Origin of the sequence: Aquabacterium sp. A7-Y, assembly GCF_026153205.1 — a bacterium.
Lineage (GTDB): Bacteria > Pseudomonadota > Gammaproteobacteria > Burkholderiales > Burkholderiaceae_C > Caldimonas.
In genome coordinates this window covers 111,996-166,594 of sequence record NZ_JAPFBW010000007.1, presented here as the reverse complement: position 1 = coordinate 166,594, position 54,599 = coordinate 111,996, and the positions used below count along the sequence as shown (strand labels likewise).

At 68.6% G+C, this 54,599-nt stretch carries 55 protein-coding genes and 2 tRNA genes (2 of these 57 cut by a window edge); 31 read left to right on the top strand and 26 right to left on the bottom strand.

Features of this window, described 5'->3' with window-relative positions; translation table 11 throughout:
* A protein-coding gene (gene glgB, locus OOT46_RS08270) for a 1,4-alpha-glucan branching protein GlgB (RefSeq protein WP_265403114.1) crosses the window boundary here: on the bottom strand, nt 1-1,347 show its 5' portion. The gene continues 534 nt to the left of window position 1, outside the view; only the first 1,347 of its 1,881 coding nucleotides appear in the window; its start codon is at nt 1,345-1,347; the stop codon falls past the left edge of the window.
* A 318-nt stretch (nt 1,348-1,665) separates the two neighbouring features.
* Here glgB and OOT46_RS08265 point away from each other — a divergent pair, with 318 nt between their 5' ends.
* From OOT46_RS08265 to ligD, 4 genes are read left to right on the top strand one after another with little or no spacing between them, the layout of a single operon-like run.
* A complete protein-coding gene (locus OOT46_RS08265; protein WP_265403113.1) occupies nt 1,666-3,807 on the top strand; it encodes an AsmA family protein in 2,142 nt (713 codons plus the stop codon).
* A gap of 43 nt (nt 3,808-3,850) precedes the next feature.
* Nucleotides 3,851-4,135, top strand: coding sequence for a hypothetical protein (locus tag OOT46_RS08260; protein ID WP_265403112.1), 285 nt, complete (start codon nt 3,851-3,853; stop codon nt 4,133-4,135).
* 28 nt (nt 4,136-4,163) lie between these two features.
* Nucleotides 4,164-5,219, top strand: coding sequence for a Ku protein (locus tag OOT46_RS08255; protein ID WP_265403111.1), 1,056 nt, complete (start codon nt 4,164-4,166; stop codon nt 5,217-5,219).
* A 27-nt stretch (nt 5,220-5,246) separates the two neighbouring features.
* Nucleotides 5,247-7,859, top strand: coding sequence for a DNA ligase D (gene ligD / locus OOT46_RS08250; RefSeq protein WP_265403110.1), 2,613 nt, complete (start codon nt 5,247-5,249; stop codon nt 7,857-7,859).
* 3 nt (nt 7,860-7,862) lie between these two features.
* Here ligD and OOT46_RS08245 read toward each other — a convergent pair whose 3' ends face one another.
* From OOT46_RS08245 to OOT46_RS08235, 3 genes are all read right to left on the bottom strand, one after another.
* Nucleotides 7,863-8,282 (bottom strand): SET domain-containing protein, encoded by a 420-nt coding sequence (locus tag OOT46_RS08245; RefSeq protein WP_265403109.1) that lies wholly within the window; start codon nt 8,280-8,282, stop codon nt 7,863-7,865.
* Nucleotides 8,283-8,334: 52 nt separating this feature from the next.
* Nucleotides 8,335-8,931, bottom strand: a complete 597-nt coding sequence (locus OOT46_RS08240; protein ID WP_265403108.1) for an acyloxyacyl hydrolase — start codon at nt 8,929-8,931, stop codon at nt 8,335-8,337.
* Between the two features lie 189 nt (nt 8,932-9,120).
* Entirely contained in the window at nt 9,121-10,125 is a 1,005-nt protein-coding gene (locus OOT46_RS08235; RefSeq protein ID WP_265403107.1) for a helix-turn-helix transcriptional regulator, read from the bottom strand.
* 353 nt (nt 10,126-10,478) lie between these two features.
* On the opposite strand from OOT46_RS08235, the gene OOT46_RS08230 reads away from it, so the two are divergent.
* A complete protein-coding gene (locus tag OOT46_RS08230; RefSeq protein ID WP_265403106.1) occupies nt 10,479-11,408 on the top strand; it encodes a LysR family transcriptional regulator in 930 nt (309 codons plus the stop codon).
* A 107-nt stretch (nt 11,409-11,515) separates the two neighbouring features.
* Here OOT46_RS08230 and OOT46_RS08225 read toward each other — a convergent pair whose 3' ends face one another.
* From OOT46_RS08225 to OOT46_RS08210, 4 genes are all read right to left on the bottom strand, one after another.
* Entirely contained in the window at nt 11,516-11,914 is a 399-nt protein-coding gene (locus OOT46_RS08225) for a hypothetical protein (protein ID WP_265403105.1), read from the bottom strand.
* A gap of 476 nt (nt 11,915-12,390) precedes the next feature.
* Entirely contained in the window at nt 12,391-13,155 is a 765-nt protein-coding gene (locus tag OOT46_RS08220; protein WP_265403104.1) for an EscJ/YscJ/HrcJ family type III secretion inner membrane ring protein, read from the bottom strand.
* A 334-nt stretch (nt 13,156-13,489) separates the two neighbouring features.
* The gene (locus tag OOT46_RS08215; RefSeq protein WP_265403103.1) at nt 13,490-13,672 is read right to left on the bottom strand and encodes a hypothetical protein; all 183 of its coding nucleotides are present in this window, start codon (nt 13,670-13,672) and stop codon (nt 13,490-13,492) included.
* Nucleotides 13,669-13,863 (bottom strand): hypothetical protein, encoded by a 195-nt coding sequence (locus tag OOT46_RS08210; protein WP_265403102.1) that lies wholly within the window; start codon nt 13,861-13,863, stop codon nt 13,669-13,671. Before OOT46_RS08210 ends, OOT46_RS08215 begins: the two co-directional genes overlap by 4 nt.
* A 167-nt stretch (nt 13,864-14,030) precedes the next feature.
* Between OOT46_RS08210 and OOT46_RS08205 the strand changes: the two genes are divergently transcribed.
* From OOT46_RS08205 to OOT46_RS08180, 6 genes are all read left to right on the top strand, one after another.
* Nucleotides 14,031-14,612 (top strand): DUF1993 domain-containing protein, encoded by a 582-nt coding sequence (locus OOT46_RS08205; protein ID WP_265403101.1) that lies wholly within the window; start codon nt 14,031-14,033, stop codon nt 14,610-14,612.
* Nucleotides 14,613-14,749: 137 nt separating this feature from the next.
* Entirely contained in the window at nt 14,750-16,021 is a 1,272-nt protein-coding gene (locus OOT46_RS08200; protein WP_265403100.1) for an ABC transporter substrate-binding protein, read from the top strand.
* A gap of 135 nt (nt 16,022-16,156) precedes the next feature.
* Complete coding sequence (locus tag OOT46_RS08195) at nt 16,157-17,014, top strand: carbohydrate ABC transporter permease (RefSeq protein ID WP_265403099.1); 858 nt, start codon at nt 16,157-16,159, stop codon at nt 17,012-17,014.
* Nucleotides 17,011-17,853 (top strand): carbohydrate ABC transporter permease, encoded by an 843-nt coding sequence (locus OOT46_RS08190; protein ID WP_265403098.1) that lies wholly within the window; start codon nt 17,011-17,013, stop codon nt 17,851-17,853. Before OOT46_RS08195 ends, OOT46_RS08190 begins: the two co-directional genes overlap by 4 nt.
* Nucleotides 17,854-17,885: 32 nt before the next feature.
* On the top strand, nt 17,886-19,055 hold the full coding sequence (locus tag OOT46_RS08185) for an ABC transporter ATP-binding protein (RefSeq protein ID WP_265403097.1): 1,170 nt from the start codon (nt 17,886-17,888) through the stop codon (nt 19,053-19,055).
* 170 nt (nt 19,056-19,225) lie between these two features.
* Nucleotides 19,226-20,830 (top strand): ATP-binding protein, encoded by a 1,605-nt coding sequence (locus tag OOT46_RS08180; protein WP_265403096.1) that lies wholly within the window; start codon nt 19,226-19,228, stop codon nt 20,828-20,830.
* A 76-nt stretch (nt 20,831-20,906) separates the two neighbouring features.
* Here OOT46_RS08180 and OOT46_RS08175 read toward each other — a convergent pair whose 3' ends face one another.
* Together OOT46_RS08175 and OOT46_RS08170 are read right to left on the bottom strand one after the other, a co-directional pair.
* On the bottom strand, nt 20,907-21,281 hold the full coding sequence (locus OOT46_RS08175) for a hypothetical protein (protein WP_265403095.1): 375 nt from the start codon (nt 21,279-21,281) through the stop codon (nt 20,907-20,909).
* 135 nt (nt 21,282-21,416) lie between these two features.
* The gene (locus OOT46_RS08170; protein WP_265403094.1) at nt 21,417-21,632 is read right to left on the bottom strand and encodes a hypothetical protein; all 216 of its coding nucleotides are present in this window, start codon (nt 21,630-21,632) and stop codon (nt 21,417-21,419) included.
* 261 nt (nt 21,633-21,893) lie between these two features.
* Here OOT46_RS08170 and OOT46_RS08165 point away from each other — a divergent pair, with 261 nt between their 5' ends.
* Both OOT46_RS08165 and infA read left to right on the top strand, forming a co-directional pair.
* Complete coding sequence (locus OOT46_RS08165; RefSeq protein WP_265403093.1) at nt 21,894-22,706, top strand: FkbM family methyltransferase; 813 nt, start codon at nt 21,894-21,896, stop codon at nt 22,704-22,706.
* Between the two features lie 581 nt (nt 22,707-23,287).
* Nucleotides 23,288-23,554 (top strand): translation initiation factor IF-1, encoded by a 267-nt coding sequence (gene infA, locus OOT46_RS08160; protein ID WP_265403189.1) that lies wholly within the window; start codon nt 23,288-23,290, stop codon nt 23,552-23,554.
* A 148-nt stretch (nt 23,555-23,702) separates the two neighbouring features.
* On the opposite strand, the gene OOT46_RS08155 is transcribed toward infA, so the two are convergent.
* Nucleotides 23,703-23,987 carry a hypothetical protein gene (locus OOT46_RS08155; protein ID WP_265403092.1) on the bottom strand — a complete coding sequence of 95 codons (285 nt, stop codon included), beginning with the start codon at nt 23,985-23,987 and terminating at the stop codon, nt 23,703-23,705.
* A gap of 132 nt (nt 23,988-24,119) precedes the next feature.
* On the opposite strand from OOT46_RS08155, the gene OOT46_RS08150 reads away from it, so the two are divergent.
* From OOT46_RS08150 to OOT46_RS30770, 4 genes are all read left to right on the top strand, one after another.
* Nucleotides 24,120-24,842 carry an RNA polymerase sigma factor gene (locus OOT46_RS08150; RefSeq protein WP_265403091.1) on the top strand — a complete coding sequence of 241 codons (723 nt, stop codon included), beginning with the start codon at nt 24,120-24,122 and terminating at the stop codon, nt 24,840-24,842.
* A gap of 40 nt (nt 24,843-24,882) precedes the next feature.
* Nucleotides 24,883-25,470 carry a ferritin-like domain-containing protein gene (locus OOT46_RS08145; RefSeq protein WP_265403090.1) on the top strand — a complete coding sequence of 196 codons (588 nt, stop codon included), beginning with the start codon at nt 24,883-24,885 and terminating at the stop codon, nt 25,468-25,470.
* Between the two features lie 11 nt (nt 25,471-25,481).
* On the top strand, nt 25,482-25,880 hold the full coding sequence (locus tag OOT46_RS08140; protein ID WP_265403188.1) for a c-type cytochrome: 399 nt from the start codon (nt 25,482-25,484) through the stop codon (nt 25,878-25,880).
* 183 nt (nt 25,881-26,063) lie between these two features.
* Nucleotides 26,064-27,590, top strand: a complete 1,527-nt coding sequence (locus OOT46_RS30770) for a methyl-accepting chemotaxis protein (RefSeq protein ID WP_322114243.1) — start codon at nt 26,064-26,066, stop codon at nt 27,588-27,590.
* A gap of 34 nt (nt 27,591-27,624) precedes the next feature.
* Here OOT46_RS30770 and OOT46_RS08130 read toward each other — a convergent pair.
* The 6 genes from OOT46_RS08130 to OOT46_RS08105 form a co-directional block, all read right to left on the bottom strand.
* Nucleotides 27,625-27,701 (bottom strand) — tRNA-Pro (locus tag OOT46_RS08130).
* Nucleotides 27,702-27,740: 39 nt separating this feature from the next.
* Nucleotides 27,741-28,325: a hypothetical protein gene (locus OOT46_RS08125; RefSeq protein WP_265403089.1), complete on the bottom strand. Its 585-nt coding sequence runs from the start codon at nt 28,323-28,325 to the stop codon at nt 27,741-27,743.
* Between the two features lie 32 nt (nt 28,326-28,357).
* On the bottom strand, nt 28,358-29,794 hold the full coding sequence (locus OOT46_RS08120) for a xylulokinase (RefSeq protein WP_265403088.1): 1,437 nt from the start codon (nt 29,792-29,794) through the stop codon (nt 28,358-28,360).
* Between the two features lie 6 nt (nt 29,795-29,800).
* A complete protein-coding gene (locus OOT46_RS08115; protein WP_265403087.1) occupies nt 29,801-30,727 on the bottom strand; it encodes a carbohydrate kinase family protein in 927 nt (308 codons plus the stop codon).
* Entirely contained in the window at nt 30,700-30,999 is a 300-nt protein-coding gene (locus OOT46_RS08110) for a hypothetical protein (protein ID WP_416136167.1), read from the bottom strand. The genes OOT46_RS08115 and OOT46_RS08110 overlap by 28 nt, the downstream gene beginning before the upstream one ends.
* Nucleotides 30,992-32,233 (bottom strand): ROK family transcriptional regulator, encoded by a 1,242-nt coding sequence (locus OOT46_RS08105; protein WP_265403086.1) that lies wholly within the window; start codon nt 32,231-32,233, stop codon nt 30,992-30,994. Before OOT46_RS08105 ends, OOT46_RS08110 begins: the two co-directional genes overlap by 8 nt.
* Nucleotides 32,234-32,565: 332 nt before the next feature.
* Between OOT46_RS08105 and OOT46_RS08100 the strand changes: the two genes are divergently transcribed.
* Nucleotides 32,566-32,796: a hypothetical protein gene (locus tag OOT46_RS08100; RefSeq protein WP_265403085.1), complete on the top strand. Its 231-nt coding sequence runs from the start codon at nt 32,566-32,568 to the stop codon at nt 32,794-32,796.
* A 45-nt stretch (nt 32,797-32,841) separates the two neighbouring features.
* Here OOT46_RS08100 and hrpA read toward each other — a convergent pair whose 3' ends face one another.
* A complete protein-coding gene (gene hrpA / locus OOT46_RS08095; protein ID WP_265403187.1) occupies nt 32,842-36,774 on the bottom strand; it encodes an ATP-dependent RNA helicase HrpA in 3,933 nt (1,310 codons plus the stop codon).
* Nucleotides 36,775-36,856: 82 nt separating this feature from the next.
* Between hrpA and argA the strand changes: the two genes are divergently transcribed.
* Together argA and OOT46_RS08085 are read left to right on the top strand one after the other, a co-directional pair.
* Entirely contained in the window at nt 36,857-38,206 is a 1,350-nt protein-coding gene (argA, locus tag OOT46_RS08090) for an amino-acid N-acetyltransferase (protein WP_265403084.1), read from the top strand.
* A 53-nt stretch (nt 38,207-38,259) separates the two neighbouring features.
* The gene (locus OOT46_RS08085; RefSeq protein WP_265403083.1) at nt 38,260-38,532 is read left to right on the top strand and encodes an oxidative damage protection protein; all 273 of its coding nucleotides are present in this window, start codon (nt 38,260-38,262) and stop codon (nt 38,530-38,532) included.
* 58 nt (nt 38,533-38,590) lie between these two features.
* On the opposite strand, the gene OOT46_RS08080 is transcribed toward OOT46_RS08085, so the two are convergent.
* A complete protein-coding gene (locus OOT46_RS08080) occupies nt 38,591-39,040 on the bottom strand; it encodes a hypothetical protein (RefSeq protein ID WP_265403082.1) in 450 nt (149 codons plus the stop codon).
* A 195-nt stretch (nt 39,041-39,235) separates the two neighbouring features.
* Here OOT46_RS08080 and OOT46_RS08075 point away from each other — a divergent pair, with 195 nt between their 5' ends.
* Nucleotides 39,236-40,279: a Fe(3+) ABC transporter substrate-binding protein gene (locus OOT46_RS08075; RefSeq protein ID WP_265403081.1), complete on the top strand. Its 1,044-nt coding sequence runs from the start codon at nt 39,236-39,238 to the stop codon at nt 40,277-40,279.
* Between the two features lie 382 nt (nt 40,280-40,661).
* On the top strand, nt 40,662-40,970 hold the full coding sequence (locus OOT46_RS08070; protein ID WP_265403080.1) for an H-NS histone family protein: 309 nt from the start codon (nt 40,662-40,664) through the stop codon (nt 40,968-40,970).
* 107 nt (nt 40,971-41,077) lie between these two features.
* On the opposite strand, the gene OOT46_RS08065 is transcribed toward OOT46_RS08070, so the two are convergent.
* Nucleotides 41,078-43,090 carry a M3 family metallopeptidase gene (locus OOT46_RS08065; RefSeq protein ID WP_265403079.1) on the bottom strand — a complete coding sequence of 671 codons (2,013 nt, stop codon included), beginning with the start codon at nt 43,088-43,090 and terminating at the stop codon, nt 41,078-41,080.
* Between OOT46_RS08065 and OOT46_RS08060 the strand changes: the two genes are divergently transcribed.
* The 5 genes from OOT46_RS08060 (at nt 43,089) to OOT46_RS08040 (ending at nt 45,750) form a co-directional block, all read left to right on the top strand.
* Nucleotides 43,089-43,217, top strand: a complete 129-nt coding sequence (locus OOT46_RS08060; RefSeq protein WP_265403078.1) for a hypothetical protein — start codon at nt 43,089-43,091, stop codon at nt 43,215-43,217. The two genes, OOT46_RS08065 and OOT46_RS08060, sit on opposite strands and share 2 nt — an antisense overlap.
* A 15-nt stretch (nt 43,218-43,232) precedes the next feature.
* Nucleotides 43,233-43,652 (top strand): DUF2946 family protein, encoded by a 420-nt coding sequence (locus OOT46_RS08055; RefSeq protein WP_265403077.1) that lies wholly within the window; start codon nt 43,233-43,235, stop codon nt 43,650-43,652.
* A gap of 174 nt (nt 43,653-43,826) precedes the next feature.
* Nucleotides 43,827-44,183 carry a hypothetical protein gene (locus OOT46_RS08050; RefSeq protein ID WP_265403076.1) on the top strand — a complete coding sequence of 119 codons (357 nt, stop codon included), beginning with the start codon at nt 43,827-43,829 and terminating at the stop codon, nt 44,181-44,183.
* Nucleotides 44,184-44,227: 44 nt separating this feature from the next.
* Entirely contained in the window at nt 44,228-44,707 is a 480-nt protein-coding gene (locus OOT46_RS08045; RefSeq protein WP_265403075.1) for a copper chaperone PCu(A)C, read from the top strand.
* A 272-nt stretch (nt 44,708-44,979) separates the two neighbouring features.
* A complete protein-coding gene (locus OOT46_RS08040) occupies nt 44,980-45,750 on the top strand; it encodes a PEP-CTERM sorting domain-containing protein (RefSeq protein WP_265403074.1) in 771 nt (256 codons plus the stop codon).
* A gap of 171 nt (nt 45,751-45,921) precedes the next feature.
* Here OOT46_RS08040 and OOT46_RS08035 read toward each other — a convergent pair.
* The 6 genes from OOT46_RS08035 to cysS form a co-directional block, all read right to left on the bottom strand.
* Nucleotides 45,922-46,014: transfer RNA gene (locus tag OOT46_RS08035), tRNA-Ser, on the bottom strand.
* Nucleotides 46,015-46,074: 60 nt separating this feature from the next.
* On the bottom strand, nt 46,075-47,343 hold the full coding sequence (locus tag OOT46_RS08030; RefSeq protein WP_265403073.1) for an aspartate kinase: 1,269 nt from the start codon (nt 47,341-47,343) through the stop codon (nt 46,075-46,077).
* 107 nt (nt 47,344-47,450) lie between these two features.
* Nucleotides 47,451-48,779, bottom strand: coding sequence for a tRNA lysidine(34) synthetase TilS (gene tilS, locus OOT46_RS08025; RefSeq protein WP_265403072.1), 1,329 nt, complete (start codon nt 48,777-48,779; stop codon nt 47,451-47,453).
* Nucleotides 48,776-49,750, bottom strand: coding sequence for an acetyl-CoA carboxylase carboxyltransferase subunit alpha (locus tag OOT46_RS08020; RefSeq protein WP_265403071.1), 975 nt, complete (start codon nt 49,748-49,750; stop codon nt 48,776-48,778). Before OOT46_RS08020 ends, tilS begins: the two co-directional genes overlap by 4 nt.
* Before the next feature lie 60 nt (nt 49,751-49,810).
* Nucleotides 49,811-50,452 carry a DNA-3-methyladenine glycosylase family protein gene (locus tag OOT46_RS08015; RefSeq protein ID WP_265403070.1) on the bottom strand — a complete coding sequence of 214 codons (642 nt, stop codon included), beginning with the start codon at nt 50,450-50,452 and terminating at the stop codon, nt 49,811-49,813.
* Between the two features lie 8 nt (nt 50,453-50,460).
* Nucleotides 50,461-51,837, bottom strand: a complete 1,377-nt coding sequence (gene cysS, locus OOT46_RS08010) for a cysteine--tRNA ligase (protein ID WP_265403069.1) — start codon at nt 51,835-51,837, stop codon at nt 50,461-50,463.
* 212 nt (nt 51,838-52,049) lie between these two features.
* Here cysS and OOT46_RS08005 point away from each other — a divergent pair, with 212 nt between their 5' ends.
* The 4 genes from OOT46_RS08005 to OOT46_RS07990 all read left to right on the top strand — a co-directional run.
* Nucleotides 52,050-52,604 carry a tetratricopeptide repeat protein gene (locus OOT46_RS08005; RefSeq protein WP_265403068.1) on the top strand — a complete coding sequence of 185 codons (555 nt, stop codon included), beginning with the start codon at nt 52,050-52,052 and terminating at the stop codon, nt 52,602-52,604.
* 99 nt (nt 52,605-52,703) lie between these two features.
* Nucleotides 52,704-53,285, top strand: a complete 582-nt coding sequence (locus OOT46_RS08000; RefSeq protein WP_265403067.1) for a peptidylprolyl isomerase — start codon at nt 52,704-52,706, stop codon at nt 53,283-53,285.
* Between the two features lie 2 nt (nt 53,286-53,287).
* Nucleotides 53,288-53,782, top strand: a complete 495-nt coding sequence (locus tag OOT46_RS07995) for a peptidylprolyl isomerase (protein WP_265403066.1) — start codon at nt 53,288-53,290, stop codon at nt 53,780-53,782.
* A gap of 2 nt (nt 53,783-53,784) precedes the next feature.
* Nucleotides 53,785-54,599: the 5' portion of a UDP-2,3-diacylglucosamine diphosphatase gene (locus OOT46_RS07990; protein WP_322114242.1), read on the top strand. The gene runs 16 nt beyond the window's last position; the window shows 815 of its 831 coding nt (coding positions 1-815); it begins with the start codon at nt 53,785-53,787; its stop codon lies beyond the right edge, outside the window.

The following is a 54,599-nucleotide window of genomic DNA, read 5'->3' as shown; positions in this document are numbered from 1 at the left end:
GCGCAGGTTGGCGAACTGCTGCCAGGTGTCGCCCGGCATCTTGTTCACCAGCGAGCCCTTGCCGTGCACCACCTCGTCGTGCGAGAGCGGCAGCACGAAGTTCTCGTTGAAGGCATAGACCATCGAGAAGGTCAGCTTGCCGTGGTGGTACTTGCGGTGGACCGGGTCTTCCTTCAGGTAGGCCAGGGTATCGTGCATCCAGCCCATGTTCCACTTCATGCCGAAGCCCAGGCCGCCGAGATAGGTCGGCCGTGAGACCATGGGCCAGGCGGTCGATTCCTCGGCGATGGTCACCACGTCCGGGTGGTCGCGGTAGACCGCCTCGTTCATGCGGCGCAGAAACTCGATCGCTTCCAGGTTCTCCTTGCCGCCGTGGCGATTGGGAATCCACTCGCCGTCCTTGCGCGCGTAGTCCAGGTAGAGCATGGAGGCCACCGCATCGACGCGCAGCCCGTCGAGGTGGTACTTGTCGAGCCAGAACAGCGCCGAGGAGGTCAGGAAGCTGCGCACCTCGTTGCGGCCGTAGTTGAAGATGCTGGAGTTCCACTCGGGGTGGAAACCCTGGCGGGGGTCGGCGTGCTCGTAGAGATAGGTGCCGTCGAAGCGCGCCAGTCCATGCGCGTCGGACGGGAAGTGCGAGGGCACCCAGTCGAGGATCACGCCAATGCCGCGGCCGTGCAGGTGGTCGACGAAGTACATGAAGTCCTGCGGCGTGCCGTAGCGCGCGGTGGGCGCGAAGTAGCCGGTGGTCTGGTAGCCCCAGGAGCCGTAGAAGGGGTGCTCGGTGACCGGCATCAGCTCGACGTGCGTGAAGCCCATCTCCAGCACGTAGTCGGCCAGCGCGTGCGCCAGCTCCCGCCACGGCAGGAACTCGCCGTCGCGGCGCCGCCAGGAGCCCGGGTGCACCTCGTAGATCGACATGGGGGCATCGAGGGCGTTCTTGCCGGCGCGTGTCGCCATCCATTCCTGGTCCTGCCACTCGTAGGCCAGGTCCCACAGCCGCGAGCCGGTGGCCGGCGGCAGCTCGGCATACCAGGCGAAGGGGTCGGCCTTGTCAAGCAGTTCGCCGCCGTGGCGTGAGCGGATGCGGTACTTGTAGGCGTGACCGCGCTGCGGTCCGCTGACCGAACCTTCCCAGATGCCGCTGCCATCCGGGCGCGGCTCCAGGCGATGGGCCTGGTCGTTCCAGCCGTTCCAGTCGCCGATGACGCTCACCGCTTCGGCGTTCGGAGCCCAGACCGCGAAACCGGCGCTCCGGCCGTCGTCGGCAAGGTGGGCCCCGAGGGCGTCGTAGAGGCGGCCGTGGGTTCCTTCCCGGAACAGGTAGATGTCGTGATCGCTCAGCACAGCCGACGTCGCTCCGTGGTTGTTCGTGGTTGTTGTCCTCGCCGCCGTCTCGTCGGGCCGGCGGCCCTGTGGCGGCCGCTGGAGGAACCGGCCGGCCACCGGGAGACTGCAGAGGACAGCGGCAATCGGCGTGCCGAAGCGTCTGCCCGCCGGTGCCAGTCCTCACCCGTCGGGTGCTGCGCTGCGGAGGACCGCTCTCCCCCCTCCGCCGCGGCGCCCCTTGCCGCCCTTGCCGTAGAAAAGACAGCCGCGCGGCGGGCCGCCAGCCGGCGACAGCGCCGCAGTGCGCTTCGGCACGTGGATTGCTGAAGTGGCCTTGTGACCGATGCCACCGACACCCCGCAACCGCCGTCATCTGTCCCGCCCGCTGCCGCCCCGCTGCCGGCGGGTCGGCCCCGCCACCCCCTGTGGCGCCGCCCGGGGGGCATTGCCTTGCTGTTGCTGGCGCTGCTGGTGCTCGCCTTCGCGGCCTGTGAGATGGCTGGCTGGCCCTTCCTGCGGCAGCCCATTGAACGTACGCTGGAGAAACGCTTGCAGCGCGAGGTCGTGATCGGCGAGGACTTCCGCCTCAGCCTGCTGGGCGGCATCCGCCTGCGCAGCGACCGCTTCGTGATCGGGGCGCCGTCCTGGGCCATCGAGCGCGGCCACCCGGAGGAACTGGTGCGGGCCGACCAGGTGGTGCTGGCCCTGCCCTACGCCACCGTGCTGATGCCGCTGCGGCAGGAGCCGGGCGCCGCGCTGCACATCAAGGCGCTGGAGGTGCAGCGCATGCAGGCGGCGCTCTGGCGCGGCGCCGACGGCCGCGCCAACTGGCAGTTCGCCCCGCCCGAGCAGGCGCCCAAGCCGGGCGCGGCGCCGGTGCCGACCTTCGACCGGCTGGTGGTCGGCGGTGGCGAGGTCCGTTATCAGGACGAGGTCGTCGGCCTGCAGATGCAGGCCCGCGCCCGCACGGATGAAGGCTCGCAAGGCGGCGGCAAGGGCCTGGTCATCGAGGGCGACGGCGCCTACCGCGAAGGCGTCAAGCGTTTCGCCGGCGCGAAGTTCCACTTCGGCATCCAGTCGGAAGGCCTGCTGCCGCTGGTGACGCCGAACGAAAACGCCCCGCCGGTGCCGCTCACGCTGGACGCCAGCGCCGGCAAGGCCAAGCTGGCCTTCAAGGGCCAGGCGGTGGACATCCTGCGGCTGCAGGGCATCTCGGGCGAGTTCTCGGTCTCCGGCCCCTCTCTGGCGGCGGTCGGTGCGCCGATGGGCGTGACCCTGCCGACCACGCCCGAGTTCGAGATGAAAGGCCGCCTCAGCAAGGACGGCGATCTCTACAAGGCGGATGTCGCCCGCCTCGCGGTCGGCAGCAGCCGGCTGGCCGGCGAGTTCAGCTACGACCGGCGCCCCGAGGTGCCGCTGTTGACCGGCGAGCTGCGCGGCGAGAGCCTGACCCTGGCCGACCTCGGCCCCGCCTTCGGCGCGCGCGAGCCCGGCGCCGCCAAGCCCAAGCGGGCCGACGGCCAGGTGCTGCCGGCGCGCGAATTCAACATCCCATCGCTGAAGGCGATGAATGCGGACGTCAAGGTCAACCTGCGCAAGCTGGAGTTGGGCACCGGCCTGCTCGGCGACCTCACGCCGCTGCAGGGCCGCATCGCGCTGCGCGACGGCGTGCTGCACATCACCGAGCTGCTGGCGCGAGCTTCCGGCGGCGAGGTGCGCGGCAGCATCGGCCTGGACGGCCGGCCGGCCCAGCAGCCGCTCTGGGACATCGACCTGCGCTGGGCCGGCATCGACCTGGAGCGCTGGATCAAGGCGCGCAACAACCGGGCCGCCGCCGACACGGCCGCAGCGGCGCCGGGCTATGTGGGCGGCGTGCTGGGTGGGCAGGCGAAGTTCCGAGGCGCCGGTCGCTCGACCGCTGCCATGCTGGGATCGCTCGACGGCACCGCAGCCGTCTGGATCCGCCGGGGCAAGATCTCGCACCTGATCGTCGAGGCGCTGGGCATCGACGTCGCCCAGGCCCTGGGCGTCCTCATCAAGGGCGACGAATCGCTGCCCATGCACTGCGCGGTAGCGCAGTTCAAGGCGCAGGACGGCCGGCTGAACACCGAGGTGGGTGTCATCGACACCCCCGACACCCTGGTGCTCATCAGCGGCGACCTCTCGCTCGCCGACGAACGCCTGGGCCTCACGCTCGCAGCCCGCCCCAAGGACTTCTCGCCGCTGTCGCTGCGCTCGCCGGTGCGGGTGGAAGGCAGCTTCCGCGACCCGCAGGTCAAGCTCGAGGGCAAGGCCCTGGGCCTCAAGCTGCTGGCCGCCGCGGCGCTGGCCGCCGTCAACCCGCTGGCCGCCGTGGTCCCGCTGATCGACCCCGGCGAGGGCGAGGAGAACGGCTGCCGCCAGGCGCTGGAGGGCTTGCGTGGCAAGCCGGCCACGCGGGCCGTGCGCGAAAGCGCACGCGAGGGGGCGCAGCGCTGAGCCCGCGTCCTGACCTTTTCACTGCTTCAGAAAGATCCTTCACATGGGAACCGAGCTGATCGGCTGGCTCAGCGCCTCCGTGCTTCTTTGGACCATCTTCCACCAGGTGCGCAAGCAGTACCTGAGCGGCGACAGCTCGGGCGTCTCGTCCTGGCTGTTCATCGGCCAGTCGGCCGCCTCGCTGGGCTTCTCCATCTACAGCGCGCTGCTGCAGAACTGGGTCTTCCTGTTCGTCAACCTCGCCTTGCTGTGCAGCGCGCTCGCCGGTCAGGCCATTTACTGGCGCAACACCCGCCGACAACGAAAAACTGTCAACGCTAGCAGTTAACAGGAACACCATTTGCTGCTATGCGCTCATGGCAGCACGTGTAGTTTGGAAAGGCGCGATCACCTTTGGATTGGTGCACATCCCGGTCACGCTGCGCGCCGCCTCCCGCAAGAAGGATCTCGACTTCGACTGGCTGGACAAGCGCGACATGGCGCCGGTGGGCTACCAGCGCATCAACAAGCGCACCGGCAAGGTCATCGAGAGCGAGAACATCGTCAAGGGTTACGCCTACGAGCCCGGCGAGTACGTGTTGATGAGCGACGAGGACTTCAAGCAGGCCAACCCGGAAGCCACCCAGACGGTCGACATCCTCGGCTTCGTCGACGCCGCCACGATTTCACCGGCCTACTTCGAGGTGCCCTACTACCTCGAAGTCGGCAAGCGCGGCGAGAAAGGGTATGCGCTGCTGCGCGAGGTGATGCGCCGCAGCGGGCGCGCTGGTCTGGCCAAGGTGGTGATCCACACCAAACAGCGCCTGGCCGCCGTGCTGGTGCAGGGTGAGGTGTTGATGCTCAACACGATGCGTTTCCCCGACGAGGTGCTGCAGCCCGAGGACCTCTACGCGCCCGAGAGCGAGCTGAAAGCCGTGGGTGTGGGTCAGCGCGAGCTGGAGATGGCCGAGCGCCTGGTGGACGAGATGTCGCAGGACTGGCAGCCCGAGCAGTACCGCGACACCTATCGGGAGGACCTGCTGGCTCGCATCGAGGCCCGCATCCAGGCCGGCGAAACGCACACGCTGACGCCGGCCGGCGACGAACCGGCGGCACGCGAGGGGGCCCAGGTGATCGACTTGATGGCGGCACTGCGCGAGAGCGTGCAGCGCGCCGGCAAGGCACCGGCTGCGGGCGATGGGGGTGGCAAGGTCAAGCCGATGCATGTGGGTGGCAAGACCGCGGCGGCCCCATCGCCCGCACCCGCTGCGCGCCGCAGCGCCGACAAGGATGGCGCCAGCGCGCGCAAGACCAGCGCCCGAAGCAGCCGGACCGCGGCCAGCCCCGCGGTGCCGCACAAGACGGCCGCCTCGCGTGCGACGACCAAGGCAGCCCCGGCCTCCGCACCGGCCAAGCGCAAGCGGGCCGCCTGACGCTCGCGCCGGCGCGGCCCCCGCAAGATGCCAGAAGCCCTGGACCGCTACTGGGACAAGCGCGACTTCCGTGTCACGCCGGAGCCGCGCGGCACCGCCCGGAAAGCGGGCAAGGCGCTGTCCTTCGTGGTCCAGAAACACGCGGCGCGCCGGCTGCACTACGACTTCCGGCTGGAGCTGGGCGGCACGCTCAAGAGCTGGGCCGTGCCCAAGGGCCCCAGCTTCGACCCGCATGACAAACGCATGGCGGTGCATGTCGAGGACCACCCGCTGGCCTATGCCAGCTTCGAGGGGGTCATCCCGCCCAAGCAGTACGGCGCCGGCACCGTGATCGTCTGGGACCGCGGCACCTGGACGCCGATCGGCGACCCGGAAGCCGGCTACCGCGCCGGCAAGCTGAAGTTTTTCCTCGACGGTGAGAAGCTGCACGGCGCCTGGACCCTGGTGCGCATGCGCGGCCGCGGCAACGAGCGCCAGGAGCCCTGGCTGCTGATCAAGGAGCGCGACGAGGCGGCCCGCCCGGCCTCCGAATTCAGCGTCGTCGACGAGCTGCCCGACAGCGTGTTGAGCGGGCCGGCTGCAGCGGCCCGCTCGACGGCAGCGCGCGCGACGATGGCGGACGGACACCAGGCGGCTCGCAAGACGGCGCGCAGGGCCGCGCCCGCCGAGGACGACAGGCCGGCCCCTGCCCGCCGCAAGGCCCCCTCAGCCGCCTCGCTGCCCGAGGCCGCGGTCCCTGCGACGCTGCCGCTGACCCTCTCCCCCCAGCTGGCCACCCTCGTCGACCAGGCGCCCGAGAGCGGCGACTACATCTACGAAGCCAAGCTCGACGGCTACCGGCTGCTGACGCGCATCGACGGCCGGGACGTGCGGCTGTTCACCCGCAACGGCAACGACTGGACCGCCAAGATGAAAAGCCTCGCGGCGGCACTCGCGAAGCTGAAGCTGCCCTCCGCATGGCTGGATGGCGAGATCGTGGTGCTCAATGAGGCCGGCGTGCCCGACTTCAACGCGCTGCAGAACGCTTTCGACCAGTCGCGCACCGAGCAGATCCAGTACTTCCTTTTCGACTTGCCCTATTACGACGGCCACGACCTGCGGCGCGTACCGCTGTGGCAGCGCCGCGAGCTGCTGGCGCGGCTGCTGGAGGCCGGCCCTTCCGAACGGCTGCGCTTCAGCCAGGACTTCCAGGCCACCGGCAGCGAGATGCTGCAGAGCGCCTGCCGGCTGCGCCTGGAAGGCGTGATCGGCAAGAAGCGCGACGCGGCCTATGTGAGCCGCCGCTCGCCGACGTGGATCAAGCTCAAGTGCACCCAGCGGCAGGAGTTCGTGATCGGCGGCTACACCGAACCCAAGGGCAGCCGCTCGGGACTGGGCTCGCTGTTGCTGGGCATTCACGACGAGGCCGGCGAGCTGCGTTATGCCGGCAATGTCGGCACCGGCTTCGACAGCGCCACCTTGAAGGCCTTGCGGGCCCGGCTCGAAGCGCTGGAGACGCAGCGCACGCCCTTCGCCGGCAAGCCGCGCGAGGCACGCGGCCGCTGGGTCCAGCCCGAGCTGGTGGCCGAGGTCTCCTTCTCGGAATGGACCCCCGACGGCCGCATCCGGCACTCCGTCTTCCACGGCCTGCGCGGCGACAAGCCGGCACAGGTGATCACGAAGGAAGTCCCCATGCCGGCCGCCGATGCCGAGCAGGCAGCGGCACCGGCCGCCAAGTCAGCGCGGCGGTCCGCGGGTCGGCGGGCCGTGAAGCCGCCGCCCGATCTGCCGGGCGACCTCCGCATCACCCACCCGGAACGGGTCATCGACCCCAGCAGTGGCGCCACCAAACTGGACCTGGTGCATCACTACCTGCGCGTGGCCGAGGTCATGCTGCCCCACTTGGCGCGCCGGCCGGTCGCCCTGGTGCGCGCCCCCAGCGGCATCGGCGGGCAGCTGTTTTTCCAGAAGCATGGCGACACCTTGAAGATCGCCGGCATCAAGCAGCTGCCGCCGGAGCTGGACCCGAGCCGCGACCCCTTGCTGGAGATCGACAGCGTCGAAGCGCTGATCGGCGCGGCGCAGATGAACGTGATCGAGCTGCACACCTGGAACGCCACCAGCCGCGCGATCGAGAAGCCGGACCGCATGACCTTCGACCTCGACCCCGGCGAGGGCGTGGGGTGGAGCCAGGTCCAGGAAGGCGCCCAGCTCACCCGCACCATCCTCGACGAGCTGCGCTTGCGCAGCTTCCTCAAGACCAGCGGGGGCAAGGGTCTGCATGTGGTGGTGCCGCTGTCGCCGCGCCATGACTGGGACACCGTCAAAGGCTTCTCGCAGGCCGTGGTCCAGCACCTCGCGCGGGTGGTGCCGAGCCGTTTCGTCGCCAAGAGCGGGCCCCGCAACCGCGTCGGCAAGATCTTCGTCGACTACCTGCGCAACGGCCGGGGCGCCACCACGGCCGCGGCTTTCTCGGCGCGCGCCCGGCCCGGCATGGGGGTGTCGGTGCCCTGCGCCTGGGACGAGCTGGACGAGCTCGAAAGCGGCGCGCACTGGAACATCTTCACTGTCCACGAGCGTCTTGCACTCGACCCCTGGGCGGACTACGGGACCACCCGGCAGACGCTCACGGCAGCGATGAAGGCGCTGGGCTTCAGCTGAATGTCAGAGCCGCCCGACACAATTGGGCGCGCCGCACCGGCATTCCAGGCGGCCTTCGTGATGCGTCTCGCCGTAGTTGGCGGTCAGCTCCTCGCCGACCGCGATCGCCCGCAGTGCATAAAACTCGACCCGGCCCTGGCGGATCCGCAGCACGGTGTTCGCCGAGCAGGAATGGTTGGTGAACCGCATCGGGTCCTCGGAACCCGATGCGTCGATGGCGCGCTTCTCGGACACCTCGACGATCATGATGCGCTGCTGGCGCTTGGCGCGACGGCGCGCCTCGCTGACGCTGATCGATTCGCCGCGCAGCTCGCCGATCTTCTTGTAGGGCGGAATTGGCTCGGCGGCGAACACGCCGGTGCCATCTATCGTGCTGGGTTGGACGCGGACCGCGAACTTCTGCGGATTGTTGGGAGTGGCCATGCCGTCACGATAGCGCAAGCCGGGCCGCGCCCTCTGCCGCGCGCGCCGCTAGCTAGCGGAAGGAGCGCGCATAACGCAGCTGCACGAAGTCCTCGCCGGGATTGGGATGCTCGATGCCGCCGTTGGAGAAGTGCTGGTAGCGCAGCGACAGCTCGTGCTGCCCCTGCGCGCCGAAGTTGCGGCCGACGGCCAGGTGGTCGCCGAAATTGAAACCGGTGCTGAAACGTTTGCTGCGGCTGCGGTAGATGGGGGTGACCACGGTCAGCCCGATGCCGGCTTCGGCGAACCAGGGTGACTCTCCGCCGCGCCCGCGCCAGCGCAACACCGGCGTCAGGCCGAACTGGGTCGCCCAGGCACGCTCGCGCCCGTCCGGGCCCGGGGCGCTCCAGCGGCCGATCGCCGCTTCCCAGTACCCCGACCACTGCCCGCCGAACGCCGACCAGGCCTTCCGCCAGGGCCAGATCACCCCCGCGGTGGTGGCACGCGTGTCCTCAGCGACGCCGTACTGCACGAAGCCGATGGCCGGCGCCCAGCCTTCGGCCTGGCTGGGCCGCGCTCCGGCCAGCAGGAGCAAAAACACGATGGCCGCGCCCCAGCGCTGAGGTTTCGAGGCGCGGCTGAACCAGCGATAGATCGAGAAGAACAGCATGAACCACCCGGCAGTCGAAGATGCGACCCTCGATCGCTCGCCTGCTGTGCGGCCGGTCCGGCGCGAAAGGCCGGCACCCGACCGGGTGCGAGTCACTGCTGCCAAGGCAATGGGCGTGCCGGCCCGCGGGCGCCCGCCGGGGAGCCACCGGGCCGGTTGAATCTTGCCGGCGGGATGCTGCGGAGCGGCTCAGCGCAGGGCGCCGAGCGTGTCGTGGAAGGAATGGCCCATGGTGGCGTCGATCGCCGCATTGACGAGCTGAACCCGGTTGCGCGCCGAGAAACGCCGCCTCAGCTGGCGCAGGTGGTAGTCGACCGTGTGGGCGGAAAGTTTCAGGCGGTCGGCAATCTGCTTGTCGCTCTTGCCGCCGATCAGGCATTCCAGGATCTCGCGCTGCAGCGGCGAGAGCGCCGGCCACGGCAGGGAAGTGACGGGGTCGCTGCTACCGCTGGCGTGGCGCGACAGGAATTCGTGCATGCTGAGACCGAATGTCAGTGCCTGACCCAGCACCCCGTCGTCGATCCAGCCGCGATGCCGCACGCTGGACATCAGGCTGATGACTGTCCTTTCGTTCGGGCTGTAAGGCGAGGCGACTCGGAAAAACACGCCGCTGGCGATCCCGCTGTCGCAGAAGTCGGAGAGGAAACGGCGGGTGCGCGGCGGCGCCTGCTTGCCGCGCGAATTGGCGATGATGTCATCCAGGTCCCAGACCAGCGGCAGGCTGGAGCGGGGCGCGTCCTGATGGCGCGGGTCCAGCTCGTAATAGCGTTCGCGGAAGTAATGCGGGGTCCAGACCGGGTTGGAGTAGGTGCTGAAGAAGGACTGCGGCTGACCGCGACCGCGCTGCGTCGACACGGTGCCGTAGGCGAACCATTCGAAGCCGGTGGCATGCAGCATGGCGCGCACGCGGCGTTCGCGATCGGCGGCCGAGCCGAGCTCGAGCAGGTCGCCCACCAGGCTGGGCAAGCCGACCCGGCGTTGTTCCTGCGGCTGGCGCTGTTCCTGCTCCAGCAGCACCAGGTCGGCTTCGGTATACAGGAGCACGCCCGGCGGGCTGTCGTCCGGCGTGAGCGGGACGCCGTGGGCGTCCAGCAGCCCGCGGGCTTCGCTGCCCGGCGAACCTGCACCGACGTGCCGGCTCTGCGGGCCTGACGCGGTGGCCCGACGGCGCTCCTCACCAGCAGTCAGTTCCATAAATCACCTCCCCCCTGTCGGGGTTGCCAGCTGCGCTCCATGCCCGCCCAGCGGAGCCTGGTGACGCCTGTTGCCAAGCAGGAACAGGGGGCCGGCGCCGCCGGCTGCCGCGGCAGCGAACGGGCTCGGCCCAGGGGTCGTACCGCTTCCCCCCGGAGTACGGCGTCATCTGATTCGAATGCTTGCATCATGGTCCGGGTCCTCTGCTTCAGAGTACTAGCGTGCAGAATCGCCGCGGGCCTTACAAGCGCTATTTCGGCAAGCGAGCGTTCGCGGCGACAGAACGGTACACCGCGGCCACGGCCGCAGCCTCCCCTCGCCCCGCCGAGCCGTTACCGATTGTTCAAGGCACCATGCGACTCGACCTGTTTTCCTTGCATCTGTTTGCGGACATCGTCGAGACGCGCAGTATCGGCAAGGGGGCGAAAAGGCACAACCTCGCGGTCTCGGCGGCCAGCAAGCGCATCGCCGACCTGGAGTACCAATTCGGCACCGAATTGCTGCGCCGCCACGCCCGCGGCGTGCTGCCCACCGAGGCGGGCGAGACCCTCTACGGACGCATCCGGCAGGTGCTCGGGGATCTGCACCAGACCGCGGTGGAGATGAGCGAGTACGCCCACGGCACGCGCGGCCTGGTGCGAGTCTGCTCCAACTTGACGGCGATGGTGCAGTGCCTGCCTCAGGATCTGGCCGGCTTTGCGCAGGAGCACCCCCACATCGGCATGGCGCTGCAAGAGAGCTCGACCGCTGCCACCCTGCAAGCGGTCGCGAAGGGCCATGCCGACGTCGGCATCGTCGCCCCGGTGGTGCCCTACCTGCCTGAGCTGCACTACTGGCACTACAGCACCGCCACACATGCGGTGGTGGCGCCTGCCGGGCATCCGCTGGCGCGACGGGCCGCGGTCACCTACGCCGAGACCCTGGCCTACCCTTACATCGGTCTGGAGACAGGCGGCGGCTGGGACCGGCTGCTCAGCCGCAAGGCCGAGGGCCTGGGCACGGTGATGAACATCAAGGTGCGGGTCAACGGCTTTGAGGCAGCCTGTCGCATGGTGGAGGCCGGACTGGGGCTGACGCTGGTGCCGCACAGCAGCGCCGTCCTGCATGCCGGAGCGCTCGGGCTCAAGGTGCTGGCCCTGGATGAGGAATGGGCCGTCGTGCCGCTGGACGTCTGCTGTCGGGATCTGAGCCAACTGCCGGTGCCGGCCCGCCTGATGGTGCGCCACCTGATCACCCGCAACGGCACGCGCGCGAGCACCAAGATCGAAGGTCTGGCCGCCTGAGCCGGCGACCGGAAACCGGAGTTCAACGGGCGGCTCTGTCGTCACGAAGACAAGCGCCCGAGGCGGCATACCGACGCCGGCAGCACCGGCGGTGCGCCGCGGGCGGCTCAGGTCGTGGCGACCCGGGAACGCCGCCGAGGCGCGACCGCTGCTGCGTCGTCGCGTCGCGACGCCTGCTGGGTGGCGCGTTGCGCCTCTTCCAGGCTGCGTACCGCGGCGCGAAGCTCCTCGCGGCGCGCTTCCAACTCCGCCAGGCGTTGCGCCAGCAGCGCCTCGGCCGCGGCCACCGCGCTGTGTGCCGCATCGACACGCCGGGCCAGGGCATCAGTCGATGGCCCGCCGCTGGTGTCGGCGCCGTCTGCACCAGCCAACGAAAGCGAAGATGCGATCCTGCACACCGGCATCGTCCCCTGCGTGGCGACGGCTCGCTGGAAGCCGGCCGCCGGCGCGGTCGCGGCCTGCTGCACCTCGCGCACCTGCCTCAGCTTGTCCCAAAGATTACCCATATCGATTCACCTCGCCTTCCACGTCATGCCGGTTGCATCGCACCCTTCCTGCCCTGCGCGGGCCGTCGGCCACGGCAGCAGTTGCCGTTGCACAGGGATCGAACAGGCGCGCCGCGATACCGGCCGACAACCCCTCCATCAAGAGCATGCTTCAATGCGCCCAGGCACAGGTGCGCCGCCGCGATCCGGCCGGCCGAACCCGCAGCGGCCATAGCCCCACGCTGCGCCGCGCCCACGCGCCCGGACGCCGCCGAACACAAGGCGCGCAACCGGTGACCGACAACCATTGCCCGCGGGTAGCCGCACGGCGCCCACTGCGCTGCCGCCTGCCGAAGACCCTCTTCATCGCTGTCCTCCTCATGACCATGGCCCGGCCGCCGGGCACGGCGCAGGCGATGCCGCGCTTGTGTGGTCGCGGCTTCCACGACACCCCGGCTGCCGGGACGACGCAACAACTCGGTCCCGCCGGAGTGGGTTCATTTGCCGAGCGAGTGGCGCCGCAGCCCCTGTGGCCACCACAGCAGGCACAGCGTGGCGACCGGCAGCAACAACAGCAGCCACGTCAGCGCGCCCGAGGAAAACGCCGAGGCGATTCCCCAGCGTCCACCGGCCGCCCCGTCCTGCTCGGGCACAGCTCCCTGCAGCAGCGACAGTGCGACCTTCTCGCTCGCCAGTCCGCCGATGCGCTGCGCAACGAGTGCGCGTACCGCGGGCACCAGCCGATGCAGGTCGGCGCCCGGCCGGTGGGTCACCAGCACCGCCGCCGAGGACGGGCGCAGCTGATCGACCAGCGGGTCGCGCGCCAACACCACCACGTGCACCCGCGCCCGCAGCACACCGTCGAGCCGCATCACGTCGCGCGACACCTGCTGCGAAGCCAGGTAGACCGCGCTCAGGCCCTGCTCCTCGGCACTCGAGAGGCCCATGCGCCGGCGCAGGCCGTCATAGGCAGGGCCGTCGCTGCCATACCGCACCGCCGGCAGCCCGTGGGCTCGCAGCAGGTCCAGCGAGGCCCCCAGGTCGCGCCGGTCCACCTGGACTTCCCATTGGCCGTCCGGCACTCGCGCCTTCGCCACCGGGATGCCGTCGGCTGCCAGGGCCTGGACCATCTGATCGGCCTCCGGCTCGCTCAGGTCGAGGTAGAGCCCGATCTTGCAACCCGCGAGCATCCCCAGCAGTGCCAGCAGCGCCAGAAGACGATGCAGGCAGGCGGTTCGACTCGACAGTGAGTGGGGCAACATCGGATCTCCTCGCGGCCACACGACGGCGCTCGCGGGTCTCCAGGCAAGGCCGGTAGATGGATGGACTCTACGGTCGCGCACGCGGGCGTCGCAACACCGAGTTCTCGTAGTTGCCGCGACGCAGCACCACAGCAGAAGAATGGACCGGCCTGCGGCGCATCAACGGCGGCCAATGCAGGACCGGCGGCGGTGAAGTGACAAGTCGGTGCTCGCCGTTATCGCGAAGCACCGTGGCGAACACGGCAGCACGCCTGCGCAAACCCTTGCGCGGGGCGCGCCCATCGGTGATGGAGGGCTGCGCCGGCAGGACGCCGGGCAGCCTGGGTCGCCGTACTCAGCGGTCGAGATCGAGGAAGGCGGAGACGCCGAAGGCGACCGCACCGGCCACCGGGAGGCTGACGACCACCAGCAGGGCTTCACCCGCTGCATCGAGACCGAGCGCGGTCCCGGTGATGGTGAGCACCGCCGCGATCAGGCCCAGCACCTTCATGCCCACTGCCCAATTCCAGTTCGTCATTGCTGCACTCCTCTTCGCGCCAGACGGCCTGGCCTATGCTCGACCGGGTCCGGCCGCCCGACGGCTGCAAGAGCAACAGCAAGGGACAGCACCACCAGAACGACGGTCACTGCAGGATTCAGGGCAAACGGTGTGCCAACGACCACCGACAGGACCGCGAGAAGGGCAAATAGAAGAGACCACTTCCACATCCTCCACTCCTTCCAGGGATGGTTCAATGTGAACGGATGTTAGGAGTGCAAGGCCATCCAGCCCTGTCAGCGCCGCAGGCTGCGCCGCTGTGGGAGGCCGCCTACAGGCGTCGGGCCCGGTACCCTTGAGATCCTGACCCCTCCGCCACCGACCAGGGATTGCTTCCATGACGCTCTACGACCTTTCGATGCCGGCGCTGACCCAGGCCTTGCAAAATCTGGCGCACCTGCTGGAAAAGGCTGCCGGAATTGCCCACGCCCAGGGCCTCGCGCCCGCAGCCCTGCTGCAGCGGCGGCTGGCGCCCGACATGTTTCCGCTGGCGCTGCAAGTCGACATCCTCGTCAGCGGCACGCGCGGCGCCGCCGCCCGCCTTTGCGGCCGGCTCGCGCCGCGCGACGACTCTCGGGAGCACGCTGTCTTCAACCGCGGCAGCGAGGCCGAGTTCGACCCGCCGGCGGCCTCCTTCACCGAGCTCCAGGCGAGCGTCGAGCAGGCCCTCTCCGAGCTGAAGGCGCTCTCGCCCGCCGATGTCGAAACCGCACCGGACAGCCTGGTCAGCGTCGCCAAGCCGGGCAACGTCCGCGTTTTCGAAGCACGCACCTTCGTGCTGGGCTATGTGCTGCCCAACCTCTACTTCCACCTGACGCTGGTCTACGCCTTGTTGCGAAGCGCCGGCATCCCGCTCGGCAAGCAGGATTTCGAAGGCTCGCCGGCCTACCGGGTCGTCCCCGACGACCTGTCCGGCTGAGCAGCCGGAACACGGATTGCCTGCGCTGCTTGCGCGCGACAGCGCACTCGACCGGCGCCGCCGGCCGCGCTCCGGCCCGAAAGCCGGGCAGCGCCACGCGGCTGCCGGTCGACCATCGCTTGACAGAGGAGGCATCCATGAAGAGCAACAAGCTGGGCGGCGTCCTGTTGGGCGCGGCCCTGGCGTTCGGCGGCGCGGCCCAGGCCGCCACGCTGCGCGTGTCCTGCGGCTCCGTCGGGCAGGAGCTGGAAATGTGCAAGGACAACGCGCAGGCCTGGGCCAAGAAGAGCGGCCACGAGGTCCAGGTCGTCGCAACCCCCGCCGACGCCAGCGAGCGGCTGGCGCTCTACCAGCAGGTGCTGAGCTCGCGCTCGGACAAGATCGACGTGTTCCAGGTCGACGTGGTCTGGCCCGGCATGCTGGCCTCGCACCTGCTCGACCTGTCGCGCTACAGCAAAGGCACGGAGCAGGCCCACTTCCCCGGCATCCTCAACAACGTCAAGGTGCGTGGCCAGCTGGTCGCGATGCCCTGGTTCACCGACGCCGGGCTGCTCTACTACCGCAGCGACCTGCTGCAGAAACACGGCCTCAAGCCGCCCGCGACCTGGGACGAGCTGGCGGCCGCCGCGAAGAAGGTCCAGGACGCCGAGCGCGCGGCAGGCAACGACAAGCTGTGGGGATATGTGTGGCAGGGCCGGGCCTACGAAGGCTTGACCTGCAACGCTGTCGAGTGGATCGCCAGCCATGGCGGCGGCACCGTGGTCGATGCATCGGGCAAGGTCAGCGTCAACAATCCGCAGGCCATCGCGGCGGTGGAGCGGGCCGCCGGCTGGATCGGCAGCATCTCGCCGACCGCCGTGCTGAACTATGGCGAGGAAGATGCGCGCGGGGTGTTCCAGGCTGGCAATGCGGTGTTCATGCGCAACTGGCCCTATGCCTGGTCGCTCTCCCAAGCCGAGGGCAGCGCCGTGAAAGGCAAGGTCGGTCTCACCCTGCTGCCCAAGGGCGGCGCCGACGGCCGCCATGTGGCGACGCTGGGCGGGCAGTTGCTGAGCGTCTCGCGCTACTCGAAAAACGCCGATGCCGCGGCCGATCTGGTGATGTACATGACCAGCAAGGCGGTGCAGAAGGAACGCGCCCTCAAGGGCTCCTTCAATCCCACCATCGCGGAGCTGTACAAGGACGAGGAGATCCTGAAGGCCAACCCCTTCATGGGCGAACTCGGAGATGCCTTCACCAACGCGGTGGGGCGGCCCGCGGCGGTCACGGGCCCCAAGTACAACCAGGTCAGCAACCAGTTCTGGAACGCGGTGCACGAGGTGCTCTCGGGCAAGGCCAAGGCAGCGGAAGCGCTGAAGCGGTTCGACGCCACCGCCAACCGGCTGAGTCGCGGCGGCAAGTGGCAGTGAAACAGTGAGCCGCAGCCGCCCCGGCAGCACGCGCTGCCGGCGGCCGGCCCGCGGATGTGCCTACCGTTCAGGGCCTTTCTCATGATCTTCCGACGCTCCTCCCTCCCGTCGCGCCGCGCGCGGCTGGCATGGTTGATGGCCGCGCCCATGCTGCTGGCTCTGTTGATCGTGGCCGGCTGGCCGCTGGGTCGCACGATCTGGTTCAGCTTCACCGATGCCCAGCTGTCGCAGACCGGCGACTGGAGTTTCGTCGGGCTGGAGAACTACCTGGGCGAATACGGCCTGCTGCGCGACCCGGACTGGTGGGGCGCGGTCGGCAACACGCTGGTGTTCGCCCTGCTGTCGGTCAGCATCGAGACGCTGCTGGGCCTGGGCGTGGCGCTGCTGCTGAACCACCCCTCGCGGCTGCGCACCCTGCTGCGCGCGGCCATGCTCATCCCCTGGGCCATCCCCACCGTGGTCTCGGCCAAGATGTGGAGCTGGATGCTGCACGACCAGTTCGGTGTCGTGAACCACTACCTGCTCTCGCTGGGACTGCTGTCGGCCCCGGTGGCCTGGACCGCCAACCCCGACCTGGCCCTCTTCACCGTCGTGCTGGTCGACGTCTGGAAGACCACCCCCTTCATGGCCCTGCTGATCCTGGCGGCCCTGCAGATGGTGCCGGCCGACTGCTACGAGGCCGCCCGCGTCGACGGCGTGCCGCCCTGGACCGTGTTCCGCCGCGTCACCTTGCCCCTGATCCTGCCCGGCGTGGCCGTCGCGATGATTTTCCGCCTGCTCGACGCGCTGCGTGTCTTCGACCTGATCTATGTGATGACCTCCAACAGCCGCAGCACCAAAAGCATGTCGGTGTTCGTGCGCGAACAGCTGATCGACTTCCAGCAGGTCGGCTACGGCTCGGCCGCCGCCACGGTGGTGTTTTTCACCATCGCGCTGCTGACCCTGCTCTACATGGCCCTGCTGCGCCCGGCGCTCGAAAAGGTGGACGCATGAGCATTTACCGCCCCCCGAAGTGGCTGCCCCGGCTCGGCTACCACCTGGCCGCCGCCGCGCTGGTGCTGTTCTCGGTGTTCCCCTTCCTCTACGCGATCTCCAGCTCGCTGAAGGGCCGCACCGGGCTGTTCTCGCCCGAGTTCATCCCGGCGCAGCCGACCCTGCAGAACTACCTCAGCGTGTTCCGCGAGCAGCCCTTCGCGCACAACCTGATGAACTCGGTGCTGGTGGCCGGCGGGGTGGTGCTGCTGTCGCTGGGCGTGAGCCTGATGGCGGCCTGGGCGCTGGGGCGGGTGGACTTCCGCGGCCGCGGGACGCTGCTGCTGACCATCCTGTCGGCCTCGATGTTCCCGCAGGTCGCGGTGCTCTCGGGCATGTTCGAGCTGGTGCGCTGGGCCGGGCTCTACGACCGCCTGGGCGCGCTGCTGTTCGCCGACCTGCTGCTGACCCTGCCGTTCACGGTCTGGGTGCTGGTGACCTTCATGAAACAGCTGCCCAAGGAGCTGGAGGAGGCCGCGACGATGGACGGCGTCGGGGTCTTCACGCTGATCTTCAAGATCTTCCTGCCGCTCTTGTGGCCCGCGGTCGCCGCCACCGGGCTGCTGGCCTTCATCGCCGCCTGGAACGAGTTCCTGTTCGCCCTGACCTTCACCCTCTCCACCGAGCAGCGCACCGTGCCGGTGGCCATCTCGATGATCAGCGGCCCCAGCGGCTACGAGCTGCCCTGGGGCAGCATCATGGCCGCCTCCGTCATCGTCACCTTGCCGCTGGTGGCCCTGGTCCTGTACTTCCAGCGCCTGATCGTCTCCGGCCTCACCGCCGGCGCCGTGAAGGGCTGAGCCGCCCCACCTCCAGCCGAGACCCCAAAGCCATGAGTCGCATCCAGCTGCGCCAGGTCGCCAAGCGCTTCAACCAGACCACCGTGCTGCAGAACATCGACTTGGCGGTCGAGCCCGGCGAGTTCTGCGTTTTCATCGGCCCCTCGGGCTGCGGCAAGTCGACCCTGCTGCGCCTCATCGCCGGGCTGGAGGACCCCAGCGAGGGCGAGATCGAGATCGACGGCGTGGTGGTCAACGACCGCCCGCCCTCGGCGCGCAATGTGGCGATGGTGTTCCAGAGCTACGCGCTGTATCCCCACATGACGGTCTACGAGAACATGGCCTTCGGCCTGCAGCAGCAGAAGCTCGCCCGCGACGAGATCGACCGCCGCGTGCAGGAGGCCGCCCGCATCCTCCACCTGGACGGCCTGCTCGAGCGCAAGCCCAAGGCGCTCTCCGGCGGACAGCGCCAACGCGTGGCGATCGGCCGGGCCATCGTGCGCAAGCCCAAGGTCTTCCTCTTCGACGAACCCTTGTCCAACCTGGACGCCTCGCTGCGTGTCGCCACCCGGGTCGAGATCGCGCGGCTGCACCGCGAGCTGGGTTCGGTCAGCATGGTGTATGTCACCCACGACCAGGTCGAGGCGATGACGCTGGCCAGTAAAATCGTGCTGCTGCGACCCGATCCGGCCGCACATGGCGGCCACAGCATCGCGCAGGTCGGCCACCCGCTGGAGCTCTATCACCACCCGGCCAACCTGTTCGTGGCCGGCTTCATCGGCTCCCCGGCGATGAACTTCCTGCCGGCGGTGGTGCAGGCGGCCGAGGACGACACGCTGCAGGCCCGCTGGAACGGCACCGCGCATGCGGCACGGGTGGCGGGCAGCGTGGCCGCAGGCGAGCCGGTCACGCTCGGCATACGGCCCGAGCATGTCGAGGTGGGCCGCGGCCCGCATCGTGCCCGCATCACCCATGTCGAACGGCTGGGCGAACACAGCTATGTCTACCTCGCTGTGGCGCAGAACGGACAGGACGGAATCGACGCCGGCCAGGATCGGGAGGGTCAGACGCTGCTGGCCAAGACGCTGGACGAGCGCCTGGCGGTCGGCTCGGACGTCGCCTTCTCGCTACCGGCCGAGACCCTGCACGTCTTCCGCCGCGACGGCCGGGCCTTGCCGCGCACTGTCCAGCAGGAAAGCGTGAGCGGCTTGGCGCCACAGTGATCCGAACACAGGTTTTCCCTGGGGCCTTCTCCCATTAGAGACATGCTTCAATAGCGAGAGCAATAGCTGCAGGCACATCGAACATGTCCGACAACGGCAGGTCCGAAAGGATGGAGGCAGGCGCCAAGTCATTGGTCCGGATCAGCGAAAGGCTATGCTCGACCCTTGATATGGACGTTCTGCTGGAGGCCCTCGCCGAGGAAACGGGCGTCTGGATGGGCGCGGGAGGTGCGCTGGCCGGCCTGCGAACCGGTGACGCGATCATCTGCCACAGTCATTGGCGCCATGGCCACACCCACCGGCTGGAACAGCGCTGGGGCCCCGAGCAGGGCCTGGCGGGTCATGTGCTCGTGCACCGCCGGCCCTACCACGCCCCGGACACCCAGGCCGATCCGCATGCCGAGACAGCGCTTTACGCCCGCCTCGGCGTGGCCTCGGCGCTGGCGATGCCAGTGATCGAAGCCGGCGGCGAGTTGCTCGGCGTTCTGGAAGTGCACGACAAGCAGAACGGTCAAGCCTTCGACGAAGCCGACCGCGAACGCCTCGCCGCGCTGGCGCGGCTGGCGGCGGTGGCGATCCGCAATGCACTCTCGTGGGGCCGACTGCGGCAGGTCGAAGAGCAGCTGCTCGAGGCCGACCGGCGCAAGAATGAATTCCTCGCCACGCTGGCGCACGAGCTGCGCAACCCGCTGGCCCCCATCCGGCACGCGCTGCAGATCATGCAGCTGGCCGGCAACAAGCCGCAAATGCTGGAGACCACGCGTGCCGTGATGGAGCGCCAGGTTCTGCAGCTGGTGCGCCTGGTCGAGGACCTGCTCGACGTCTCACGCATCAGCACCGGCCGCATCGAGCTGCGGCGCGAGTGGGTCGACCTCGCCTCCAGCGTGCACGACGCGGTGGAGTCCGTGCGTCCGCACATGGTGCAGCGCGGCCACCGGCTGCGCGTCAGCCTTCCCGACGACCCGGTCTACCTCGACGCCGACCCGACCCGGCTGGCGCAGGTCTTCACCAACCTGCTCAGCAACGCCAGCAAGTTCACCCCGGTGGGGGGACGCATTTCGCTGACCGCCCGCACCGAACGCGGCAGCGTGGTGGTGACCATCGCCGATACCGGCCGCGGCATCGCGCCCGAAGCCCTGCAGCGTGTGTTCGACCCGTTCACGCGCATCGACCAGTTGCTCGATCGCAGCGAAAGCGGGCTGGGCGTGGGCCTCTCGCTGGCGCGCACCCTGGTGGAGCTGCACGGCGGGCAGGTCGAGGCCAGCAGCCAGGGCCCGGGACTCGGTGCCCAGTTCACGGTCCGGCTGCCGCTGTCCAGCACCCAGCCGGGGCCGGCCGCCTCTTCACAGCGCGACACCGCTGGGGGCGCCGCCGCGCAGCGCGTGTTGCTGGTCGACGACAATCCGGACACCGTGAGCACGCTGGCCTCGCTGCTGGCGATGATGGGCCACGAGGTAAAAACCGCCAGCGGCGGCCAGGAGGCGCTGGAGACCGGCCCCGGCTTCCTGCCCGACGTCGTGCTGCTCGACATCGGCATGCCGGGCATGGACGGCTACGAGACCGCGCGGCGCGTGCGGGACACCCACTGGGGCAAGGACACGGCGCTGGTGGCAGCCACCGGTTGGGGGCAGGACGAGGACAAGCAGCGGGCCTACGCCGCGGGCTTCAATGCCCACATGACCAAGCCGATCGATCCGGATGAGCTGGAACGTTTGCTGGACGGTTTGCAGGGTCGCGGCGCAGAAGCCGCACTGCACGACCGACGCCAGCGCTGAGAGACCGCCGAACGGCGGATGACGGAAGGGAAAGCGGAGTCGGGACGAACGTCGCGCCTGGCGCGCGGCGGCCGGCTCAGCTCTCGATGTCGGACAAGCCTGCCGAGACCTCGCGCACCTGGTCGCGCACATTGCGGCCCACGTCGGTCAAGCGCAGCGTGCCGCCATGCCACTCGAGCCACTCGAGGGCCAGGTACTGGCCCAGATCGCGCGGCGAGAGCAGGTCCACGCGCCGACTCAGCAGGTGCCGCTCGACCATGGGCAGCAGCGCCCGCAGCACCTCGCGCTGGCAGGGCGGCCCCTGCATCAGCGGCGCGGGCAAGTGGGGGACGCGCGCGCCGCCAGCAGACCGCCGCTGTTTCCTCGCGACCGTCCCGACCTTGCCCGAACATTGATCGATCATGCTGCTCCAGTGGGCGTCGTTGGGGGGATCGGGCGGTCGCTTCGGCATGGCGGGCTCCAGGTAAGGCTGCTGTCCCGACTTTCTCGCGGGCTGCCCTCGAACGCAAGGCCCTGCTTGTGGGGAGGCGCAAGGGATGCGACTTGCGCCTCAACTCGGACGGAGCGCGCTGCCGCGCGCGTTGTTTCAGTGCAGCGTGCGCGGCACAGGAGGACCCGCCTCTTCCTCCTCGTCCCAGCCGGCGAGTTCCGTGTCGGCGGCCTCCTCGGGGCTGTTCCAGTCCTCGGCATCCCACCACAGGTCGGCTGCCAACGTGATCGCCTGGTCGGCTCCCAGCCACGGGTTCTGATCCAGGATGCGCTGCGCGCAACGTCGGATCCAGCGAATTTTGGGCATCTCCATCGTCGACTCCTGCAACTGCCTGCTCTGGCTGTGCGGCAAGTGCCATGCCCCGACGCGCTTCGCCGTCAGGCGCGAAGACCGCAGCGTCGGCCAAACATACGCAACACGCAGTTACAAACTCATTCACACCCAGGGGGAAGTTTCCCAATTTCCTGACTAGGTTTCCAAGATGCTTCCCCGGCTGCCCGTTCGCTTGTCATTTCCTGCCGAAGATTTTTCCGGACCTGCTCTCCTCGCCGGGGGCCAACTTCAGGACCCCCCATGCCGAACCGAAGCCCGCTGAAACAGTTCGCCGAGATCCTTTTGCCGCGCTCGGCCATCGTCCGCTTCCAGGTCCACCGCGGCTTGCGCGGCAGCCCCGATCGTGAAGCGCAGCTGTTGCCCTTGCTCGCTCGCCGCGGCTGCTTTCTCGACATAGGCGCCAATCGCGGCAGTTGGGCCGGCCCCGCCGCGCGGGTGTTTCGGGAGGTGCATGCGTTCGAGCCCGAGCCGGAACTGGCGGCGGCACTGCGCAAAGCCGCGCCGGCCAACGTGACCGTCCATGGGCTGGCCCTGTCCGACCATGAAGGCTGGGGCCGCTTCGCCGTGCCGGTCTACGGCGGAGAAGCGGTCACCACTCGTGCAACGCTGGAGGCCGGCGCGAACGTCGGTTTCGAACGCGAGCTGGTGCACGAAGTGCAACTGGCGCGGCTCGACAGCCTGCGGTTGCGGCATGTCGACGCGATCAAGATCGATGTGGAGGGCCACGAAGCAGCGGTCCTGGAGGGCGCCTGGGACACGATAGACCGGGAGCACCCGCCGCTGATCGTCGAGATCGAGGAACGCCACCACCCGGGCGAGTCCGAGAGCATCATCGAACGCCTGGCGGCGCATGACTATCTGTGCTACTACATCGGCGACGAGGGGCTCGAAAGTTTCGTGCCGGGCAGCATCGAGGTCTTGCAGCAGGACCGAGCACGTCCGGACCCCGGACGCCGCCCGGGCGGGTACATCAACAACTTCATCTTCTGGCCCCGCGAGCGCCATCGCGAGCTGGCGGGGCTGGAAAGCTTCGTCGCGGCGCAGCTGCATTGAGTCCGGCCAGGCCCCAGGTCGTGGAACGCCGGCCGTTCGGCGCCGCGCGACCCCGCTTGCCGGCCCGATCCCGCGGGCCGTTTACAAGATACGTGAACGGGGTTGAAGCAAAGCGCGTACCATAGCGGCCTGTCTCGATGTTGTGGAGCGCCGTTTCGGCGCCCCGCGCTGTCCTTGTCTGCCAAGGCGACCGTTCGGATCCCGAGCGTTTTCTTGCGTGCTTCTGCACAGCGATCGCGTGTGCCATGCATTGCCTGGGCAAGAGCCGCCGGCCGCGGCGGGGCAATGCGCCGTCCCGCGCGCCCCGCCCTCGGCTCTCCGAAGACCGACCCCGGAGCCGCCGGCCTCGCGCCGGTCGCTCAGTCGCGAGAGAGCAAAGGGCAGGCAGGCCTATCCAGGCTGAGTCGTCGATGGCGCACCGGAGGTCCGTGCGCGTTTTCCTGCGCGGCTGCCCCGCGGGGGCGCGGAAGCGCAAGCGATGGTCGCTGGCGAGCCGCACGGCGCAGGGACGGTCAGGCGCGCCGCATGCAGGAGCGCTTTGGACTCCTGCAATGTTTGATTTTTTGTTTGGAACAGGAACAATGGCGAAAGAAGAACTGATCGAAATGAACGGCCTCGTCGAAGAAGTGCTGCCCGACTCGCGCTTTCGCGTCACGCTGGAAAACGGCCATCAGCTCGTGGCTTACACCTCCGGCAAGATGCGCAAGCACCACATCCGCATCCTGGCGGGTGACCGGGTGTCGCTGGAGCTCTCCCCCTACGACCTGAGCAAGGGCCGGGTCACCTTCCGCCATCTGGAAGGCCGCGGCCCGAATTCGGGCTCCGGCGCGCCCCGCCGTCCTCGCTGAGCCGCACGGCTCGCACGGGCAAACGCCGTTTCAGGCCACCGCGCCGCACCGGCTTTCGGCGCGTGCACAAGGCCGGCGCCCGGGTCCTTGCCCGGCCGCGCTGCCCCCCTTCGACATCACCCTTGACACGCCGACGTCGTCAAGCCGCTCAACGCGGCTGCGGCTTGTGCCCGGGCTTGCCCGACTCGCTGGTCGGGCCCTCGCGCGGAGCCGCGTCCGGCGTTCCGGGCGCCGTGCCGCCCAGGTGCCGGGTCGGGTCACCATACCCCGCACCGTAGTGGCCGACGGCGGCTTCCGGCCGGTCGCTGACGTCGGGCCGCTCGGGCTCGCCGGGAGCAGCTCCGGGCGGGAGCTGCCGGCCGGCGTCCTCGGGGGCCGCCGCCCTGGCGCTGCTCGGGGTCCGAGACTCTGAGGAGGTTCGAGAGGGCTGCATCACTACTGTCCTTTCCGGTTTGAAGCTACAGGGACTGTCCGGCAAGCGCTGTACCTTTGTCACCTTTTCGCGCCGTTCGCGTCTAACGGGAAACAGCGAAAGCACGACATGCCAGAACAGTTGTTTCGCCCGATGGAGCACTCCCTGACCGCCACCTCCCTGCGACTGGCCGACGCCCGTAGCGACCTCGATCTCGTCGCTGCCGTGTTGCGCAGCGACACCTCCGCCTTCGAAGCGATCATGCGCCGCTACAACCGCCTGATGTTCCGGACGGCTCGCGGGATCGTCGCGGACGACGCCGACGCCCAGGACGTGGTGCAGGAAGCCTACCTGCGCGCCTTCGGCTCGATGGCCAGCTACCGGGGCGAGGCGGCGCTTGCGACCTGGCTGGCGCGCATCGCCATCAATGTGGCCCTGAGCCTTCAGCGCAAGAAAAGCCGGCTGGTGCAACTCGACGAGAGCGAGCCGCCTTTCGACGTGGACCCCCTGGTCGAGGACCCGATGGCAGAACTCCCTTCCGACACCGCGACGCCGGAGACCCGCGCCGCGCAGGTCCAGCTGCGAGAGCTGCTGCAACGCGCCATTGACCAGCTGCCGCCCATCTACCGCAGCGTCTTCATGCTGCGGGCCGTCGAGGAGATGAGTGTCGAGGAGGCCGCCTCGTCGCTGCAGGTCAGTCCGGACGTCGTGAAGACACGCTACCTGCGCGCCCGCTCGATGCTGCGCCACCTGCTCCACGCCGACGTGGGCCCGGAAGCGACCGGGCTCTACGCCTTTGCCGGAGAGCGCTGCGACGCGGTCGTCACGGCCGTGCTGGCCGAACTCCACGTCCGCGGCCTGATACGGCCGCACTGATTCCCCGCGATTTTTCCCACCCCCCCGATAGGAGATGGCCATGTCAGGTCAGGACCTCGTCTTCCCGAAAAACTTTCAACTCTCGCGCCGGCGCGCCCTCTCAGGCAGCGGTCTGGCGCTCTCGGCGGCCGCGGTGGCGCTGCTCGGCGGACGCGATGCGCTGGCCGCTGCGTCCGCGGCCACACCGGCCCAGCTGGAGGCCGACGCTCGCATCCTCAACTCGGCCCTGGGCGCCGAGCTGGAGGCGGTAGCGGCCTACCAGACCGGCGCGCAAAGCGGCCTGCTGACGTCCGGCGTCCAGAAGGTCGCGCTGCAGTTTCAAGGCCATCACCGCGAACATGCGTCCGCACTGGCCGAGGCGATCGAGAAGCTGGGAGGCAAGCCGGTCGGACCTAAGGCCAGCTACAGCTTCCCGGTCGACAAGCTGAAGTCCGAGGCGGACGTGCTGCGCTTCGCGGCAGGCCTGGAACGCGGCGCGGTGTCCGCCTACCTCGGTGCGGTGCCGCTGTTTGCCGACCGCGCCCTGGCCCAGGTGGCGGCCAGCATCCTCGGCGACGAGGCGATGCACTGGGCGGTGCTGCGGCAGGTGCTCGGCGAGACGCCGGTGCCGTCCGCCTTCATGTCGTGAGGGCCGACCGCATGAGGACCGCGGCGCTCGCGCTGGCGGCTCTGCTGCCCGCGGCCCTGTCTTATGCGGCTCCCGGCGAGGCGGCCTTGCAGCGTGGCGAGCAGGTCTACGCGCGCTGCATCGGCTGTCATGCCGTCGAGGGCAACCGGACCGGTCCGCAGCACTGCGGCGTGTTCGGCCGCCGTGCGGGGACCGCACCGGGCTATGACGCGTATTCGCAGGCGATGCGCAACTCGCGCATCGTCTGGACCGAGGCGACGCTCGACGCCTTCCTGCGCGACCCTGCGGCACTGGTACCGGGGACCACCATGGGCTACGCCGGCATCAAGGACGCCCGCGAACGGGCCGACCTGCTGGCGTGGCTGAAGGCCGCGAGCCAGGCACCGGCTGCCTGCCGGGTGCAGCGCTGAGTCGCCCGTCGAGCGCATGCTCTGTCCGACTTGCCGTTGAAACCGGACTTGATCCACATCAAGCACAGGAAGTCTTCCAGGCATCCCATCTCTGGCGGCCCTCCAACTCGTGAAACAGTGCCTCAAGCCGGGCCGTCTGCCGTCGAAATACCCGGCTCCGACACGGCCTTCGAGCTCTGGTACATGATCACTTCCACTCCGTCCCTGATCGCAGGCGATCACGACCCTATCGAGCAAGCCTCACAGAGCATCATTCGCATCGTCGACAAGGTGATGCTCGTGCTGCTCGGCATGGTGAGCCTCGCGACCGTCGCGGCCGGAGCAGCCCACGGCAGCGCCGGCGCGGCCGCCGCTGTGGCGCTGGCGCTGTTCGCGCTCCCCTTCCTGAGCTTTCACCTGCTGCGGCCCGGCATGCCGGCGACCCGCATCCTGGCGGTTGTCGCCGGCGTGGGCCTGGTCGCGGCACAGATTCATTTCGCTCACGGCGCGACGCCCTACCACTTGGGCGTCGCCGTGTTCATGGCGCTGGTGATGGTGTACCGCGACTGGAGGCTCGTGGCCCTGTCCGCCGGTCTCTTTGCCATCCAACACCTGGTCGTCGACCGGCTGCAGGCCAGCGGCGTCGCGGTGTTTCTGCTGCCGCAGCCCGATCTCCGGCAGGTGTTCCTGCATCTGGCGTTTCTGACGGCCCTGACGCTGTACCAGATCCGCTTCGCCCGCCAGGGATTCGATCAGCTCGTGGCGGCCCTCGAGGTCCAGATGCTCATCGCCGTGCTTGGCAAGGACGATGCGATCCAGCTCAACGTCGGAGGTATCGCCTTCAGGTCCGCGGCCGCCCAGCACCTGCAGAAGGCGCTCGGCCGCGCCCACGAGGCGCTGCAGCAGGCGCAGCGCGCGGTGGGCAGCATCAACGTCGCCTCGGGCGAGATTGCCAGCGGCAACAACGACCTCTCGGCTCGCACCGAAACCACTGCCGCCAACCTGCAGCAGACCGCCGGCTCGATGCAGGAGCTGGCCGCCAGCGTGCAACAGACGGCTGCATCGGCGCAGACCGCGGCGCAGCTCGCGACCGGGGCGCGCGATTCCGCCGTTCAAGGCAGCGCGGTGGTTTCACAGGTCGTCTCGACCATGGACACCATCAGCGCCTCCTCCAGGAAGGTGGTGGACATCATCGGCGTCATCGACGGCATCGCCTTCCAGACCAATATCCTGGCCTTGAACGCCGCGGTGGAAGCAGCCCGGGCCGGCGAGCAGGGCCGCGGCTTCGCGGTCGTGGCCGGCGAAGTGCGCAACCTGGCCCAGCGCTGCACGCAGGCTGCCAGGGAGATCAAGAGCTTGATCGGCGCATCCGTCGAAAGCGTCGAATCGGGCAGCGCCCTGGTGAGCGAGGCCGGCCGTGCGATGGACGAGATCATGTCGGCGGTACAGCGCGTCACGGCGACGATCAGCGAGATCGCGTCGGCGGCGGCCCGGCAGAACAAAGGTCTTGCCCAAGTGAATACTTCCGTGCTACAGCTCGACCAGGTGACGCAACAAAACGCCGCCCTCGTTGAGCAATCAGCCGCAGCGGCCGAATCGCTGAAGGAGCAGGCCAGCCGGCTGGCCGAGGTGGTCGCTGTTTTCCGACTCGACGATGCGTTGGAGCTGGCCGCCTTCGACGCGCAAGAGCTGCTGCGCCGCATGGGAGCGCAGCCTGAGCCACAGCGCTGAACTGGACGGGACCGGCGCGGAGGCCGGGTTTAGATGGTCGGGGTGAGATGATTCGAACATCCGACCCACTGCTCCCAAAGCAGTTGCGCTACCAGGCTGCGCTACACCCCGAAGCGACGCATTGTAGCCGCTACGCGAGCCGCTTTTCGCTCAGCCCGCGCTGAAAATCGGTGTCGCCTGCGCGGCAGCGTGGTCGTCCGGCGCCGGCAGCTGCTGCAGCACCCGCGCGACTTCCATGCATTGACGAATGTGCTGCTCGCAGACGAGCTTGAGCGCCGAGAAGGTCAATGCCGCCGACACCGCCTGGCCGGCCAGCGGCACGAACTTCGCGGCCTGCTGAGCGCTCAGGCGCACGCCGACCAGCTTCACGGCGCGGATCACGAGTTCACGCGTCACGACCCGGCCGACCATGAAACCACCGGCGGCGCTGATCGCCTTGTAGGCATAGACCCGCCGGTTGGGGCTGAGTCGCTCGACCTGTTCGGGCGTCAGGCCGAAGGCATGGTTGATCTCGCCGAACAGCTTCACCAGCACGCCGACGTCGGCCAGCCAGTCCAGCCCCGGCACCGGCACCACCGCCACGCCGGCCGCCATCAGGGCACGCTGGTTGACGAGTCGCCGACAGTAGCGCGCCACCTGCTCCACCTCCGCCGGCGAGGACGGCACCAGCACCCAGTCGCCGGGGCCACCGGGGCGCCGCGACCGCTGCTCGGAACGGGCAAAGGGATTTTTCATGCGGGCCATGCTGTCATGCAGGTCGGCGCTGGTCAACCCGCGTGCAGGCCGAGGTAAACCTCGCGGAAGCGCTGGTAGCCGGCGTCGTGGCAGGTGCGGGGTTCGATGGCATCGCCGCCGGCTGCGGACAGACCGGCCTGCACGCATTCGGCGAGCGGCCCGGGCAGTTCGCCGGCCGCCGCCGCACCGAGCCAGGCCGCCCCCTGCGCGGAGGCGTTGGGCAGCTCGACCGGATCCAGCGGGCAGCCGAGCACGTCGGCCAGCAGTTGGCGCCACGCCGGCCGCGTGGTGCCGCCGCCGGCCAGGCGCAGCCGTGACACGGGCAGGCCGCTCTCGCGCAGGCTGTCATAACCGGCCCGCACCCCGTAGGCCACCCCCAGCAGGGCGGCGTGCAGCAGGCTGCCCTGCGAATCGCTGCGTGACAGGCCCACCCAGCCGCCGCGCGCGGTCGGGTTCATCCAGGGGCAACGCTCGCCGTTCAGATAGGGCAGGAACAGCGCCTCGGACGGCGGCTGGCCGGGCGCGAACGCCCGCTCGTAGAAGCTGTCCCAGCTCAGCCCGAACAGCGCCCGGACCCATTCCAGCGCGGTGCCAGCGTTCTGCATCGCCGCCATCGTGTACCAGGCCGGCAGGCCCGGCCCGCCCACCGCGTGGTAGGCGTTCAACCGGGGCGAGCGCGGTGGGCAGGTCGAACGCATCACGATGATTTGGGCGCCGCTGCCGACGCTCAGCTGAGCGGCACCGTCTTCGACCAGGCCGCTGCCCAGCGCCGCGGCCGCCGTGTCGGCGGCACCGACGGCCACCGGGATGCCGGCCGGCAGGCCGAGCTGCCGGGCTGCCTCGCCCAGCAGGGGGCCGGCCGAAGATGCAGAGGGCTGCACCGGCGGCAGCAGCGAGGCGTCCAGCCGCAAGGCCGAAACCAGCGTCTCGTCCCAGAGGCCGTCAGGGCCGGCCAGCAGGGTGCCGCTGGCATCGCTCGGGTCGGTCGCGGCCCGCCCCACGAGTTGCAGGCGCAGCCAATCCTTGGGCAGCAGGGCCCAGCGCGCGCGCCTGAGCAGCGGCGCCTCATGCCGGGCCAGCCAGAGCAGGATGGGCCCCATCATGCCCGGCGTCGGCGGATTGAGCAGCCGCTCGCGTTCCGCGGGGCCGTAGCGCGCCAACTCCTCCACCGCGCGGCTGTCGGCCCACAGCACGGCCGGCCGCAAGGCCTGCCCGGCCGCATCGGCGAGCACCACGCCATGCATCTGCCCCGACACGCCGATGCCACGCACCCGCTCACGCAGGGGCGCCGGCAGCGCGTTCACACACCGGCACACCGCCACCCACCAGTGCTCGGGCTGGGTCTCGGCCCAGCCCGGGACAAAGGAGGCGACCTCATAGGCGCCGGCCGCCTCTGCCACCACCTCCCCGCGTGCGGACATCAACAAGGCCTTGGCCGAGCCGGTCCCCAGGTCCAATCCCAACCACATGGCGGCTTATTCGACCTCGCTGCGGCGCGGCAGGTCGGCACTTCGCCGCGAGCAGGTGATGGCCGCCGCGCGGCTCGCGAAACCCAGCACGCCGGCCAGCGTTTCGGCACTCAGGCCCTCCAGTGCCGCCGGGCTCAGCGCGTCGAGCTCGTCGAGGCGGGTCAGCAGCGCTGCCTGGAAGGTGTCGCCGGCGCCCACCGTGTCGACCACGGCGACCGCCCGGGCCGGCGCCTGGGCCTGCACCTGGCGGGTCCAGGCCAGGCTGCCCTCGCCGCCCCGTGTCACCACCACCAGCCGGGCTCCCTGCCCCAGCCAGCGCTGCGCCACCTCGGCCGCCGGCACGCCCGGGTAGAGGCAGCCGAGGTCTTCGTCGCTGACCTTCACGAGGTGCGCGCACGTCGCCATCACCTCGACCACCGCCTGCCAGCGTGACACGTCCGGCTCGACATTGAGCCGGACGTTGGGGTCATAGGCCACCAGGCGCCGGCCGCATTCGCGCGCGGCCAGGGCCCGCAGCGCGCTGCCGACCGGCTCCACCACCGTCGTGTAAGAGCCGAACTGCAGCACGCGGGTCGCCTCCGGCAGCGCAGGCAAGCTCTGCTGTGTCAGCAGCCGGTCGGCCGCGCCCTGGCCGTGGAAGGCGTACTCCGGCACACCGTGGGCATTGAGGCCGACCACGCTGAGGGTGGTCGGCCCGGTGCTGCGCACGACGGTCGAGACGTCGACCCGCTCCTGCCGCAGCGCCTGCAGCAGGCGCTCACCGAAGGCATCGGTCGAGACGCCGCCGAGGAAGGCGACCGGGCGGCCCAGCCGCGCCAGCCCCACGGCGACGTTGTAGGGAGACCCGCCGAGGCGCGCGTCGAGCCCCAGGCCGGCGGGCGTTGGCTCGCCGGTGTAGACATCCATCAAAGCTTCACCGCACACGACGAACATGGCAGGTTCCGTCCTTTTCTTGTGGTTGCGTTCGGGCTTCGCCCGGGAACCGGGCGCCCCCGGTCGATCAGGCCGCGGCGGCGCAGCGGGCGGCCCATGTAGATGTTCTCGGCCACCGTCAGCTTGGGCGCCAGGCCCAGCTCCTGGTAGATCACCGTCACCCCGAGCGCCTTGGCGGTGACCGGGCCGTCAATGACCTGTTGCAGCGCCTTGACGCCGGCGAAGGTCTTGGAGACCTGGCGAAGTTCGAGCAAGGGCACGCTGTCAGACATGGAGGACCGCCGCGGATCGGGGCGCCTGACCCCGCAGCACGTCGGCGCGCGGCGAGAAGTTGAAGAACATCGGCAGGCTGGCGGCGCCCAGTGCGCCAGCGTCGGCGCCGAAGCTGCCGCGCCGCAGTTGCGGCGTGCCGCACGACTCGGGCGCGATCGAGCGCAGCCCGGCGTCGAGGCGTGCGATCAGCTCGTCGATCAGGCCGGCATCGATGTCGGCGTCGATCACGCACACCGGCACGTCCAGCACCGCGATGGCGGAACGCACGGCCGGCACCAGCGCATCGATGCAGTCGTCCAGCCACTCGCGCACGGCCGGCAGTCCGCGCTCGCAGCAGGTCTCGAGGTCGGCACGGCCGGTGATCGGCTCGCCGTGGAAACGCAGGTGGCGCGCCAGCGCGTTGAGCGAGGCGCGCGACAGCAGGATGTCCCAGGACTTGCCGGTATCGGGCGCCGAGGCCAGCCGGCTCGGTGGCACCGGGATCATGGCGACGTCGGCTGCATTGCCAGTGCTGCCGCGCATACCCTCCCCGTCCACCACCACGGCGCCGCCGATGGCCGGGCCGATGAAAAGGTAGAGGAAATCGCTGCTGGCGCGGCCAACACCGAAAAAGAGCTCCGCAATGCCGGCCGCGTTGCCGTCGTTCTCCTTGAACACCGGCAACTGCACCGCCTGCGCCAGCAGGGCCCCGAAGTCGACCTCGTCCCAGACGCGGAAACCGGCCTGCAGGTCCAGCTCGCGCAGCCAGCTGCCCAGGTTGCAGGGCAAGGCAAGACCGACGCCGCTGAGGCGCTGCCGCTCGGCAGGGTCCAGCACGGCGAGCACCGATGCGACATCGCGGCGCACCAGGTCCAGCGCCCGGTCGGGAGGCGGCAGCAACAGGTCGTGCGCCCGGCGCGCCAGGATCTTGCCGGAAAGATCGACCAGCACCGTCTCGATGCTGCTGCGGTCCAGCCTCACGCCGACCCCGAAGGCGCCTTTGGGATTGAGCCGGTAGAGGCTGGCGGGCTGGCCGCGTTGACCCTCCTGACGCCGGCCGAAGGTCTCGATGAGGCCGGCTGCCTCCAGCGACTGCACGATGCTGCCGACCGCCGTGTTGGTCAGCTGGGCCCAGCGGGCCAGGTCCGCCTTGGACGCTTCGCCGGCGCGGCGCAGGCGTTGCAGCAGGGTCCGTTCGTTGTAAAGGCGGAGGTTGACCGAGTTGCTTCCTCTGCCGGGCCGCGTGGTGCTCACGGGGTGGTCTATTAACTAATTCAGGTTGAATTAATTTTAGGAAGGCGCCTCTGCCTGTCTGCGAGGGATAACCCCGAGCTTCGCGGGTCACGGCCTTCGCCGAGGCGCAGGCCGCTGCAAGCCCCGGGGCGGCGCGTCTTACACGCCCCTTGCCCACGGACTGAACGAACTTTCATACTCACCGCCCGTCCGCTGACAAAGTCGGGCGCCCGCGCTGCGCAAGCTGTCGCACAGGCAGCGCCGACGCAGGAAATTTCCTGCGCTCGCAGCCCCGCGAAGGCACGCCGCTTGCGGCACTTCTGCCGATTTCGCGACTGCTGTATCTCGCCGCCATGACTACCCGCGTATCCCGGCCGTTCCCGCTCCGCAAGGTGGTGGGCACCTTGGACTCGTCCGAGGTGTTTCCCCTCGGCACCATCGTCATCCTGGAATGCGGGCACACCGTCGCTTCCACGGCCCGCGACAGCACCCGCTGCCCCAAGTGCTGGGCAGGGGCGCCGCCCGATTGCGAGCCGGCCGACCCGGAAGAGAACGGAACCGAGCCGCCCTCCTCCCTGCAGTGAGACGACAGGGCTTCGCGGCCGTGACCGGCCGCGGCCTGACGTCGTTCAGGAGGCGAGCTGGCTCCAGCTCTTTTCGAGCCGCTTCACCGACACCGGCTGCGGCGTGCGCAGCTCCTGGGCGAACAGGCTGATGCGCAGTTCCTCCAGCAACCAGCGGAACTCGTCCAGGCGGCTGTCGGCCGCCCCCTTGCGATCGGCCAGCGCCCGCGTGTAGCGCTGCTCCAGCGGGCGCAGCTCGGCCGAGCGCTGGGTGTCGCGCGCCGGGTCGGCTCGCAGCTTGTCCAGACGCATCTGGATGCCCTTCAGGTAGCGAGGGAAGTGCTGCAGCTGCACGTAGGGCGTCAGGGCCACGAAACGCTTGGGCATCAAGCGCTGCAGCTGTGCGTTGATGTCGTCGGCCACCTCTTTCGGCGCCCGGGCGTCCTTGAGCTTGCGCCCCGTGGCCTGGTACTCCAGCAGCACACTGCCGGCCAGGCGCGAGACCTCCTGGGCAATCAGGTTGAGCCGTGTGCGGCCCTCCTCGATACGCGCCTTGAAGCTGAACTCGTCGTGCGGCAGCGGCTCCTGCAGGAAGGCGCGCTCCAGCGCCACCTCGATGATCTGGTCGCGCAACTCCTCGGCGGTGCCGAGGCTCATGTAGGCCACCGCCATCTTCTGCAGCTCCGGCAGGTTTTTCTCCAGGTATTTGAGCGGCTCCTTGAGCTGCAGCGCGACCAGCCGGCGCAGGCCGGCGCGGTGCCGGGCCGCCGCCACCTCGGGCTCGTCGAAGACCTCGATCTCGACATGCGCGCCCTTGTCGATCAGGGCCGGAAAGCCGATCAGGCTCTGTGCGCCGCGCTTGACCTCCATCAGCTCGGGCAGCTCGCCGAAACTCCAGGCGGTGTAGCGGGCCGCAGCGGCCGGTGTCGCGGGCGGCGACGGCTCGCGCGCCGGTGTGGCCGGCACGCGCGTCTTGCCGCCGTCAGCCGGCGGCGGGGCCGGTGCGGCCGCGGCCTCGCCGCCACTGCCGATCTTCAGCGCGGCCAGGGCCTGGAAGGCGCTGCGTGCCTGGCTGCCCAGTTCGGCCTTGAGCGCGGGCAGGTTGCGCCCCATGCCCAGCTGCCGGCCATGCTCGTCGACGACGCGGAAGTTCATGAACAGGTGAGGCTGCAGCGTCTCCAGTTTGAAGTCGCCGCGCTTGACGTCGAGCTGGGTCTTCTCGCGCACCGCTTTCAGCAGGACCTCCAGCAGGCCGCCCTGCGCGAACGGTGTCGCGGCGACGAAGGCATCCACATATTCCGGCAGCGGCACCAGGCGCGCACGCGGCTTCTGGTGCAGGCTCTTGACCAGCGCCAGCACCTTGTCCTTCAGCATGCCGGGCACCAGCCACTCGCAGCGCTCCTCGCTGACCTGGTTGAGCGCGTAGATCGGCACCGTCACGGTCACACCGTCCTTCGGGTCGCCCGGATCGTGCAGATAGGTCGCCGCGCAATCGACGCCGCCCAGCCGGAGGGTCTTCGGAAAGGCCGAGGTCGTGATGCCGGCCGCCTCATGGCGCATCAGCTCGTCGCGCGTGAGCATCAAGAGCTTGGGCTCGCGCTGGACCTGCTCGCGGTACCAGCGCTCGAAGCTGCGCCCGCTGTGCACGTCGGCCGGCAGCTGCTGGTCGTAGAAGGCGTAGATCAGCTCGTCGTCCACCAGCACGTCCTGGCGGCGCGACTTGTGCTCCAGCTCCTCGACCTGGCGCACCATCTTCTGGTTGTGGGCCAGGAAGGGCAGCCGGGTCTCCCACTCGCCCTGCACCAGGCCTTCCCGGATGAAGATCTCGCGCGCCGCCGCGGGGTCGACCGTGGCAAAGTTGACGCGGCGGTTGTTGTAGATCACCAGGCCGTAGAGCGTTGCGCGCTCCAGCGCCACCACCTCCGCCGGCTTCTTCTCCCAGTGCGGCTCCAGCAGCTGGGTCTTGAGCAGGTGGCCGGCCATGCCGGGAATCCACTCGGGCTGGATGGCTGCGATGCCGCGGCCGAACAGCCGCGTCGTCTCCACCAGCTCCGCGGCGACGATCCAGCGGCCCGGCTTCTTGGACAGATGGGCGCCGGGGTGGCGCCAGAACTTGATGCCGCGCGCCCCCAGGTACCACTCGTCCTCGTCGCTCTTGAGGCCGATGTTGCCGAGCAGTCCGGACAGCATCGCCAGGTGGATCTGGTCGTAGGTGGCGGCCAGCGTGTTGAGGCGCCAGCCATGCTCGGCCACCACGGTGTGCAGCTGGGTGTAGATGTCGCGCCACTCGCGCACCCGGCGCGGCGAGATGAAGTTGTCGCGCAGCAGCTGCTCGTACTTGCGGCTGGAGAGCTTGTGCGAGTCGCCACCCGCTGCGCCCGGCGCACCGGGGGCGGCCGCGGCCGCTGCAGACGCGCTGCGGTGCCCGCCGCGCGACTCGTCCAGCCATTTCCAGAGCTTGAGGTAGCCCATGAACTCCGACTTCTCGTCGTCGAACTTCTTGTGCTTCTCGTCGGCTGCCTGCTGGTGCTCCATCGGCCGGTCGCGCACGTCCTGCACGCTCAGGGCGCTGGCGATCACCAGCACCTCGCTGAGCGACTGGCGTTCGCGGGCCTCGATGATCATGCGGCCGACCCGCGGGTCGAGCGGCAGCTTGGCCAGCTCCTTGCCCATCGACGTCAGCTCGTTCTGCTCGTCCACCGCATTGAGCTCGGCCAGCAGCTGGTAGCCGTCGGAGATGGCGCGCCGCGGCGGTGGCTCGATGAAGGGGAAGTCCTCGACCGCGCCCAGGTTCAGCGCCTTCATGCGCAGGATCACGCCGGCCAGCGAGGAGCGCAGGATCTCGGGATCGGTGAAGGGCGCTCGGGCGGCGAAATCGGCCTCGTCGTAGAGCCGGATGCAGATGCCGTTGGCGACCCGCCCACAGCGTCCGGCGCGCTGGTTGGCGGCCGCCTGGCTGACCGGCTCGACCTGCAGCTGCTCGACCTTGTTGCGGTAGCTGTAGCGCTTGACGCGCGCCTGGCCGCTGTCGATCACGTAGCGGATGCCAGGCACGGTCAGCGAGGTTTCCGCGACGTTGGTCGCCAGCACGATGCGGCGGGCGCCGCCGGTCTCGAAGACGCGGTCCTGCTCCTGCTGGCTCAGGCGCGCGAACAGCGGCAGGATCTCGACGCCGGGCGGGTGGTGGCGCCGCAGGTGCTCGGCCGCGTCGCGGATCTCGCGCTCGCCGGGCAGGAACACCAGCACGTCGCCCGAGCCCTCGCGCCACAGCTCGTCGACGGCGTCCGCGATCGCGTTGTTGAGGTCGTAGTCGCGGTCTTCTTCGAAGGGCCGCCAGCGCTGCTCGACCGGATAGAGCCGACCCGAGACCATGATCACCGGCGCCGGCCCCTTGATGCTGGCGAAGTGCTGGGCGAAGCGGTCGGCGTCGATGGTCGCCGAGGTCACGATGATCTTCAGCTCCGGCCGCCGCGGCAGCAGCTGCTTCAGGTAGCCCAGCAGGAAGTCGATGTTCAGCGAACGTTCGTGCGCCTCGTCGATGATCAGGGTGTCGTAGGCCCGCAGCAGCGGGTCGGTCTGGGTCTCGGCCAGCAGGATGCCGTCCGTCATCAGCTTGACCGAGGCGCCGGGGGACAGCCGGTCCTGGAAACGCACCTTGAATCCGACGTGTTCGCCCAGCGGCGAGTTCAGCTCCTGGGCGATGCGCTTGGCGACGCTGGAGGCCGCGATGCGACGCGGCTGGGTGTGGCCGATCAGCCCCTTGCCCCCGGCCCCCTTGCCGCGGCCCATCGCCAGGCAGAGCTTGGGCAGCTGGGTGGTCTTGCCCGAGCCGGTCTCGCCGCAGACGATCACGACCTGGTGCTGGTCGATGGCGCGCGCGATCTCCTCCCGCCGCGCCGAGACGGGCAGGGACTCCGGAAACTGGATCGGCGGCACCGGGTTGGCACGCGGGGCGGCGGATCCCCGCGGCTCGCGTGCGGGCGCGCTGCGCGGCGGCATGTCGGTCATGGGGGCTTCGTGCAAAATCCGACATTATTTCAAAGCCTCGCCCGAGCCACCCCCTCCACCGCTGTACCCCCCGATGAGCTACGTCTTCCCGCATACCTTCGTGCCCTGGTTCCGGTCGGTGGCGCCCTACATCCACGCGCATCGGAGCAAGACCTTCGTGGTGGCGATCGCCGGGGAGCTGATCGCCGCCGGCAAGCTCGCCACCTTCGCGCAGGACCTGGCCATCATCCACGCCACCGGCATCAAGCTGGTGCTGATCCACGGCTTCCGGCCGCAGGTCGAGGAGCAGCTGGCGGCCAAGGGCCACACCTCGCGCTTCAGCCACGGCATGCGGGTGACCGACGCCTTCGCGCTGGACTGTGCCCAGGAAGCGGCCGGTCAGCTGCGCTACGAGATCGAGGCGGCCTTCTCCCAGGGCCTGCCCAACACCCCGATGGCGCACAGCCAGATCCGGCTGCTGTCGGGCAACTTCATCACCGCGCGGCCGGTCGGCATCGTCGACGGCATCGACTTCCAGCACACCGGCTTCGTGCGCCGCATCGACGCGATGAGCATCCGCCGCGCGATCGACTTCGGCTCCATCGTGCTGATGTCGCCCTTCGGCTTCTCGCCCACCGGCGAGGCCTTCAACCTCAGCATGGAGGACGTCGCGACCAGCACCGCGATCGCGCTGCAGGCCGACAAGCTGATTTTCGTCACCGAGGTGCGCGGCGTGCCGCAGGACCCGGCCCAGGCCAACGACCCGGAATGCGAGATCGACCAGGAACTGGCGCTCGCCGATGCCGAGAAGCTGCTGCGCGGCCTGCCCGACCCGGTGCAGCCGACCGACACCGCCTTTTACCTGCAGCACGCGGTCAAGGCGGCCAAGAACGGCGTGGAGCGGGTCCACATCATTCCCTACTCGGTCGACGGCTCCATCCTGATGGAGCTGTTCACGCACGACGGCGTCGGCACCATGATCGTCGACGAGAAGCTGGAGAGCCTGCGTGAGGCGAGCAACGACGACATCGGCGGCATCCTGCAACTGATCGAGCCCTTCGAGCGCGACGGCACGCTGGTCAAGCGCAGCCGCACCGAGATCGAGCGCGACATCGGCCACTACACGGTCATCGAGCACGACGGCATCATCTTCGGCTGCGCAGCGCTCTACCCCTATCCCGAGGCCAAGACCGCCGAGATGGCGGCGCTGACGGTCTCGCCCGACGTGCAGGGCCAGGGCGACGGCGAACGCATCCTCAAGCGCGTCGAGCAGCGTGCCAAGTCCATGGGGCTGGACAGCATCTTCGTGCTGACCACCCGCACCATGCACTGGTTCATCAAGCGCGGCTTCCAGCAGGTCGACCCCGAATGGCTGCCCGAGGCGCGCAAACGCAAGTACAACTGGGACCGGCGCTCCAAGGTGCTGGTCAAGCGGCTGGGCTGAACCCGGCGGCGACAACACCACACCGATTCACGGAACCAAGAGAAGGAGTACCCATGGCTCGCACCGTCCAATGCGTCTACCTGAAAAAAGAAGCCGAGGGCCTGGACTTCCAGCCCTACCCCGGCGACCTGGGCCTGCGCATCTACCAGAACGTCAGCAAGGAGGCGTGGCAAGGCTGGCTCAAGCACCAGACCATGCTGGTCAACGAAAACCGGCTGAACCTCGCCGACCAGCGCGCCCGCCAGTATCTGGCGCGGCAGATGGAGCGCTATTTCTTCGGCGAAGGCGCCGAGCAGCCGGCCGGCTACGTGCCGCCCAGCGCCTGAGCGGCGCAACACCGGCAGGCCCCGGCCGCAGGCAGGCGCCTGCGCCGCCCCCCGAGCGTCAGGTGAAGAGGGAGGTGGGGCGCTCTTCCGGGGCAAGATGCCCGAGCCCGATGCGGCGCAGGATCTGCCGGTCGAGCTCCCGCGGGTGCAGCGGCTTGGCCAGCCAGGCGCCCCCCGCCAGTACACCTCGCAGCCCCAGCGCACGCCGCTGCCCTGCCCCGCCCAGCAGCACCAGCTGCGGCGCCGGACGGCACGGGTGTTTGCGGCGCAACTGCTGGCACAAGGCCAAAAGCGGCGCTCCGACCACCTCCGCGTCGACGAAAGCCACATGCACGAGATGTTCGGCACAGTGCTCGACCGCCTGGGTCGCGGTCCAGGCTTCGTGCACCGCGACGCGGTAGAGACTCAGCCGGCTGCGCAGGTAAAGCGCCTCCTCACTCTCGCAGGCCACCAGCAGCGCCTGCGGTCCACGCGCGCTCGGCAAGGGCGAGGACGACATAAGGCTCATGGTCCTGTCCTGGTCAAGGGTGGCGTAAGTGAGGTTTTTCACGGGCGGCATCTTGGTCTGCTCCGACCAACGCGGCAAGCGACAGAAGTCACACTTTCAGGGTTGGCGACAAATCCCTTGGTTTTTGCTCGTTCTGAGAATCATTCTTGTTCACGCTTAGAATGCAAGCACAATTTTTCGAAGGAGATTTCCACCATGTTGAGACGTTTCGCCGCCCCGCTGACGGTATTTGCCCTGGCCGCCGGCCTGCATGCCTCGGCCGTTGCCCAGGAAAAGGTCCTCAACCTCTACTCGGCCCGTCACTACCAGACGGATGAAGCGCTCTACGGCAACTTCGAAAAAGCCACCGGCATCAAGATCAACCGGGTCGATGCCGATGACGCCGGCATCCTGGCCCGCCTCAAAAGCGAAGGCACGGCCAGCCCGGCCGACGTGATCTTGCTGGTCGACGCTGCGCGCCTGTGGCGTGCCGAGCAGGACGGCCTGTTCCAGCCGCTGAAGTCCAAGGTGCTCGAAGAGCGCATTCCCGCCCATCTTCGAGGCGAAGACAAGGGGCAGGGATCGCAGTGGTTCGGCTTCTCGACGCGGGCCCGTGTGATCGTCTACAACAAGGCCGGCGTCAAGAAGGAAGACGTGGACACCTACGAGGAGTTGGCCGACCCGAAAAACAAGGGCAAGGTCTGCACCCGCTCGGGCTCGCATCCCTACAACCTCTCGCTGTTCGGCTCGCTGATGGAGCACCTGGGCCCTGAAAAGGCCGAGGCCTGGGCCAAGGGAGTGGTCGAGAACATGGCGCGCGAACCCAAGGGCGGCGACACCGACCAGATCAAGGCGGTCGCCAGTGGCGAGTGCCGCATTGCGCTGACCAACACCTACTACCTGGCCCGCATGATGCGCTCGAACAAGCCCGAGGACCGTCAGGTGGTCGAAAAGGTCGGAGTGGTCTTCCCCAACCAGCAGAGCGGCGGTACACATGTGAACGTCGCCGGCGGTGCCCTGGCGAAAAACGCCAAGAACCGCGAGAACGCCCAGCTCTTTCTCGAGTACCTTTCTACCGCCGAGGCGCAGAACTATTTTGCAAACGGCAACAACGAGTACGCGGTCGTGAAATCCGTGAAGATTAGCAACCCGGCGCTGGACGCGCTGGGCCCCTTCAAGGCCGAGTTGATCCCGATCTCGGTGGTCGGCGCGAACCAGGGCAAGGTCCAGCAAATGCTCGACCGCGTGGGCTACAAGTAAGCCCGACCGCTCAATTGAAAACACCCGCCCGCCCCGCGTGGGCGGGTGTTTTTGCTTTGTGGGTCATGACATAAGTCAGCTTCGCTGGTGCAACGAGAACGTTGCAACAGCGCAGGAAAAACTTAAGAGGTGCAGCTAGCACTTCTTGGCGAACAGCGACGCACGAAGCAGTTCACGAGGCAGGGTCCCTGTGCCAGGCTGCACTAACCCCGAGCAAGGGCCCTGCCATATGCCGAATAAAACCCGTCGGCCAGCGACGGGAATACCGTCCGAATTGAGGTCGGCCGAACTCGCCGGTTGCGCGGCTTCCCCACTGCGGCTATTATCGGCCCGCTGATTGCAGCTTCCCCTCTTTCCAACCCTTTCGCGAGCATATTGAGAAATGGCCACATACCAGGAACTTCTCGCCCAGAAAGCCGACCTCGAAAAGCAAATCGAGAGCGCCCGCAAGCAGGAATTGTCCGATGCCATCGCGCAGATCAAGTCGCTGATGGCGCAATACGGCCTGACGGTGGCAGATCTCGGTGGCAAAACGGGCACCAAGACCGGCAGTGCGACCAAGGGCAGCAAGGTGGCCCCTAAATATCGCAACGGCGCCACCGGCGAGACCTGGACCGGCCGCGGCCGCCAGCCCAAATGGGTGGAGCAGGCGCTGGCCTCCGGCAAGACGCTGGAACAACTCGCGATCTGAGCCCGGCTTGCGAGCTTCTGGCCGGCCCAGGCGGCCGGCCCTCCAGCCCGCATGCCATGGAACGAAAACGCCCGCGACTGCGGCGTTTTCGTTGGCGTGTCCTTCGCTCAGCGCGCCAGATATTCGAAAAACGCGTCGGGGCGTGCGGGCCGGCCCAAAAAACGCCGGATCAGCACCTCCGGGCGCACTTGCCCGCCGTTGGCGAGCACGGTCTCTCGGTAGCGCCGCCCGGTCGCCGGGTCCAGCCGTTTGTCCTTGAAAGCCGTCTGAAGGTCGCGGGCGATCACCTCGCTCCAAAGATAGCCGTAATACCCGGCGGCGTAACCGCCGGCCACATGACTGAAACTGGCCGGGAAACGGGTACCGCTCACATGGCCCAGCGGCGTGGCCGCTTCCATGCGGGCCCAGAGCGCCAGCGGCTCCACCGGCCGACGCCCGTGCAGCGCCAGGTCGTAGCTGGCGAACAGGTGTTGGCGCGCGGTGAAGTTGCCTTTGCCGAAATGCTTGGCCTTCACCGCCTGCTCCAGCATCTCCGGCGGCAAGGTCGGGCAGTTGCTGCAGACCTCCCGGAACAGTGCCAGCACGTCCGGCTGGTAAACCCAATCTTCCAGCATCTGCGAAGGCGCCTCGACAAAATCCCTCAGCACGCTGGTACCCGACTGGCTGGCATGGCGGGTCTTGGAGAGATTGTTGTGCAAGGCATGGCCGAACTCGTGCAGCAGTGTCTCGAGTTCTTCCAGGGTCAAACCCTTGCGATCGAAATTCACCACCAGAGCCGACTGCGGCGTGCGGCCCAGGCGCGTGGCGCCGCTACGGAAACTCCATACCGCGGCATGGTTGTATTTGCCGCGACGCGGATACATGTCGACAAACAGGCTCGCGAGATACGCACCGCTGCGCTCGTCCCGCATTGCGTAGTTCTGCACCTCGGGATGCCAGGCGGGGGTGTCGCGGCGCTCGAAGTGCACCCCGAACAGGCGCTCGCTCAGCCGCAGCACAAACTCCAGGCTCTGCTGCGGCGGGAAGTAGGAACGGAATGCCTCCTGGTCGACCGAATAACGCTCGCGGCGCACCCGCTCGGTATAGAAAAGCACATCCCAACGCTCCAACTTCACTGATTCGGCCGGCTGCTGCAGGTGGCGTGCTTTGGCGAGGCGCAGTTCCTCGATGTCGCGCCCCTCCCGCTGGGCCACGGCCTGCTTCACTTCGCCCAGGAAACGTTGCACCTGGTCGGCGCTTTTTGCCATGCGACGACGCAAGGCAAAGTCCGCGTAGCTTGAAAAACCGAACAGCCTTGCATATTCGTGTCGCAGCCGGGCGATTTCACCCAGGGCATGGAGATTGGCTTGACCGCCTTCGTCCAGCTTCGCACGCCACATCCGCTCACGCGCCGCAGCGCTTGACGCGTGGCCCAGCACCGGAAGGTAGCTGGGGTAATCCAGTCCCAGCAGCACCTGGCCCTGCTCGTTGCGCGGCGCCTCCCTCCAGACCCCCTCGGGAACGCCGGCGAGTTCCTCCGGCGCGAAAGCCACCGTTCTGTCGTCGTCCCGCAGGCGCTGGTCGAACTCCGTGCGCAGGGCGCTGACGCGATCCTGGATCGCCTTGGCACGCTGGCGCTGGGCGGGCCGGAGGGCGGCGCCGCCGTCCTCCAAGTCTTCGAGGGTTTCGCGCAGCAGCATCGCATCGACCGGATCAGCCGGACGCACCTGCTTGAGCTTGCGGTACAGCAGCACGTTCTGACTGAAGCTGGACCAGAAATCCTGCCACTTCAGCGAGCAGTCCTGCGCCGCATCACGCAGCGCCTTGTCGGGATGCACGTTGAGCAGCAGGTAGATGGCGCCGGCAGCGTCCTCACCGGCCACATGGAGATCGTCGAGCGCCGTCAGCATCGCCGTTCCCGGCGCCATGCGGGCCAGCGCCTGCTCCTGCTCCCGCAGCCGTGCCAGTCCCGCGTCGCAAGCACGTCCCAAGTCCTCGGCGGAGGCGAATTGAGGAAACGGCGGCTCGTCACCGACGTCGGCGTCCACCGGCGTCTCGGAGGCTCCTGTGCCCGGCACCCCCCCGGACAACAGGCCGGCCAGCAGCAGACCCCGAACCCACGTCAGACCGGCGAGCGACATGCAAGAACTCCCACACGACAAGGAAAGCGCGATTGTGCAGTGGCTGCGCTTGCATGCCGCGCGCCTGCGCCGCCGGCGGGGTCAAGCGTGCAGCGACGTGGCGGCGCGCTACGCCAGGCAGGCCTGAGGCACAATCGCGCCCATGTCCGCCTCCCGCCGGTCTCCGCGTCTTGCCTTCTGGGTCATCGCCTTCGCGCTGCTGCTGAAGGCCGGCACCCCGCTGCTGGCCGCGGCGGCAGCCAGCTGGCAGGGACGCACCCTGGTAGAGGTGTGCACCGCCTACGGCGTCAAGACCGTCATGCTCGCTGCAGACGGCAGCGAGCTGGGCGCCCCGAACGATACGGACCCCGACAGGTCTGGCTCGTCGACCTTGCACGGTGACGCGCACTGCGTGCTCTCGGGCCTGCTCGCGTTCGCCGCGCCCGGCGGCCCCGAGGCAGCCGCGGGCCCCCACGCGCCGCGTCTGCCGCCGCGCGCGACGGCGCCGCCAGAGGCCTTCGCTCCCGATGCCGCCGCCGACTGGACGGCACGTCTGCAACACGCCCCGCCCATCTCCGGCTGAACCCGCGCCCTTGGCGTCCGTATCGAGCGCCTGGCGCCGCGCCTGCGGGTTCGACCGCGCCCGCGAGGCGCTCCGCCTCCTCTCCGCTTCGGATCCTTCCCCTGCCCTGCCCGGCGACGTGCTGAAGCGGCACACAGCGGGCGGTCTGTTTGCTTCCGTACTGCCATCAGCACCATGTCGCCACCCGCCCTGCCCCATGCCGCCGCAACGGCCGCGCTGTCCGGCCTGCTCTGTGCGCCCCTGCTCGTCTTCGCCGCCCTGACCGGCCTGCTGTATGTCTGCGCACCGCTGCTCGAAGCCCGGCTGCATGTGTCCGGCCTCATGAGGTGGCTGCGGCGGCCGCGCGGCCGTGTAGCTGCGCCGCCGCTGCTGCTTCGGCAGCTGCGATCGGTGCCGCCATGGATCTGGATCGCGGCGCTGCTGCTGGCCTTCGCGCTGCCCGTCTTGGGCTGGAGCCTGCTGGCTTTCGCCCTGGTCGAAGCGCTGCGCCTGCGGGGTGAACACCGACCGCGCCGCACGCTCGCGGCCTGAACTTCACCTCTTTTCCATCAACTTCACACTGAAAGGCATCCGAGATGAAACGCGCTCTCTGCCTCCTGGCGCTCGCAGGCGCCCTCGGCTCCGCCGCATCGCCCCCCCCCGCCGCCGGCGTCCTGGTCCACAACGCCTGGGCCCGGCCCACGGTGCCGGGACAAAACTCGGGCGGCGGCTTCCTGACCCTGGAGAACCCCGGTCAGGCCGCCGACCGGCTGGTCTCGGCGCGCACGCCGGCGGCAGCCTCCACCGAGCTACACAGCATGAAGATGGAGGGCCTGGTGATGCGCATGCGCCAGGTGGAGGGCATCGAGCTGCCGCCCGGGCAGAAGGTGGAACTCAAGCCGGGCGGACTGCACGTGATGTTTTTCGGGCTGAAGGCCGCGCTGAAGCAGGGCGACGTCCTGCCTGTCACCCTCCAGTTCGAAAAGGCCGGCGAGATCACGGTGCAGATGAAGGTGGGCAGTGGAGCCGTCCCAGCGGCCGTGCAGCCGCACCACGGCCAGCACGCCCCTCGTTGAACGGGACCTCGGGACACCTGTTGCTCTTGTTGTCTCTGTAAGCCGATGTGCGACGAAGGCCGCTGCGTCGCACATCGTGACCGGCTCGCTTCTCCCTCTCCGGCCGCGTCCCGCCAGGGCTGAGGGGCAAGCGCGGCATCACTGACATTCCCTTACCCGGTGTCACCTCGGTCGGCGAGAATCCCGGCCGGCCGCGTTATATGTGGTCCGGCCGCAGTTCAACTTTGCGACCCCGTCCCTGCTGGGGCGGCCATCTGCACAGGGAGGTTTCAATGAAAAACGTCATCGCAGGACTGGCTCTTGCGCTCACTCTGCCCATCGCCATGGCGGACAGCGCGACCGCCCGTCTGTCCAATCTTGCGATCACGGTGGAAGACCTGGACCCGAGCGACCCCAACGTCCCGAACCCGAGCTGGAGTCAGAACGTCGGCCGCAGCGAAGTGACCTACATCCTGCCGGGCGCCCAGCCCATCGTTTTCGGCCGTGACCTGACCGGCCCTACCGACACCCTCAGCTACGAGCAAGGTGTCGACAACTTGACCGTCAATGCCGACTGGAACGAAGGCCTGCTGGAAGCGACAGCGGACGTCAGCGGCACCGGCGTCGCCTACTCCGGCTTCACCTCGCGCGACATCCAGGCGCCCGGGCTGTTGTTCCTGATCCCGGCCCAGACCAGCGTGACGCTGTCGGCCGATGCCTTCGTCACCGCTGCCACCGACTACCTGTGCGCCACCACCTGCTTCGGTGCACGCGCCTTCGCCGGCCTGACCCTGACCGTGAACGGTGAAGAACAAGCCGACCAGGCGGAAGTCGCGGTCGGCAACGGCGCCACCTTCGACACCTTGTCGGGCCAGCTCACGCTGACCTACAGCAACACCACCGAGGCTGCTCAGTGGGCCAGCCTGTCGGCCTTCGTCGACGTCACCGGCGAAGTGGTGCCGGTGCCGGAGCCCGAAACCTATGCGCTGATGGGCCTCGGCCTGGCGGCGCTGATGCTACGCCGCCGCTCGACGGCAGCGAGCAAGGCCCAGGCAAGCGCCTGAGACCTGGTGCCGGGCAGGGCTTGCTGCGGCCCGGCGATTCGACCGTCACTTCAAGAACGACCTCGACCTCGATCCATGCCACCTTCGGGTGGCTTTTTTTTGGCCCGCGCTCGCGACAAAAACAAGCGACGAACAAAAAAGCCACCCGAAGGTGGCTTTTTTGTTTTTGCTTGGCGGAGACGAAGGGATTCGAACCCTTGATGCAGCTCATCACCGCATACTCCCTTAGCAGGGGAGCACCTTCGGCCTCTCGGTCACGTCTCCAACCGGAAAATCGGTGAAGCCGACATTCTAGCGCGGAAATGCCGGATCACAACAACAACTTCACGAGGCCTGCTGGTCCAGATCGAAAGCACGATGCAGTGCGCGCACGGCGAGCTCCATGTACTTCTCGTCGATCACGACGCTGGTCTTGATCTCGCTGGTCGTGATCATCTGGATGTTGATGCCTTCTTCGCTGAGGGCACGGAACATCGCGGCAGCCACGCCGACATGCGAGCGCATGCCGATGCCGACGATCGAGACCTTGCAGATGCGCGTGTCGCCGGCCACCTTCTCGGCGCCCAGCTCGGGCAGCACCTTGGTATTGAGCAGCTCGACGGTCCTCGCGTAGTCGTTGCGATGCACCGTGAACGAGAAGTCGGTCTTGCCTTCGTGCGAGACGTTCTGCAGGATCACGTCGACATCGATGTTGGCTTCGGCCACGGCACCGAGGATCTGGTAGGCGATGCCGGGCTTGTCGGGCACGCCCATCACGGTGATCTTGGCCTCGTCGCGATTGAACGCGATGCCCGAGACAACTGCTTGTTCCATTTTCTCGTCTTCCTCAAAGGTGATCAGCGTTCCGGACTTGGCCTCTTCCTCGATGGCGATGTCCCACGGCGTGAAGCTCGACAGCACGCGCAGCGGCACGCGGTACTTGCCCGCGAACTCCACCGAGCGGATCTGCAGCACCTTGGAGCCGAGGCTGGCCATCTCGAGCATTTCCTCGAAGCTGATGGTGTGCAGGCGGCGCGCTTCCGGAACGATGCGCGGGTCGGTGGTGTAGACGCCGTCGACGTCCGTGTAGATCAAGCACTCGTCGGCCTTCATCGCCGCGGCCACGGCCACCGCGGAGGTGTCGGAGCCACCGCGACCCAGCGTCGTGATGTTGCCCAGAGCGTCGATGCCCTGGAAGCCGGTGATGATCACGACCTTGCCGGCGGCCAGGTCGGCACGCACCCGGGCATCGTCGATGCTCTCGATACGCGCCTTGGTGTAGGCCGAATCGGTCTTGATCGGGACCTGCCAGCCGGCATAGCTGACGGCCTGCATGCCTTCAGCCTGCAGCGCGATGGACAGCAGGCCGACCGAGACCTGCTCGCCCGTGGACGCGATCATGTCCAGCTCGCGCGCATAGGCGTCGGTGTGGCTCTGCGGGGCCAGCTCTTTGGCCAGGCCCAGCAGCCGGTTGGTTTCGCCGCTCATGGCCGAGGGCACCACCACCATCTGGTGGCCGGCCCGAGCCCATTTGGCGACACGCTTGGCGACATTGCGGATGCGCTCGGTCGAGCCCATCGAGGTGCCGCCGTATTTGTGAACGATCAGTGCCATGGGAGTTGGGTGCGCGGAAAAGGATGGGAGGAGAGGGTTCGCGCCGCGGTCGCGAACCGGCGATTGTAGCGGCTGCGCCGCCCACACCGTCGCCCTGCGAGGCGCCCTCAGCCCACCTCGTCCGGCAGCCAGTCCAGCGACACCTGGGCCTCGCCGCTGCCCGCCCGCGCGCGCGCGTCGATGCCGAGGCCCGGCACCCACAACAGGCGCTCGCCGGCATAGAGCAAGGGGCCGCTGCGGGCCCAGGCGGGCACGCCCTGGGCCTGGAACTGCTTCTTGAGGCTGCGGGGCGGACGCCCCGGGCCACTCTGGAACTGCTCGCCCCCGCTGCGCTCGGCCAGGGTCAACTCGGCCAACAGCGGCAGCGCCACGCCGCCTGCCGCAACCCGGCGCGCCACCAGCGTGCCGCCCCAGCCCGCCAGCCGGTAGCGCCCGGCACGGCGGATCTGCAGGCGGGCCTGCCGCGCGGGACCAGACGCAGCCGGCGTGGCAGGCCGGAGGCTGAAACTCAGGCGTCCCCGGTAGCAGCGCAGCATCCCTGCCGGCAGCTCCCACTGGGCCGCGCCAGCGCCCGGCAGCTCAGCCCACAGCCTTTCGAGCGCAGCCGCCGGCAGCGGCTGGCCAGCCAGGCGGCGGTACCAGTGGCGCAAGGTATTGCGCGCACGCGCTGCACCCAGCTTGAGCAGCGGTGACAGCCGCAGGGCGTCGTCTTCGTCCTGCAACGCGGCGAGATCCAGCTCGGCCAACTCGGCGAGGCAAACGCTCGCGTCGCGGGCCCAGGTACCGGCGTCCGACAGCGTCGCCTCGGCCTGAGGGAAAGCCGCGGTCAATGCCGGCCAGACCTGCAGGCGCAGGCGGTTGCGCGCGTAGCGGGGGTCGCTGTTGCTGTCGTCGTCGATGTAGCGCAGGCGGTGCTGGCGCACATAGGCCTCGACGGCCTCGCGGGGGTGTTCCAGCCAGGGCCGCGTCCACACCACCCCGGCACGCTCGGCCGCCTGCGGCATGCCGGCCAGGCCGGCCACGCCGGCACCGCGCAAGGCTTGCAGCAAAAAGGTCTCGGCCTGGTCACGCCGATGATGGGCCAGCAGCACGATGCCGGCGCCGTGCGACTGCGCCATCTCGTGCAGGGCCTGGTAGCGTGCCTTGCGCGCCACCGCCTCGACGCTGTCGCCACGGCCCGGTGCCAACTCGAGCCGTCGCGACACCAGCGTCAGGGGCCAGCCCTTGCGTCTCCAGGCGGCGCATTGCCGCTCGCAGTGCGCCAGCCAGTCGTCCGCGCGGGGCTGCAGTCCGTGGTGGACGTGCAGCGCCAGCACCTCGACACCTTGCTCGTGCGCGGCCTGCGCCGTCGCGTGCAGCAGCGCCGTGGAGTCGCGGCCGCCGCTGTAGGCCACCGCCACCACCGGACGGTCAGCCTGCAGCGCCCGCCGGATCATCCGCGTTCTTTGGTGTCGACGTAACGACCGTAGCTCTGCAGCCGCTCGTAGCGGTGCTGCAGCAGGTCGCGCGGACGCAGGTCAGCGACCTGGCGCAGCGCATCGTTGAGGCCGCGCTTGAGGTAGGCGGCCATCTGCTTGTGGTCGCGATGCGCACCGCCCACCGGCTCGTTGACGATCTTGTCCACCAGCCCCAGCGCCTTCAGCCGGTGCGCCGTGATGCCCAGCGCCTCGGCGGCGTCGGACGCGCGGTCGGCGGTCTTCCAGAGGATGGAGGCGCAGCCTTCCGGCGAGATCACCGAATAGACCGAGTACTGCAGCATCAGCACCTGGTCCGCGACGCTGATCGCCAGCGCACCGCCCGAACCGCCTTCGCCGATGATGGTCGTGATGATGGGCACCTCGAGCTGCGCCATCTCGAAGATGTTGCGCCCGATGGCTTCGGACTGGCCCCGCTCCTCGGCGCCGATGCCGGGATAGGCCCCCGGCGTGTCGACGAAGGTGAACACCGGCAGGCCGAACTTCTCGGCCAGCTTCATCAGCCGCAAGGCCTTGCGGTAGCCTTCCGGGCGCGACATGCCGAAGTTGCGCGCCGCTCGCTCCTTGGTATCGCGGCCCTTCTGGTGGCCCAGCACCATGCAGGCCTGGCCGTTGAAGCGCGCCAGCCCGCCGACGATGGACTGGTCATCGGCGAAATGGCGGTCGCCGTGCAGTTCCTGGAACTCGGTGAAGATCTCGTTGATGTAGTCCAGCGTGTAGGGCCGCTGCGGATGGCGCGCGATCTGCGTCACCTGCCAGGGGCTCAGGCTGGAGTAGATGTCCTTCGTGAGCTGCAGGCTTTTTTTGCCGAGCCGGTCAATCTCTTCGGAGATGTCGACCGCCGACTCGCTCTGCACATACCGCAGCTCGTCGATCTTGGTTTCAAGTTCGGCGATGGGCTGCTCGAACTCGAGAAAGTGTTTTTTGCTCATCCCAAGTCATCCCGACGTGATGTGTGAGGATCGCCCCCTCATCTGTTATCAGTATCCGAATCAGTATTCGACGGGCAGGGGGTCGAGGCTGCGCCAAATGTACCACGTCGCAACCGATCGAAAAGGGGCCCAGGCGTCGCCGACTTCACGCGCTTCGGCACGCGAAACCGGCTCACCGCTGAAGTAGTTGACACTGATGCCCTTGAGCAGGCCGAGGTCGTCGAGCGGCATCACATTGGGCCGCATCAGGTGGAAGATCAGGAACATCTCGGCGGTCCAGCGACCGATGCCGCGGATCGCGACCAGCTCCTCGATGATGGCTTCGTCGTCCATCGAGTGCCACTGCCGCACATGCACGGCGCCGCTGTCGAAGTGCGAGGCCAGGTCGCGCAGGTATTCCACCTTGCGCGCGGACAGACCGGCATCCCGCAGGCTCTCGGTGGGCAGTTGCAGCACCTGGGAGGGCGGGATGCGGGTGGACGGCACACTGAGCAGGCCGGCGAAGCGGTCCCAGACCGCCTGCGCCGCCTTCACGGAGATCTGCTGGCCGACGATGGAGCGCGCCAACGTCGTGAACGCGTCGCCTCGGCTCTGCAGGCGTGCTTCGCCGAACTGGGGAATCAGCTTGCGCATCACGCGGTCGCGCCGGGACAGGTGCTTGCACGCATCGTCCCAGTAGTCGGGGGTCACTGCCTTGGCCATCTGGACCGTCAGGCCTTCACCCAGGTGGTGCCCTGCGGCGTGTCCTTCAACACGATGCCCTGCTCGGCCAGCGCCTCGCGAATGCGGTCGGCCTCGGCGAAGTTCTTCGCCTTCTTCGCGGCCGCACGTGCCTCAATCTGCGCCTGGATGGCGGCCTCGTCCAAGCCGCTGTGGCCGCCCTGCAGGTAGGCGCGCGGCTCGCTCTGCAGCAGGCCCAGCACGCCGCCCAGCGCCTTCAGCAGGCCGGCGCTCTCGGGCGACTTGCCACGGTTGACCTCGCCGGCCAGCTCGAACAGCACGGCCACCGCCTCCGGCGTGTTGAAGTCGTCGTCCATCGCGGCCTTGAAGCGGGCCGCCTGGGGCTGAGCCCAGTCGATCGTCACCTCGGCGGGCGCCACGGCGTCGAGCGCCGTGTAGAGCCGGCGCAGCGCGTGGCGGGCATCCTCGAGATGGGTATCGCTGTAGTTGAACTGGCTGCGGTAATGCGTGCGCAGCATGAAAAAACGCACCGTCTCGCCGTCGTAGCTCTGCAGCACGTCGCGGATGGTGAAGAAGTTGCCGAGCGACTTCGACATCTTTTCGTTGTCGACATTGACGAAGCCGTTGTGCATCCAGACCTTCACGAAGGGCTTGCCGGTCGCACCCTCGCTCTGGGCGATCTCGTTCTCGTGATGGGGAAACTGCAGGTCCATGCCACCGCCGTGAATGTCGAACTGCTCGCCCAACAGGGCGCAGCCCATCGCGGAGCATTCGATGTGCCATCCCGGGCGGCCCTTGCCGAAGGGGGCATCCCACTTGGCGTCCTCGGGCTCGTTGTCCTTGGCGGCCTTCCAGAGCACGAAGTCGAGCGGATCCTCCTTGCCGTCGGACACCGCCACACGTTCGCCGGCGCGCAGCTGGTCGAGCGACTTGCCCGAGAGCTTTCCATAGCCGGGGAAGCGGCGCACCGCGAAGTTGACGTCGCCGTTGGCCGCCCGGTAAGCCAGGCCCTTGCCCTCCAGCGCCGAGATCATGCCCACCATCTCGCCGACGTACTCGGTGGCGCGGGGCTCGTGGGTGGGCGGCTCGATGCCGAGCTGGCCGATGTCCACGTGCATCTCGTGCGCCATCTCCTCCGTGAGCTGACGAATCGTGATGCCACGCTCCAGCGCGCGCCGGATGATCTTGTCGTCGATGTCGGTGATGTTGCGGACGTAGGTGACCCGAAAGCCGCTGGCCTTGAGCCAGCGCTGCACCATGTCGAAGGCCATCATCATCCGGGCATGCCCCACGTGGCAGAGGTCGTAGACCGTCATGCCGCAGACGTACATGCGCACATGGTTGGGCTCGATCGGTTCAAACGGCTCCAGCCGGCGTGTCAGGGTGTTGTAGATGGAAAGCGTCATGAGCGGAACTGCGAACGAGTCGCCAGGCAACAGGGGGAGGCGCCGTCAGGGCCGACGGGCGCGCGCAGTCGGGCAGCCGGCCGGCGCGATTTCGGTCGAAAGAGATTTCAACACGGCGCCAAGCGTGCGTGCATGCGGGTTTGCGGGAAGAGGTCCGGGACTGGACGATACAATCGTCGGATTGTAGCGGGCCCCTGCCAGAAGGATCGTTCATGCATTTTCGAGCGTCACGCCGCAGCCTGCAACACGCGATGCGCGCCTGGCTGCTCGCCTTCGGGCTCTGCGCGCTGGCCGCCGCCGCCCGAGCGCAGAACGCGGCCGAGGCCCGCGAGTTGCTGCGCGCCGGCAAGACGGCCGAGGCCATGGCCAAGCTGGAGCAGGCGCTCACCCGCCAGCCCGCCGACACCGAGCTGCGTTTCCTGCGCGCCGTCGTGCTCGCCGAACAGAAGCGCAGCGCTGAAGCGATCGAGCAGTACGCCTGGCTGATCGCCGACCAGCCTCAGCTGCCCGAACCCTACAACAACCTCGGCGTGCTCTACGCCGGTGACAAGCAGTACGACAAGGCGCGCACCGCCTTCGAAATGGCGGTGCGGCTGCGCCCGGGCTATGCCGCCGCCCATGAGAACCTGGCCGACGTGCACGCTGCTCTCGCGGGCTTGGCCTATGCGCGCGCGCTGGAACTCGACGCCGACAACGCGGGACTGGCACGGAAGCTGGCCCAGACTCGCCTCCTGCTCGGCATGCCCCCTCCTGCGGGCCGTCACTGATCAGCACTCACCCTGCCCTGTCGCGGGGACACCGGGCGGGTGCCGCGTCCGGAAGGTGGACAATGTCGGATTCTCAAGAATGCACGAAGGAGTGATTGGATGACGAATTCCCGGATCGCCCTGGCCGGCTGGGCGCTGGCCTTTGGTTGCCTGGCCACCGCAGCATCGGCACAGACCGTCAAGCTGAGCACGTCGGCGGGCGACATCGTCGTGAAACTGGACGCGGCCAAGGCACCGAAGTCCGTGGCGAACTTCCTGCAGTACGTCAAGGACGGGCACTACGACGGCACCGTCTTCCACCGCGTCATCCCCGACTTCATGATCCAGGGCGGTGGCTTCACGCCCGACATGGCCCAGAAGCCGACCCGGGAGCCCATTCCGCTCGAAAGCCGCAACGGCTTGAGCAACCAGCGCGGCACCATTGCCATGGCGCGCACGATGGACCCGAACTCGGCGACGGCGCAGTTTTTCATCAACGTCAAGGACAATGTTTTCCTCGACGCCGCCCACGCGCGCGACGGCAACGGCTATGCGGTCTTCGGCAAGGTGGTCAGCGGCATGGAGGTGGTCGACAAGATCAAGGCGACCGCCACTGCCGACAAGAAGGACGCCCAGGGCAACGTGCATCAGAACGTCCCGGCACAGCCGGTCATCATCAAACGAGTCACTGTGGAGAAATAAACATGGCAGTCGAACTGCACACCAATCACGGCGTCATCAAGATCGAACTCGACGCCGAGAAGGCGCCCAAGTCGACCGAGAACTTCCTGTCGTACGTGCGCAAGGGCCACTACGACAACACCATCTTCCACCGCGTGATCGACGGCTTCATGATCCAGGGCGGCGGCTTCGAGCCGGGCATGCAGCAAAAGCCGACCGACGAGCCGATCCAGAACGAGGCGAACAACGGTCTGAAGAACACCACCTACACCGTGGCCATGGCGCGCACCCAGGCGCCGCACTCGGCGACCGCGCAGTTTTTCATCAACGTCGCCAACAACGACTTCCTCAACTTCAAGGCCGAGAACGTGCAGGGCTGGGGTTATGCGGTGTTTGGCAAGGTGGTCGCGGGCACCGAGGTGATCGACAAGATCAAGGCCGTGAAAACCGGCCGCAGCGGCTTCCACGACGACGTGCCGCTCGACGACGTGGTCATCAACAAGGCCGTGGAAGTCTGACCTTGAGTCCCTCCGGTGCCGCCCCGGGAACAGCCCAGGGGCCGCTGCCCCTGCCCGAGGTGCACCGGCTGGTCGCCCCGCCGCATTGGCGAGCGGTCGATCTGCTGTCCGACCTGCATCTGCAGGAGGGCCTGCCGGCCACCCTGGCGACGTTTCGCGAGCACCTGCTGCACACGACGGCCGAGGCGGTGCTGATCCTCGGCGATCTGTTCGAGGTCTGGGTCGGCGACGATGCGGCGGCCGACGGCTTCGAGCACCACTGCGCGGAGCTGCTGAGGGAGGCGTCCCGACATCGCTGGATCGGCTTCATGGCCGGCAACCGCGACTTCCTGGTCGGGCCGAACTTCCTTTCCGGCGCCGGAGTGCATGCCCTCCCCGATCCCACACTGCTGGACTTCCAGGGTCAGCGTTACCTGCTGACGCACGGCGACCTGCTGTGCATCGACGACCTCGACTACCAGCGCTTCCGGGCCCAGGTGCGCGCAGCGCAGTGGCGCGCCGGCTTCCTGGCCCAGCCGCTCGCCCAGCGGCGCGAGATCGCGGCGGGACTGCGGCGGGCCAGCGAGCAGCGCAAGCGCGAGCACGGCCCCGAGGCCTATGCCGACCTGGATGTCGCGTCCGTCGAGCGCTGGCTTGACGACAGCGGCGCCGACGTGCTCGTGCACGGTCACACCCACCGCCCGGCCAGCCATCCCGTCGCGGGCGGCCGCTGCCGTCATGTGCTGAGCGACTGGGACCTCGATGCTGCGGACCCCGGCCATCCCCGACGCGCCGAAGTGCTGCGGCTGAGCGGGGCCGGGGTCGTCCGCCTCGACCT

Excerpts from the sequence above, each read along its gene's own strand:
- OOT46_RS08260 (WP_265403112.1), top strand. The coding sequence starts at position 3,851 with ATGGGAACCGAGCTGATCGGCTGGCTCAGCGCCTCCGTGCTTCTTTGG.
- OOT46_RS08255 (WP_265403111.1), top strand. The coding sequence starts at position 4,164 with ATGGCAGCACGTGTAGTTTGGAAAGGCGCGATCACCTTTGGATTGGTG.
- ligD (WP_265403110.1), top strand. The coding sequence starts at position 5,247 with ATGCCAGAAGCCCTGGACCGCTACTGGGACAAGCGCGACTTCCGTGTC.
- OOT46_RS08245 (WP_265403109.1), bottom strand. The coding sequence starts at position 8,282 with ATGGCCACTCCCAACAATCCGCAGAAGTTCGCGGTCCGCGTCCAACCC.
- OOT46_RS08240 (WP_265403108.1), bottom strand. The coding sequence starts at position 8,931 with ATGCTGTTCTTCTCGATCTATCGCTGGTTCAGCCGCGCCTCGAAACCT.
- OOT46_RS08235 (WP_265403107.1), bottom strand. The coding sequence starts at position 10,125 with ATGGAACTGACTGCTGGTGAGGAGCGCCGTCGGGCCACCGCGTCAGGC.
- OOT46_RS08230 (WP_265403106.1), top strand. The coding sequence starts at position 10,479 with ATGCGACTCGACCTGTTTTCCTTGCATCTGTTTGCGGACATCGTCGAG.
- OOT46_RS08225 (WP_265403105.1), bottom strand. The coding sequence starts at position 11,914 with ATGGGTAATCTTTGGGACAAGCTGAGGCAGGTGCGCGAGGTGCAGCAG.
- OOT46_RS08220 (WP_265403104.1), bottom strand. The coding sequence starts at position 13,155 with ATGTTGCCCCACTCACTGTCGAGTCGAACCGCCTGCCTGCATCGTCTT.
- OOT46_RS08215 (WP_265403103.1), bottom strand. The coding sequence starts at position 13,672 with ATGACGAACTGGAATTGGGCAGTGGGCATGAAGGTGCTGGGCCTGATC.
- OOT46_RS08210 (WP_265403102.1), bottom strand. The coding sequence starts at position 13,863 with ATGTGGAAGTGGTCTCTTCTATTTGCCCTTCTCGCGGTCCTGTCGGTG.
- OOT46_RS08205 (WP_265403101.1), top strand. The coding sequence starts at position 14,031 with ATGACGCTCTACGACCTTTCGATGCCGGCGCTGACCCAGGCCTTGCAA.
- OOT46_RS08200 (WP_265403100.1), top strand. The coding sequence starts at position 14,750 with ATGAAGAGCAACAAGCTGGGCGGCGTCCTGTTGGGCGCGGCCCTGGCG.
- OOT46_RS08195 (WP_265403099.1), top strand. The coding sequence starts at position 16,157 with ATGGCCGCGCCCATGCTGCTGGCTCTGTTGATCGTGGCCGGCTGGCCG.
- OOT46_RS08190 (WP_265403098.1), top strand. The coding sequence starts at position 17,011 with ATGAGCATTTACCGCCCCCCGAAGTGGCTGCCCCGGCTCGGCTACCAC.
- OOT46_RS08185 (WP_265403097.1), top strand. The coding sequence starts at position 17,886 with ATGAGTCGCATCCAGCTGCGCCAGGTCGCCAAGCGCTTCAACCAGACC.
- OOT46_RS08180 (WP_265403096.1), top strand. The coding sequence starts at position 19,226 with ATGGACGTTCTGCTGGAGGCCCTCGCCGAGGAAACGGGCGTCTGGATG.
- OOT46_RS08175 (WP_265403095.1), bottom strand. The coding sequence starts at position 21,281 with ATGCCGAAGCGACCGCCCGATCCCCCCAACGACGCCCACTGGAGCAGC.
- OOT46_RS08170 (WP_265403094.1), bottom strand. The coding sequence starts at position 21,632 with ATGGAGATGCCCAAAATTCGCTGGATCCGACGTTGCGCGCAGCGCATC.
- OOT46_RS08165 (WP_265403093.1), top strand. The coding sequence starts at position 21,894 with ATGCCGAACCGAAGCCCGCTGAAACAGTTCGCCGAGATCCTTTTGCCG.
- infA (WP_265403189.1), top strand. The coding sequence starts at position 23,288 with ATGGCGAAAGAAGAACTGATCGAAATGAACGGCCTCGTCGAAGAAGTG.
- OOT46_RS08155 (WP_265403092.1), bottom strand. The coding sequence starts at position 23,987 with ATGCAGCCCTCTCGAACCTCCTCAGAGTCTCGGACCCCGAGCAGCGCC.
- OOT46_RS08150 (WP_265403091.1), top strand. The coding sequence starts at position 24,120 with ATGGAGCACTCCCTGACCGCCACCTCCCTGCGACTGGCCGACGCCCGT.
- OOT46_RS08145 (WP_265403090.1), top strand. The coding sequence starts at position 24,883 with ATGTCAGGTCAGGACCTCGTCTTCCCGAAAAACTTTCAACTCTCGCGC.
- OOT46_RS08140 (WP_265403188.1), top strand. The coding sequence starts at position 25,482 with ATGAGGACCGCGGCGCTCGCGCTGGCGGCTCTGCTGCCCGCGGCCCTG.
- OOT46_RS30770 (WP_322114243.1), top strand. The coding sequence starts at position 26,064 with ATGATCACTTCCACTCCGTCCCTGATCGCAGGCGATCACGACCCTATC.
- OOT46_RS08125 (WP_265403089.1), bottom strand. The coding sequence starts at position 28,325 with ATGAAAAATCCCTTTGCCCGTTCCGAGCAGCGGTCGCGGCGCCCCGGT.
- OOT46_RS08120 (WP_265403088.1), bottom strand. The coding sequence starts at position 29,794 with ATGTGGTTGGGATTGGACCTGGGGACCGGCTCGGCCAAGGCCTTGTTG.
- OOT46_RS08115 (WP_265403087.1), bottom strand. The coding sequence starts at position 30,727 with ATGTTCGTCGTGTGCGGTGAAGCTTTGATGGATGTCTACACCGGCGAG.
- OOT46_RS08110 (WP_416136167.1), bottom strand. The coding sequence starts at position 30,999 with ATGTCTGACAGCGTGCCCTTGCTCGAACTTCGCCAGGTCTCCAAGACC.
- OOT46_RS08100 (WP_265403085.1), top strand. The coding sequence starts at position 32,566 with ATGACTACCCGCGTATCCCGGCCGTTCCCGCTCCGCAAGGTGGTGGGC.
- hrpA (WP_265403187.1), bottom strand. The coding sequence starts at position 36,774 with ATGCCGCCGCGCAGCGCGCCCGCACGCGAGCCGCGGGGATCCGCCGCC.
- argA (WP_265403084.1), top strand. The coding sequence starts at position 36,857 with ATGAGCTACGTCTTCCCGCATACCTTCGTGCCCTGGTTCCGGTCGGTG.
- OOT46_RS08085 (WP_265403083.1), top strand. The coding sequence starts at position 38,260 with ATGGCTCGCACCGTCCAATGCGTCTACCTGAAAAAAGAAGCCGAGGGC.
- OOT46_RS08080 (WP_265403082.1), bottom strand. The coding sequence starts at position 39,040 with ATGAGCCTTATGTCGTCCTCGCCCTTGCCGAGCGCGCGTGGACCGCAG.
- OOT46_RS08075 (WP_265403081.1), top strand. The coding sequence starts at position 39,236 with ATGTTGAGACGTTTCGCCGCCCCGCTGACGGTATTTGCCCTGGCCGCC.
- OOT46_RS08070 (WP_265403080.1), top strand. The coding sequence starts at position 40,662 with ATGGCCACATACCAGGAACTTCTCGCCCAGAAAGCCGACCTCGAAAAG.
- OOT46_RS08060 (WP_265403078.1), top strand. The coding sequence starts at position 43,089 with ATGCAAGAACTCCCACACGACAAGGAAAGCGCGATTGTGCAGTGGCTG.
- OOT46_RS08065 (WP_265403079.1), bottom strand. The coding sequence starts at position 43,090 with ATGTCGCTCGCCGGTCTGACGTGGGTTCGGGGTCTGCTGCTGGCCGGC.
- OOT46_RS08055 (WP_265403077.1), top strand. The coding sequence starts at position 43,233 with ATGTCCGCCTCCCGCCGGTCTCCGCGTCTTGCCTTCTGGGTCATCGCC.
- OOT46_RS08050 (WP_265403076.1), top strand. The coding sequence starts at position 43,827 with ATGTCGCCACCCGCCCTGCCCCATGCCGCCGCAACGGCCGCGCTGTCC.
- OOT46_RS08045 (WP_265403075.1), top strand. The coding sequence starts at position 44,228 with ATGAAACGCGCTCTCTGCCTCCTGGCGCTCGCAGGCGCCCTCGGCTCC.
- OOT46_RS08040 (WP_265403074.1), top strand. The coding sequence starts at position 44,980 with ATGAAAAACGTCATCGCAGGACTGGCTCTTGCGCTCACTCTGCCCATC.
- OOT46_RS08030 (WP_265403073.1), bottom strand. The coding sequence starts at position 47,343 with ATGGCACTGATCGTTCACAAATACGGCGGCACCTCGATGGGCTCGACC.
- tilS (WP_265403072.1), bottom strand. The coding sequence starts at position 48,779 with ATGATCCGGCGGGCGCTGCAGGCTGACCGTCCGGTGGTGGCGGTGGCC.
- OOT46_RS08020 (WP_265403071.1), bottom strand. The coding sequence starts at position 49,750 with ATGAGCAAAAAACACTTTCTCGAGTTCGAGCAGCCCATCGCCGAACTT.
- OOT46_RS08015 (WP_265403070.1), bottom strand. The coding sequence starts at position 50,452 with ATGGCCAAGGCAGTGACCCCCGACTACTGGGACGATGCGTGCAAGCAC.
- cysS (WP_265403069.1), bottom strand. The coding sequence starts at position 51,837 with ATGACGCTTTCCATCTACAACACCCTGACACGCCGGCTGGAGCCGTTT.
- OOT46_RS08005 (WP_265403068.1), top strand. The coding sequence starts at position 52,050 with ATGCATTTTCGAGCGTCACGCCGCAGCCTGCAACACGCGATGCGCGCC.
- OOT46_RS08000 (WP_265403067.1), top strand. The coding sequence starts at position 52,704 with ATGACGAATTCCCGGATCGCCCTGGCCGGCTGGGCGCTGGCCTTTGGT.
- OOT46_RS07995 (WP_265403066.1), top strand. The coding sequence starts at position 53,288 with ATGGCAGTCGAACTGCACACCAATCACGGCGTCATCAAGATCGAACTC.